The sequence below is a fragment of the Pseudomonas sp. WAC2 genome, assembly GCF_030403525.1.
In the GTDB taxonomy this organism is placed as follows: domain Bacteria; phylum Pseudomonadota; class Gammaproteobacteria; order Pseudomonadales; family Pseudomonadaceae; genus Chryseomonas; species Chryseomonas luteola.
The window spans coordinates 802,293-859,963 of sequence record NZ_JAUEPD010000001.1 but is presented as its reverse complement, the minus strand read 5'-3'; the positions used below and the strand labels follow the sequence as shown (position 1 = coordinate 859,963).

The window sequence follows — 57,671 nt, the reverse complement described above, 5'->3', positions numbered from 1 at the left end:
TGCGCCTGGTGCGATGGCGCCGTCTGGTGTCCGTAATGTTCCAGAAACCTCCCGCAGATTTCCAGGGCGTGGCGCACCGGCCACCGGCTCGGGTTCTTTGGCAGGTTCTGCCGGTGCAACAGGCTTTTCAGAGCAGGCTGCAAGCAGGCTGATCAACAACACGGGCAACAGCGGGCGCAACGACATGGTAACGGCTCCAAGGCAGATTCGGCGGCGCATTCTTATACAACCCACGACCGGCGGGAAGAGGATTGTGTCACGGAGCCGCCAGACGTGTTCTGTCGATTCTTGAGGCCTTGCAAGGTTCCTTCTCAGGCAGGATGCGCTACCATGGCCCTCCGTTTATTTCGGCTGCTTCTGACATGCACTGTCCTTTTTGCGGTGCCCACGACACCAAGGTCATCGACTCACGCCTGGTTGCAGCAGGCGAGCAGGTGCGCCGCCGTCGTGAGTGCCTGAACTGCCAGGAACGTTTTACAACGTTCGAGACCGCTGAGCTGGTCATGCCGCGCCTGATCAAGCAGGACGGTACTCGCCAGCCTTTCGACGAAGAAAAACTCAGGGCCGGTATGCAGCGTGCGCTGGAAAAGCGCCCGGTCAGTATCGAGCGTCTGGAAGAGGCGATTGCCTATATCAAGCACAAGCTGCGCGCGACGGGCGAACGCGAGATCAAGTCCCGTGTCGTGGGTGAGTTGGTGATGGAAGAGCTACGCAAGCTTGATGAGGTTGCCTTTATCCGCTTCGCGTCCGTTTATCGTCAGTTTCAGGACCTGTCCGAGTTTCGTGAGGAAATTGATCGGCTGGCCCGTGATCCGAGTAAAGCCTGACCGCTGCAGTGGGTCATTTGTCGCTAGCCCATTGCTGGCAGAGGCTCTACTTCGCTATAGTCGTTCCGGTCTTCAGGGCGGGGCGAGATTCCCCACCGGCGGTAAACCACGTGGTGGCAAGCCCGCGAGCGCTCCGATACGTCGGAGGTCAGCAGATCTGGTGTGATTCCAGGGCCGACGGTCATAGTCCGGATGAAAGAAGATGCGTCTGTCTGCGCGTGCCGGAAAGCGTACGCGTGCAGCTTTTGCCTATTTGCCCTGAAACGTTCACTCATGTTTAGCGAGGACGTTTCATGTCTACTGTCGATTCCTCTGATCATGCTGGCGCTGCCGGCCGCGGAGGCAATCCCAACGCTTCGGAACTGGCCGATCAGTTATACATGACCCGTGCGCTCGAGTTGGCGCGTCAGGGGCTGTACTCCACTCATCCCAATCCCCGCGTGGGCTGTGTCATCGTCAAGGATGGCCAGGTCATTGGTGAGGGCTGGCATGTGCGTGCCGGCGAACCCCATGCTGAAGTCCATGCGCTGCGACAGGCAGGAGCGCGTGCACAGGGCGCGACCGCCTATGTCACGCTGGAGCCGTGTAGCCACTTCGGCCGAACGCCACCTTGTGCAGACGCTCTGGTTAATGCCCGCGTCGGACGTGTAGTGGCCGCCATGCAGGACCCAAATCCACAAGTAGCCGGCCGTGGCCTCACACGGCTTGCAGAGGCAGGTATCCGGGTGGCCTGTGGCGTGCTTGAGGAGGAAGCCAAAGCGCTTAACAAGGGCTTTATCAAGCGTATGATCACGGGGCTTCCGTTCGTACGAGTCAAGCTGGCCATGAGCCTGGATGGTCGAACAGCGATGGCCACCGGTGAAAGCCAGTGGATTACCGGCCCGGCCGCTCGTACTCAGGTGCAGCGGTTGCGTGCGCAGTCCAGCGTCGTATTGACCGGCGCCGACACGGTAATAATGGACAAGGCCCGTCTGACCGTGCGCGCTGAAGAGCTTGGCGAGACGGTGGAGCAGGCTGCGCTTGCCATGGGCCGCCAACCCCAGCGTGTACTGGTGGACAGCCGATATCGCGTCCCGCTGGATGCGGCGTTCTTTCAAGCAGGACCTGCCTGGGTCGCGGCCCTTTCAACTGAGCGAGCAGCGCAGTACCAGTCCCAAGGGCATGAATTGCTGACGCTTCCCGAGGATCAGGGGCATATCGCCCTGCTGCCGTTATTACAGCTTCTGGCTGACCGTGGCATGAACGAGGTGCTGGTCGAGGCTGGTCCCCAGCTGGCCGGTGCGTTCGCGCGGCAGGGGTTGGTCGACGAATTCCATTTCTTCATGGCGCCCAAGCTGTTGGGCTCGACGGCGCGTCCGTTGCTGACGTGGCCGCTTGAAGTCATGAGCGAAGCGCCTGAGCTTGAAATCATCGAGATCACGCCCGTGGGTCGTGACTGGCATATTGTGGCTAAACCTGTTTCAGGCGCCCCGGCGCCCCTTATTTCTGACGTTTCGAGGTAGACATGTTCACTGGCATCATCGAAGCCATAGGCTCGATCGCCGCGCTGACGCCTAAAGGTGGCGACATGCGCGTGTATGTACAGACCGGCAAGCTGGATCTTGCCGATGTAAAGCTGGGTGACAGTATTGCCGTCAGTGGCGTATGCCTGACGGCCGTAGAGCTTCCCGGTGATGGTTTCTGGGCGGATGTCAGCCGCGAGACGCTGGCGCGTACAGCCTTTGTCGATCTGAAGATTGGCAGTCGGGTCAATCTGGAAAAGGCCTTGATGCCTACCAGCCGTCTGGGCGGTCACCTGGTCAGTGGGCACGTGGATGGCGTGGGTGAAGTGGTTTCACGCCAGGATAATGCCCGTGCCGTACAGTTCCGTATCCGTGCTCCTCGTGAGCTGGCGCGCTATATCGCCCTGAAGGGGTCGATCACCGTCGATGGCACCAGCCTCACCGTTAACGCAGTGGATGGCGCCGAATTCGAATTGACCATCGTGCCGCATACCCTGGCCGAGACCATTATGGCGGACTATCGCCCCGGCCGTAAGGTCAACCTGGAAGTGGATCTGCTGGCCCGCTACTTGGAGCGCCTGCTCATGGGTGACAAGGCTGCCGAACCGCAGAAGGGCAGCGGTATTACCGAACAATTCCTGGCCCAACACGGCTATCTCAACTCCTGAGCGTAAAGGAAGACCTCCGTGGCATTGAACAGTATCGAAGAAATTATCCAGGACATCCGTGAAGGCAAGATGGTCATCCTCATGGATGATGAGGATCGCGAGAACGAAGGCGATATCATCATGGCGTCTGAGTGCGTGCAGGCTGAGCACATCAACTTCATGGCCAAGCATGCTCGTGGTTTGATCTGCATGCCGATGAGCAAGGAGCGCTGCGAGGCGCTGAACCTGCCGTTGATGGCAGCCCGCAATGGCTCGGGTTTCGGCACCAAGTTCACCGTCTCCATCGAGGCGGCCGAAGGGGTGACGACAGGTATTTCCGCTGCAGACCGCGCACGTACCGTACAGGTGGCCGCGGCTAAAAAAGCAACGGCCGCCGATATCGTCAGCCCAGGTCATATCTTCCCGCTCATGGCTCAGCCGGGCGGTGTGCTGGCCCGTGCCGGACATACCGAGGCGGCTTGCGACCTGGCGCGCATGGCAGGCTTTGAGCCGACCGGGGTGATCTGTGAGGTCATGAACGACGACGGGACCATGGCCCGTCGTCCGGAGCTCGAAGCCTTTGCCGAAGAGCATGGGCTGAAGATCGGTACGATTGCCGATTTGATCCACTATCGTCTGCTGCACGAGCATACCGTCAAGCGGATCGACGAACAGCCACTGGAAACCGAGCTGGGACGCTTTAATCTGGTCACCTACCGTGACGAGGTGGAAGGTGACGTTCATCTGGCGCTGACTATGGGTACCATCAAGAGTGATGAACCGACCCTGGTGCGCGTGCATAATATGGACCCGCTGCGCGATCTGCTGCTGGTGAATCAGGAAGGCCGTTGGAGTCTGCGCGATGCCATGACCAAGGTCGCGGAAGCTGGCACAGGCGTGGTGTTACTGCTGGGGCATTCCCTGGCAGGCGACGACTTGCTCACTCACTTGCGCGAGCCGGTCAGCAAGCCCAAGCCGCAGAGCACATACAGCACCGTAGGCGCTGGTTCGCAGATCCTGCGTGACCTGGGCATACGTAAGCTTCGTCTGCTCAGTGCACCGATGAAGTTCAATGCCATATCCGGCTTTGACCTTGAAGTTGTAGAATACCTGCCTCCCGTATAAACCGGCCTACGGATGGCCTGAACGGTGCGATGGTTGATGACCGTCGCGCCGGCGATCGGATTTATTTGCGGGGCGTACGAAAACGCTCCGGTTCTTTAACAGACGAGACCTGCTCATGACCGTGAAGACCATTGAAGGTACTTTCATTGCCCCAAAAGGCCGCTTTGCCCTAGTGGTTGGCCGCTTCAACAGCTTTGTGGTTGAAAGCCTGGTTGAAGGTGCCGTAGATGCCCTGGTACGCCATGGTATCCGCAAGGAAGACATCACCATTATCCGCGTTCCTGGCGCCTTTGAAATTCCGCTGGCTACCCTAAAGGCTGCCCAGCGTGACGAATACTCCGCCATCATCGCGCTGGGCGCTGTGATTCGTGGTAGCACTCCGCACTTCGACTACGTTGCTGGCGAGTGCACCAAGGGCCTGGCCCAGGTTTCCATGGAGTTCGGTGTGCCGGTCTCCTTTGGCGTACTCACGGTCGACTCCATCGAGCAGGCCATCGAGCGTTCGGGCACCAAGGCGGGTAACAAGGGTGCCGAAGCGGCGCTGTCTGCTCTTGAAATGGTGAGCCTGCTGTCGCAGCTGGAGGCCAAGTGAGCGCTGTAGACGGCCAAAAGCCCAAAGCTCCGCGCGGCAAGATTGCTGCGCGTCGTGAAGCCCGCAGCCTCTCGGTTCAGGCGTTGTATCAGTGGCATATGGCGGGGCAGGCGATCAACGAGATCGAAGCCCAGTTCCGTGTGGACAACGATTTCGCTAATGTTGATGGCGCTTATTTCCATGAGATCCTGCATGGCATTCCCGGCCTGAAAACCGAGATCGATGATCTGATCACCCCTTGCCTGGACCGCCCGCTGGAAGACGTTGATCCGGTTGAACTCGCGATCCTGCGCATGTCCTGCTACGAACTGCGCAACCGTATCGATGTTCCCTATAAGGTCGTTATCAACGAGGGTATCGAGCTGGCGAAGGTGTTTGGTGCAACCGACGGGCACAAGTTCGTCAACGGTGTACTGGATAAGTTGGCGCCCAAGCTGCGCGCTGCTGAATTACGCGCCAAGCGTTGACTGTAGCCATGACCGAGTTCGAGTTGATCCGCCGTTATTTTGCTGCCGCGCGCTGCGCACAGCCACGTAAGGATATCGCGCTCGGTCTGGGCGACGATTGTGCCTTGCTGATGCCTCGCCCGGGCGAGCAACTAGCGATTTCTACCGATACGCTGACAGCCGGGGTGCATTTTCCTGAAGTCTGCGATGGCTTTCTGCTGGGGCAACGTGCCCTGGCTGTCAGCGCCAGCGATCTGGCCGCCATGGGGGCCGCACCCCTTGGTTTCACCCTGGCGTTGACGCTGCCGGATGTTGATCCAGGCTGGCTGGAGCGGTTTGCTCAAGGACTCGATCACATGGCTGCGGCCTGTGGCCTGGCCTTGATCGGCGGTGATACAACCCGTGGGCCGCTCTCTCTGACCCTGACTGTCTTTGGCTCCGTACCCCACATGCAGGCGTTGACGCGGTCGGGTGCCCAGCCGGGCAATTTACTCTGTGTCGGCGGTGCGCCTGGAGAGGCTGGCGGAGCCTTGCCCTTTGTCTTGGGACAACGCCAGGAGCGGGGCGCCTACGTTGATACGCTCGTGGCGCGCTACTGGTCGCCGGCGCCTCAGTTCGAGTTGGGGCTTGCGCTAAGAGGTCGGGCTACCGCAGCGCTGGATATATCCGATGGGCTCCTAGCTGACTGCGGCCATATCGCGGCCGCTTCGAACGTCAAGCTGATCATTGAGAATGAAAGGTTGCCGGTCAGCCCTGCGTTGGCGGCACTGTTCGAGCCTGAGCAGATTCGCTCACTGGCAATGTCCGCCGGCGACGATTACCTGCTTGCCTTTACATTGCCTGCACAGTATCTCAAGTCATTGCAGGCAGACTTTCCCCAAATAGGTGTCATTGGGCGCGTTGCCTCTGGGCAGGGGGTTCAGGTACAGGACGCCATTGGCCGGGATGTCACACCCTTGCGGGGCGGTTATCAACATTTTGCGATGAAGCCATGACGTATCGTGCTGGTGATTTATCTGTCCTGGGAGCCATTTCGTGAGTAGACCTGTTAGGTCAGGGCCGGCTACACCGGCGGTGTGGCGTAATCCCTGGCATTTTCTAGCCTTTGGCTTTGGCTCAGGTACGTTACCTAAGGCTCCTGGTACCTGGGGTTCCCTGGTGGCGTTGCCCTTTGTCCCGCTTTGGCATCTATTGCCGGACTGGGGCTATTGGCTGCTGCTGGTTGCGCTGATGATATTCGGGTTCTGGTTGTGTGGCCGTGTTGCGGATGACATGGGTGTGCACGATCACGAAGGTATCGTCTGGGACGAAATGGTAGGCATCTGGATCACTTTCTGGATGGCTCCGGCCGGCTGGGCCTGGTGGCTGGTGGGGTTTGCCGTGTTTCGGTTCATGGATATTCTGAAGCCCTGGCCGATCAGCTGGCTTGATCGTCATGTTCAAGGCGGCGTCGGTATCATGATTGATGATGTGCTGGCCGGTGTGTTTGCCTGGGCAGTTATGCAGGGATTGGGCTGGAGCTGGGCGCATATCGGGACGCTGTCCTGATCGCAGGCGCTACAAGGAGGCGGTGTGGTGCGCAAATGGATCGGTATCGGTGTATTGAGTCTGCTGCCTGCGCTGGTAACTGCCGCGCCTCAGGTTCAAGTGGTAGGTCTGTTCAACGGCGCAGCCGTAATCAATATTGATGGTCAGCGCAAAATGCTCAAAGTCGGTCAGCGACAGGGCGAGGTCGAGCTGGTCAGCGCGACGAGCCGGGAAGCGGTGCTGCGGATTGGAGAAACCAACCAAACGTTCATGCTTTCACGTGAATACAGTGAAGGCTTTGCTGCGCCGCATAAGCGCCAACTTAGCATTGCTCGCCGAAATGATGGCCATTATTGGACGTCGGGCTCTATAAATGGCCAGCCTATCGAGTTTCTGATCGACACCGGCGCCTCGACTGTTGCCATGAACGAAGAGCAGGCGAACCGTCTTGGGCTTGATTACCAGGAGGGGCGGGCGGTACAGGTCAACACGGCAGGCGGAACCCGAAGGGCCTGGCTTGTACGCCTGGATCGCGTCAAGGTTGGCACCATTGAGGTGCTGGGTGTCGAGGCCATGGTGTTGGCAGGCGGTCATCCGACAGAAACGCTACTGGGCATGAGTTTTCTCAACCGGGTTGGCTGGCGCGAGGATCAGGGCGTCCTGTATGTCGAGGCCAAGAACTGACGTGATAGCTTCAAGCGCAATAGCCTCATAGCCTTTATGACTGAGCCGTCTCTGTTCATGAATGGTATACTATAACCCTCTTTCCGATAGGAGCCTGACGGTGTCTGTCGTTTTCGTCGCCGCATCCCAATTACCTACGCCCTTTGGCATTTTTACCATGCATGGCTTTCTCGATGAGTCCGATGGTAAGGAGCACGTGGCGCTGACTCTTGGCGATATTGCCAACGGTGAGCCGGTGCTGGGGCGTCTACATTCCGAGTGTCTGACGGGTGATGCCCTGTTCAGCCTACGCTGCGACTGCGGCTTTCAGCTGGAGGCGGCAATGCGGGCCATTGCTGAAGAAGGCCGTGGCGTTATCCTGTACTTGCGCCAAGAGGGGCGTGGTATTGGCCTCTTGAACAAGATTCGCGCATATGAGTTGCAGGATGCTGGAGCTGATACGGTTGAGGCCAATGAACGTTTGGGATTTAATGCAGACCAGCGTAACTACAGCCTGTGCAAGCCAATGCTCAAGCATCTGGGCGTCAATGCATTGAAGCTGATGACCAATAATCCTCGCAAGGTTAAAGCCTTGGAGGACCTGGGAATTACCGTAGCACAGCGTGTACCGCTGCAGACGGGCCTCAACCCTCATAACAAGCGTTACCTAGCCACCAAGGCTGGCAAGCTGGGCCACATGCTCGGCAATATCCATCAAGGCGAAGTCCTTCCTTCCTGATGAAGGCAGGCAGGCGCTGTTCGGTTCTGACCGGCGTCTGCTTGCTGTTCTGCTGCGTTCTCTCCCAGGCCGCCGAACGCGTCATCAGTCTGGCGCCTTCGATGACCGATATCATGCTGGAGCTGGGCGTAGAGAGCCGCTTGGTAGGCGTACTGGATGCAGGCGAGCGTCCTGCTTCTTTGGCCGGGCTGCCTTCCGTAGGGCGTTATGGTCAGGTCAATATCGAAAAGATTGTTTCATTGCACCCTGACCTTATTCTGCTCTGGCCTGGTGCAGTTCCGCTTGCCCAGCGCGAGCAGCTTAGGCAGTTGGGCTATACCATTGAAACCCTGGATGTTCATCGGTTGGATGACCTGGCAGACGGGCTCGCTCGAATCGCTCAGGTGGTAGGTGTTCCTGATAAAGGGCAGCACTTGGCGATCCAGTTTCGTGAGCGAATCGCCGATATGCGCGAGCGCTACAGGCAATTACCGACAGTGCGCGTGTTCTATCAAGTCTGGGACAAACCGCTATATACCGTAGGGGGCACGCAAATTATCAGCGATGCCATGCAGGTATGTGGAGGCGAAAATATATTTGCTGATCTCTCACAACCGGCGCCGCAAGTGGGTGTGGAAGCTGTGCTGACAAGAAACCCCGAGGTGATACTGGCCGTGGAGCAGGCTCAGCTCGAACCGTGGCGGCAGTGGCCAACATTAAAGGCAGTGGCGCACCACCAACTCTGGGCTGTAGGTGACAGGCGGCTTGAGCGGCCCAGCTGTGGCATGCTGGACGCAGTCGTTAGGCTGTGTGAGCTGATAGACAAGGCCCGCTAAGCGGACCTGTCCCAACGCGTCCCGTCAGGGATTGCGTGAAGCGAGTACAAGCGGCGCGGGCTCGGAGGCTGTATTGGCTTCAAGCTGTGCCAGGCGTTGCTTAACGGCCTTTTCGATGCCAAGTGCATCCAGTCCGCATTCAGCCAGCATCTCACTGGGCTTGGCATGCTCGACATAGTAATCAGGCAGGCCCAGATTCAAGATCGGCTTGAGCAGGTTTTCTCGGGCGAGGAACTCATTCACGGCGCTGCCTGCACCGCCCATGATGCTGTTTTCCTCGATCGTAACCAGCAGATCGTGGCTGTCTGCGAGCGTCCGGATCAGGGCTTCGTCCAATGGCTTAACGAAGCGCATGTCGGCCACGCTTGCATCAAGGCCTTCTGCTACCTGCAAGGCCTCTTTCAGCTGTACGCCAAATACCAGGAAGGCAACCCTGCGACCTTGACGGCGAAGAACGCCTTTACCGATTTCCAGTGGCTCAAGCCCTGGCTCAATGGCTGCGTTAGGGCCGCTGCCCCGTGGATAGCGAACAGCCGCAGGCCCCTTGAACTGGTAACCCGTCGTCAGCATACGGCGCATTTCGTTCTCATCGCTGGGCGCCATGATCACCATACCGGGAATACAGCGCAGGAACGACAGATCGAAACTGCCGGCATGTGTAGGGCCGTCTTCACCCACCAGACCGGCGCGATCGATGGCAAACAGCACATCGAGGTTCTGTACGGCTACGTCATGGATCAGCTGGTCGTAGGCGCGCTGCAGGAAGGTGGAGTAGATCGCCACTACCGGCTTGGCACCATCACAGGCCAGACCAGCTGCCAGTGTCACGGCGTGCTGTTCGGCGATCGCAACATCGAAATAGCGGTCTGGATACTGCTCGCTGAAGCGGATGAGGTCGGAGCCTTCCTTCATGGCAGGGGTTATACCCACCAGTTTTGGGTCAGCTGCCGCCATGTCACATAGCCAGTCGCCGAAGATGTTCGAATATTTGGGACTACCAGGCTTCTTGGGTGCCGCATTCAAGGGCTCAAGCTTGGTGATGGCGTGATATTCGATAGGTGCTGCTTCGGCAGCGCTGAAACCCTTGCCTTTCTTGGTCACGATATGCAGGAACTGCGGACCTTTGGCATCACGCAGGTTACGCAGGGTAGTGATCAGCGTCGGCAGATCATGCCCATCGACAGGGCCAATGTAGTTCCAGCCCAGCTCTTCAAACAGGGTACCCGGAACCAGCATTCCCTTGGCAGCCTCTTCGGTGCGGCGGGCGATTTCCCACGCACCAGGCAGCTTGGCCAGTACCTTTTTCCCACCCTCGCGCATGTTCTGATACGTGCGACTGGACAGGAGCTTGGCAAGGTAATTCGACAGACCTCCCACGTTATGGGAGATCGACATGTCGTTGTCATTGAGAACGACGAGCATGTCGGCTTCTACGTCGGAGGCGTGATTGAGCGCTTCGAATGCCATGCCTGCGGTCAGGGCGCCATCACCGATCACCGCAACGGACTTGCGCTTGCTGCCTTGCATGCGGGCAGCAATGGCCATGCCCAGCGCCGCGCTGATCGAGGTGCTGGAGTGGCCAACCCCAAAGGTGTCGTACTCACTTTCAGAGCGACGCGGAAAGGCAGCGACCCCGCCTTTCTGGCGCAGTGTACCCATCTGGTCACGGCGTCCGGTCAGGATTTTGTGCGGGTAAGCCTGATGGCCGACATCCCAGACAAGGCGGTCGTCGGGTGTATCGAACACATAATGCAGCGCAACGGTCAGTTCGATGACCCCGAGGCCGGCACCAAAATGCCCGCCGGTCTGCCCGACGGTATAGAGCAGATAGTGGCGCAACTCATCGGCGAGCGTTTCCAGCTCGTGCTCGCTCAGGTGGCGCAGCGCAGCCGGGGTGTCGATGCGGTCGAGCAATGGCGTGGCGGGCCGCTCGCGTGGAATCTCGTGCAGCGTCTTGGGCATCAGGTCATCGTTATAAGGTATGAAAGATCGAAGTTTACCCGAAGCCCTCCAGTCACCCAACAGTGAACCGTCATATAGAGCTTCGAGCTGTTCTGTGTGTGACTAGTGGCGGCGTTGGACGATGTAGAGTGCCAATGCCCGCAAGGGTTCGGCAGACTCGCCAAAGTGCTGCAAGGCCTGCTGGGCTTGTTCACACAATAGCTGCGCATAATGCTTGGCCTCATCCAGGCCCAGCAGGGCCGGGTAGGTGGGCTTGTCCCGCGCAACATCTGCGCCCTGGCGCTTGCCCAGGGTGGCGGTGTCGCTTTCTACATCCAGCACATCGTCCTGTACCTGAAAGGCCAATCCTACTGCGCGGGCATAGCGGCTCAGTGCATCCAGCTGCTCGAGCGTGGCCTTGCCGCTAGCCAATGCACCCAGGCGGACACTGGCCTCGATCAATGCGCCAGTCTTATGACGATGCATGATTTCCAGCGCCGTCTGGTCTATCTGTCTACCAACGGACTCAAGGTCAATGGCCTGACCGCCTACCATGCCGGCAGGGCCAGAAGCCTGAGCCAGGACATTAAGCATTTCCAAACGTGTCTCGGCCGTTTGCGGTGCGTTGGTCAGTATTTCAACTGCAAATGTTTGCAGTGCATCGCCTGCCAGAATGGCACACGCTTCGTCGTAAGCCTTGTGCGTAGTCGGACGGCCACGACGCAGGTCGTCGTCATCCATAGCCGGCAAGTCGTCATGCACAAGTGAGTATGCGTGGATCAGCTCGACGGCGCACGCAGCATTGTCGGCCTGAGAGGGCTCTCCCCCAAGGGCTTCGCAGGCGGCATACACCAACAGGGGGCGTACACGCTTGCCACCACCCATGACGCTATAACGCATTGCCTCATACAGGCGATCGAGCTCCGGACGTGGCGAAACGAACAGGGTGTCCAGCATGGCGTCGACACGTGCCTGACTGCGAGCCTGATAATCCTTGATCATGTGTCCTCGCCCTGTACGTCGAAGGGGGCTTCGGTCATGACTCCGTCGCGCTCGAGCAGAATCTGGACTTTCTGCTCAGCCTGACTCAGTGCACTCTGGCATTCACGGGTCAGGCGAATACCCTGTTCGAAGGCGCCAAGTGATTCTTCAAGGGAAAGCTCACCGCTTTCCAGGCGCTCGACCAGGGTTTGCAGTTCTGCCAGGGAGTGTTCGAAATCGGGAGCTTTCTTGCGGGCCATTGGCAATCTCGGGGGTGATACACAATCGCGGGACACTAGCAGAGGCGTGGAAGCCGAGTAAATACTTGCAGCGGAAATAAGAACGGCCCTGTCCAGGAGCCGATGGGGTAAGCGCCAGGACAAGGCCGTATACGGCTGGACAGACGCCAAGGCATCGGTCCGGGAGGAAGTGCACTCTATAAGGTGTTACCAAGCGAAACTGTTTGCTCGCTGGCCAACACACATAGCAACTATCGCGCCAGGGCATGACAATTTGATTTCAGGGGCTTTCTGCCTGGAAAAAATAGAAAACAGATGCGCTTTTGTGGAGCAAAAACCGCTGTCTGAGTATTTCATGGCGCAGTTGAAACTATCTCCTCGCTACATCGTTATGTGAGCGTCGAGCACGCGATCCGATTTTTACTAAGCGAGGTGACGTCCTGATATCGGCTATCGACTCAGCTCATACGCACACATGTTGACTGTTGATGCCAGGTTCAGCGATTCGATAGCGCCGCAGCCGGGAATGGTAAAAGGCTGCGCATTAAGTACGGTCAATTGCTCATGGGGTACGCCGCGTGCTTCATTGCCGAACAGATAGCAATCGAATGTCTTAAACGCTGCCGATTGAACGTGATCACCACTCATGTCCAGACAGGCAATGCGGTCAAACCGTGTGCGCAGCGAATCTATTTTCACGTCCAGCTCAATGGATGCATGAAAAATGGCGCCCATGCTGGAGCGAACAACTTTAGGGTTGTACGGATCAACACTGCCAGGGCTAAGCAAGCAGCGAAAGTTACCGAACCATACCAGCGTGCGCAGGATGGTGCCGAGATTGCCCGGATCCTGAATTTCATGCAGGTAAATGGCGCGCTCGTTATCAGCAGGCGCGCAACCCGGTGCGTTAGTGGCCGGCATTGGTACTAGCGCAATAACGCCTTGCGGTGTTTTGGTATCGGATATCTGCGCCATTTGGCGGTCACTGATCAAATGGGTTTCAAACGAGCTTGCCCAGTGTTCATAAGCCTCGGTTACATAGAGTTGACTGCTCTGTAGCAGCGGATTCTGTAGCGCCGCCTTTTGTAACTCCAGTAGCAGATGTTCGCCCTCCACCAGAAAATAACCGAACTCGGCCCGGTATTTTTTCTGGTGAAGTTTTTTGACGTCATCGAATTTCATCAAGACGCCGCTCGGCTGGGCTGCATGTTCGCCATCTCAACGTCCGATAGAAGCGATTTGGCCAAAGCCTCGGCAACTTTAATTCCATCTACGCCCGCCGACAAAATGCCCCCCGCATAACCGGCACCTTCACCAGCCGGATACAGGCCGCGCAGGTTGAGGCTTTGCAGGGTCTCGTTGTCGCGAGTAATGCGGACAGGAGAGGACGTGCGGGTTTCGATACCTGTGAGAATGGCATCATCACGATCAAAGCCACGAATCTGCTTGCCGAATGCCGGCAGCGCTTCGCGGATGGCCTCGATGGCATAGTCTGGCAGCGAGGGCGCAAGATCACCCAGGCGTACGCCGGGTTTGTAGGAGGGCTCTACCTCGCCAAGTTCGGTCGACGGCACTCCACGGATGAAGTCGCCCACCAATTGTGCTGGTGCGCAGTAATCGCTGCCGCCCAGCTCGTAGGCCCGCGACTCAAGGCGTTCTTGCAGATCCAGGCCAGCCAGCGGGTCGCCTGGGAAATCCTGCTCCGGGTTGATACCCACAACAATGCCTGAGTTTGCATTGCGCTCGTTGCGCGAGTACTGGCTCATGCCGTTGGTCACGACGCGCCCCGGCTCGGAGGTGGCGGCCACTACGGTCCCGCCGGGACACATGCAGAAACTGTAGACGGCACGACCGTTTTTGGCGTGATGCACTAATTTGTAATCGGCGGCGCCCAGCTCCGGATGGCCGGCGTATTTGCCCAGGCGAGCCTGATCGATCATGCCTTGCGGATGCTCGATGCGGAAACCCACCGCAAAAGGTTTGGCTTCGATATATACGCCCTGGCGGTGCAGCATGCGGAAGGTATCGCGAGAGCTGTGGCCCAGCGCGAGCACCACATGGCGGCTGCGAATTGTCTCGCCATTGGCTAACACCACACCTTCAAGCTGGCCGTTGTCGATCAGCAGATCGGTCACTTTACTCTCGAAGCGTACCTCGCCACCCAAGGCGATGATCTCCTCACGCATCGCTGCGACCACGCCGGTGAGACGGAAGGTGCCGATATGCGGCTTGCTCACATACATGATCTCTTCCGGCGCGCCAGCGCGGACGAACTCGTGCATCACTTTGCGGGCGTAGAACTTGGGGTCCTTGATCTGGCTATAGAGTTTACCGTCCGAGAACAGGCCGGCTCCTCCCTCACCAAACTGTACGTTGGATTCCGGCGTCAGGATCTTTTTACGCCACAGCGCCCAGGTATCCTTGGTGCGTTTACGTACATCCTTGCCGCGCTCCAGCACGATGGGCTTGAACCCCATCTGTGCGAGCAGCAGCGCTGCGAACAATCCACAAGGACCAAAGCCTACGATTATCGGGCGCTCCCGCAAGTGGGCGGGCGCCTGAGCTACTGGGTAGTAGTGGGTATCCGGTGCTGGACGTACATGATTGTCATCGGCAAAGCGCGCCAGGATTGCCGCCTCGTTGCGTGCCTCTAGATCGATGATATAGATGAACAGAATGACGCTGTTTTTCTTGCGAGCATCGTAGCTGCGCTTGAATACAGTGAAGTTCAGCAAGTCGGCGTCGCTGATGCCCAGGCGTTTGACAATGGCCTTGCGCAACTCATCTGAAGAATGATCAAGAGGCAGGGACAGTTCGTTGATGCGAATCATGGCGGTAATCCTGGCCGGTGACTCCGACAAAGGAAGCTTTAGAAAGGATGGGGTAAGAGGCGAATTATACCTCTCTCTATCCCTCCCTGACAGTCCTGCCTAACGGGTGCTACACGATCCCTGCCCACCAGTCTTATATTATCGGTTTATAATCATTGCCATTGTGCGTCCAACCGCTTTCTGTTTTTCCCAGGCGTTGGTCTGCTTCTCCCATTGAATTTTCCGTGCTTGGCTCCCTCATGAAACGATCCAAAAGCAGCCGCCGTTGGCTGGATGAACACGTCAACGATCCTTATGTTAAGCGGGCTCAGAAGGATGGCTTGCGTTCTCGTGCCAGTTACAAGTTGATCGAGCTGAACGAGAAGGACAAGCTGATACGTCCCGGCATGCTGGTCATGGACCTTGGCTCCGCACCGGGCGGTTGGTCACAGGTGGCTGGCGGTCTCGTAGGCGAGAAGGGACGGGTGCTGGCTAGTGACATTCTACCGATGGACCCGCTGGAGAACGTCGACTTCATCCAGGGCGATTTCACCGACGACGCGGTGTTCCAACAGATTCTCGACAAGCTCGATGGCAATCAACCTGATCTGATCATTTCTGACATCGCTCCCAATATCAGTGGCATCGCTGCTGCCGACCAGGCGTCCTCGATGTATCTGGTCGAACTCGTCCTTGATATGGCGCGTCAGGTCCTCAAGCCCAACGGCAATCTTGTAGCCAAGGTATTCCAGGGAGAGGGCTCCGACGAGTTTCTGAAAGACGTTCGCACCTCATTCGAGAAGGTGATGATACGTAAGCCAGAGGCATCTCGGCCGCGCTCAAGGGAGGTCTATCTGGTGGCAAAGGGCTTTAAAGGATAAAGCCCCGTGGTGCGCTCTTCGAGAGCTTGACGCTTCGCTGGGTTGTGCACAGTCCAGCGATGACAAAAAACTAAAAGGGCACCTTTCGCTGAGCGTTATACCCTCCCGCACTATTCGCTAGATGACCGCCTTGGATAGCGCTCAACGAGTCGATGCAGAGCTAAAGGTCTGGCTTTGTTCAGGTTTGACCGAAACCGGGTAAAACGATAGGCGTTAAAAAGCCGGCTTGTGGCCGGTTTTTTTATTCTATATGTCATTGATTTTTATATTTTTTATTTTACCAACTACTTTTATACCCCCATTTGTCCCCCCAGCAATGCAGTGCGTGATGTTGTGAACTGACGGCCAACTCTTTCCCAGTGGGGCGTGCGGTGGGTCAAGAATGGGTCTAATAGGCCTTTACCCAAGCTAACCTGATTTAACCCATGCAAGCAGATCTCAAATTCTGTAAGCTCATCTCTGATTCTTACACAACAAGCAAGCAGGACTTCGCTATGGATGACCGCTGGCTCTCCGTCGACGAAATCGCCGATTACCTCGGTGTGGCTAAGGATACTATCTACACCTGGGTGACCTCCAAGGGCATGCCAGGGCACAAGGTCGGGCGCTTCTGGAAATTCAAGAAGGAAGACGTGGACGCCTGGGTTAGAGAGAGCGGTGCTGCTGCCAGTAGTGACGACTTTGACGACAAGGGGGCGCGCAATGCCTAAGCAGCGCTCCACACAGGACAGCAATGACATGAGCGACCTTGATCAAGAACTCCACGCGTCAGAGCGCGCGCTCGAAGAGGGCAAGGTCTTTGACTACATCACCGGCAATCCGGTGAAAGACAGCGACAAAGAGAAAGTTCGTCAACGCATTGCTCGCGCCATCATTCATGAGTATGGCATCGCTGCCGAAGACATGGAACCTGACTTCAAGGTCAAAGTCTTGGGCAAGAATCGCAAGCTCGACATCGCGATCTTTAAGCCTGGCCAGGCGCACATACTGGACAACCTTTACCGCGCTGTAGTGGTTGAGAAAGAGCCCAAGATCGGTACTAAGGGCGCCTATCGCATGCGCGACCCCGAAGAGGCGCGCAAAGAGTTCGAGGTTCTGGAGGCCGTGATGGCCGAGGTCGATAGCTGCGACTACGGCCTGTGGACCAATGGACTGGAGTTCTTCTTTTTCAAGAAGGAAGTCACCCGCTTCGATACCAAGTTCAAACCCATCGGTGATTGGCCATTGGGTGACGACACCTTCAGCGTTGAAGGCCGCTCCATGGGCCGCATGCGTCGTGCGGACCCAGTGATGCTGCGCACCGCTTTCCGCCGTTGCCACAACTACATCCACGGCAACGAGGGCATGCCCAAGGACGCTGCCTTTTGGCAGTTCCTGTACCTCATCTTCTGCAAGATGTATGACGAGCAGCAGCCCAATGAAGCCCGTGGGTTTTACGTAGGCCCATTCGAACCTTTTGACCCGGAAGGCCAGAAATCCATCCGCCTTCGGATCAAACCACTCTTTGAGCGAGTGAAGAAAAAGTACGACGGTCTCTTCAAGGGCAACGAAGAAATCACACTGTCCGACCGGGCTTTGGCTTTCATCGTCTCGGAGCTGGCCCGTTACGACTTCGGTCGTACCGATGTCGATGCCAAAGGTGCGGCCTACCAGGAGATCGTGGGCACCAACCTGCGCGGAGATCGCGGCCAATACTTCACACCGCGTGGAGCCATCAGTCTCGTGGTCAAGATGCTCGCACCCAAGGAGCACGAGCGTGTGCTGGATTCGTCCTGCGGCACGGGGGGCTTCCTGGTTGAGACCCTGAACTACCTGAACAAGGTCTTCCACGAAGAGAAGCGCATCAAGGCAGGCGACGAGAACACTGAAGAGTTCGTGTCCATCCGTGATCGGCTGGCCAACTACGCTGCCAAGAACCTGTTCGGTGCTGACTTCGACCCCTTCCTGGTGCGGGCTGCTCAGATGAACGTGATGATGGCAGGCAACTCGCTGGGCCACCTCTATCACATGAACTCGCTGGAGTTCCCGGTGGGACATCTGCCCGGCGTTCAGGCTGCGAAAGAGGCCATCCCGCTCGGCACGATTGATGTCTTGATGACCAACCCGCCGTTCGGCTCGGACATCCCCGTCACCGAGAAGACCATCTTGGAGCAATACGAACTGGCTCGCCGCTGGGAGCGGCAAGGTGATGGTTTTGTGATGACCAATGCCATCAAGCCAGCGGTGTCGCCCGAGGTTCTGTTCATCGAGCGCTGTGTGAAGTGGCTCAAGCCGGGCGGCCGGGCTGGCATCGTCCTGCCTGATGGCATCTTGGGCAACCCTGGTGACGAGTTCATCCGCTACTGGATTCTTCGCCATTGCTGGGTGCTGGCCAGCATCGACTTGCCAGTGGAGTCATTCATTGTCGAGGCCAACGTCAACATTCTCACTAGCCTGCTGTTCCTCAAGCGTAAGCCTGCGGAAGTCATTCAGGCAGAAGACCTTGGCCAGAAGGAGGACTACCCCGTGTTCATGGCTGTGGCAGAGAAGGTGGGCTTCGATCGCCGTGGCAACACGCTTTACAAGCGTCACCCTGATGGCGAAGAAATCCTCGTGGATGTTAGCCATGAAGAGAAGGTACGCATTGGTGGTGGCCTACAGGTGCGCACGCTTCATCGCAAAGAGCGCATTCTCGACGACGACCTGCCCGAGATCGCCAAGGCCTATGCCGAGTTCCGCGTCAAATACCCGGAGCCCGGCAAATGATCACGCGACTGGAAGCCACGCGCTATCGCTGCTTTGAACACTTGGGCGTTGATGTCGGCGACTTTCGGGTGCTGGTCGGCGCCAACGGCTCGGGCAAGACCACGCTGCTCGATCTGCCGGTACTTTTCGGTGACCTGTTACGTGCCACTAACGTTTCCGCTCCCTTTATGGAGCGCCGCCCTGAGCTGCCGCCTCGCGCGGGTAATCTGAACGAATTGGTTTTTGCGGGACGTGGCAGCGACTTTTCGCTGGCTGTTGAGGCGTGCCTGCCCGACGTTGTGCAATCCAAGGTACTTGAAGGCATGTTTGCTAGAAAGCGCACCGAGCGGTCGCGACAGGCATTGCAGGAAGATCGCCGTCATTGGCCGACCCACATTCGCTACGAGGTTGGCTTGCGGCTTGGTGCCGATCAAGCTCTGCAGGTGGCTTACGAGTACCTGTTCATGTTCCCTGAGTCGGACGGGCCTGACCGCCGCCAGGCGGGTTTTCATGGCGTCGTTGCTGAAAGTAAGAGGCACTGGCACCTGACGCTAAAGCGCGAGATTGGCTACGAGTCCGAGTTCACACCCGAAACGCCACAGGCCAACGCGGCAAAAGTAGGTTTGCCCGAAACATTGCTCGCCATGCCGCGTGTGCTGTTCGAATCCGAGGCGGGCTACCCCGCAGCCCGTTGGTTACACGGCCTGCTGACCACCGATGTCGTGTTTCTGGAGCCGAATTGGTCGACCATGCGCCAAGCTAGCCCGCCGGGGCAGCCCAAGGTCATCACGGCCAATGGCCGCAACATTCCCTGGCTTGCGCTGGAACTGAAGCGGGAAGGCGCACCGGAGAGTGCCCCGGCTGGCTTCCGCAGCGAACGTTATGCCGACTGGATTGCCCACGTACAAACCGCACTGCCGCAGGTGACCGATATCGATGTGCGTGAGCGCGAAGACGACCACCACGCCTACTTCGTGGTCAGCTACAAGGGCGATTTCAAGGTGCCTTCACCCGGTTTGTCGGATGGCACGTTGCGCATCCTCACGCTGACGCTGCTGCCTTACCTTAGCAAGCACCCGGCCATCCTGGTGACGGAGGAGCCCGAAAACGGCATTCATCCGCGCGCCATCGAGGCTGTTCTGCAATCGCTTTCGTCTATGTACGACAGCCAAGTGTGGGTGTCTTCGCATTCGCCCGTGGTGCTGGCGCGCGCCAAGCTGGATCAATTGTTGTGCGCCAGGCTCTCCAGCGAAGGTGGCGTGGAGATGGTTCCGGGCACCGATCACTCGCGCCTGCAGGAGTGGCAAGGCGGCATCGATCTCGGCAGTCTGTTTGCAGCGGGGGTGCTGGGATGATCAACAAACGCCCCTGTGTCATCTTGGTGGCCGATAGCAACATGGCAGCCACTTTCCGTGGCTACTTCAAGCGCGACGGTTGGCACCTGAGCCTTGGCTGTGCGCCTTTTGAGATGAACACCGATGTCGGTGCTGACCTGCTAGTCGATGAGGGTGGCAACGATCCTGGTGTGTATACCAAGGGTCATGAGCTGCTACGTCCCTACCAAAGCAGCCATCATCGTGCGTTGGTGGTATTGGATTGCAAGTGGGAGGGGGCGCCGGACAAGGCTGCCATCGTTGAACACATCACGGCCCGTTTGGTGGCAAGTGGCTGGGCTGAAGATGCGGTTAAGGTGATCGCCATTGAGCCGGAGTTGGAGAACTGGCTATGGCAAGACAAGCCGCAAGTAGCGGACGCGCTTCGCTACAAGGGTGATAAACCCCTGCGCCAGTACCTGGCCGATAACGGTTGGTGGCCTGCCGATGTGGCCAAACCGCCTCGGCCAAAAGAGGCTGCAGAGTGGGTGTTGAGGCAGACCCGCCGGCCGCGTTCTTCGGCGATCTATCAAGAGCTGGCGGAGTACATCTCGATCAAGGGATGTACGGACGCAGCATTTGCCGAGATGCATGCGGCGTTTTTGGCGTGGTTCCCGGTGGAGATTCCAGCATGACCGCCGTCAGACTAAAGATCGTTCGGGCTGCTTGGCTTGAAGAGGGCGGTCGGAGACTCGATTGCAACCCTTATATGTCGGGCGCGTTGGAAGCGAGGGATGCCCTGAAGCGACTTGCGTGCCATAAGGACAAGTTGCGAGATGTGACACTCGGGATGTTCGACTCTGGTCGCGAGAGCCGGAACTGGGTAGATGATGAAAGGTTCGGCGTGCGCTACATGGGTAGCTCGGCGATTAACCTCGCTGACTTTGCCAACTTACCTCTTATCTCGAACAAGCAAGTGGCGCGAAACCCCAAGCTCCTCATTGAGGAGGGCTGGTCCCTGATTACTCGTTCAGGGACTATCGGTCGCATGGCCTATGTGCGGCCGGACATGGCTGGCCTCGCTTGCTCAGAAGACGTCTTGCGAGTTGTCCCTGACTTGGAGCGTATTCCACCAGGCTACCTGTACGCTTTCCTATCCTGCCGCTACGGCGTACCCCTGGTCGTCTCTGGCACTTACGGCGCCATCATTCAACACATTGAGCCTGTTCACATTGCAGACCTGCCGGTGCCAAGGTTCGGACCTGTCTTCGAACAAGAGATGGCTCAGGCCATTGATGCCGCTGCAGCCGAGCGCGTTGCGGCATCTAGGCATCGTCGCGCGGCGCTTGAATTGCTCCAGGCCAAGATTGAATGGAACGATCACTCTAGCCCCGTTTCTCATGCCCCCATGGCGTCGTCACTGCTCGGGCGAATGGACGCATTCCACTACTCACCGCGAGTTGAGGCTGGTCGAGCCTCGCTGGCCGCCCACTGTGGTGTTCGCCTGGGCGATCAAGTGGAACGAGTTTTTGAGCCGAACCGAGGTTCACGATTGAAGGTCACCGACCCTGCCTATGGTGTGCCCTTCCTGTCATCTTCTTCCGTCTTCGAGCTGACCCCCCGCGCAGAATATTTGGTCTCGCGATCACTGACTCCGAATCTGGAAGGGCTATTGCTCTCGGATTGCGATGTTTTGATTCCCCGAAGTGGGCAGCTCGGCGGGATCATCGGCCGTGCGGTATTGCCCTTGCCAATGAACGTCGGCCAGGCTGGCAGCGAGCACCTGGTTCGCGTGCGGTGTCATTCACCATCAGATGCGGCTTACCTGTGGGCCGTTCTGGCATCCGAGCCTGGGTACTGGGCACTGGTCGGTACGGCGTTTGGATCGTCGATTCCCAGCCTCGATTCTTCTTTGATCAGCGACCTAACCGTTCCGTGGCTGTCCGAGCGTGATCGTCAAAAGATCGGCGCACTTGCTGAAATGGCGGTTGCAGCGCAAAACAAAGGCAACGAACTGGAAGCAGCAGCGGTTGCGCTGCTAGAAGAAAAAATCAGGAAGGAAAGCTGATGGCAAAAGTGATCCCAGTAGGCCAGCCGGTCAACGATGCAGAACGCAGCGCTATCGCTTACCTGCGGGATCGCTTGCCAGACAGCTATATCCTGTTGCACAACTTCGAAATCGAGCGCCAGGGCGAGCGCTTCGAGATCGACATCGCTCTGCTGACGCCGCACGCGCTGTACTTGATCGATGTGAAGGGCACACGCGGCACCATCGATGTGTACGGCAATAAGTGGTATCCCGAGGGGCGTGCACCATACCCGACCCCGCTGGGCAAGCTGCGCGGGCATGCACGTACGGTCAAGGGTCTGGTAACACAGGCTCATCCAGGGCGGAATGAGCTGAGCGACATCTATGTGGATGCGGCCATCTTGCTCACTGCGCCGGATGCGCACCTGATTGACCGCGAGCAGCTGGATTCAGACCGTGTGGTGAAATTGAAGGACGCCGAGCGCTATTTCAAAGATGCCACACGCATTCCCGCGCGCTTTTCGAAGAACATCCTGCAGCAGCAAGGGCTAATCCTGCATGCTTTGAAGGTGGTGAAACCGGCCTCTGCCGTGCAACGCTTCGGCCACTGGGAGGTGAAGGAAAAGCTCGGTGCGGCGCAGGCCTACAGCGAGTTCCGTGCAGAGAACGCCTTTGCGGGTGGCACGGCCCGTCTGCGGGTGTATCAAGCGGACCCCTACCAGCCTGAAGCGGTGCGCAAGGCCCAGGTCAACCGCATTGCCAATGCCTACCGGGCACTGTCCAAGCTGCCGCTGCATCCCAACATCGTCGCCGCGCGGGACTTCTTCCCCGCCGACGACGACAAATCCTTCATCCTGATCCTGGATGACGCGCCCGGCCAGGGGCTGACCGTGCACATGGCGCGGCCTCAGTTGGCGCTGACCCTAGACCAGAAATGGCGTGTTGCCAAAGACTTGCTGGCGGCTCTGGCTCATGCCCATCAACATGGCGTGGTGCATCGCAACCTTACACCTGGCGCGATCCTGATCGGCCAAGACGGCACCACCCGCATCACTGACTTCGACTTCGCGAAGCCCGGCGAGAACCGCAGCCTGAGCATTGCTGCGGATATTGTCGATTTGGTCGAGAAGGCTTATGTCGCACCAGAGGCATTCCGCGAGCCAGGTGCAGCGTCTAGCGCGTCGGACATCTTCTCGGCTGGCGTCATCATTTATGAACTGTTCACTGGAGAGCGCCCGTTTGCGGGTGAGCCGACCACGGTGTGGGATCGTGTAGGTGAGTTCCTGAACAAGCCATCTGTGCTGCGGCCGGAGTTGAATGACGCTTTCGATGTATGGCTGCAAAGCCTGTGCGCGTTTGACGAGCATAAGCGGCCACCAGCCCCCAATGCGCTGGCGGCATTGAATGCCTTGCTGCAGCCTGTGGCACTACAAGCGGCGGTCCCCGTTGAGGTGTCTGCTTTTGAGCCCAATGAGGTGTCTGCTGATCAAGCCGACTACCTGAACCTGCCTGCGGGCTACAGGTTGACCCGCAAGTTCATCATCGAGAAGAAGCTGGGGCGTGGCAGTTTCGGCGTGGTCTACAAGGTGATCGACACGCTGGGCGATGTGGCGCGTACGGTAAAACTAATCGTCAGCGACCGACACTCGACTCTGGATCGCCTGAAGCAAGAGTACCGTCACCTGGTGCACATCCCTGAGCATCCACACGTAGTACGCGTGCTGGACGCGGATGTTATCCCAGGTCGTGACATTCCCTTCTTGGTGTTCGAGTACGTTGAAGGCTCCGACGTTGGTGACATGATTCAGGAGCGCCTGCTGTCGTCCGAAGACGTCTTGGAGCTGGGCAAACAGGTGATAGAAGGCTTGGTGCATTTGCATGCGCATGGCTTCCATCATTGCGACATCAAACCGCGGAATCTGCTGTGGACGCAGAAGGGCGCGAAGATCATCGACTTCAATGTGTCGGTGCGGGCTGATGATAAGGAGTCGCGAGGAGGCGGTTCGCGTCGTTATCTGCCACCTGACTTCGACCCAGAGGTCATCCCGTATAACGGGGAGCGCGCAGACCGCGACCTTTATGCCATGGGGCTGACGCTGTATGAGGCGCTGACCTCGCGGTATCCCTGGGATACGACAGAGCCACCCATCAACAAGCCTGCGCCAGACCCGCGTGAGTTGTCGGGGTTCTCTGACTTTGCGCCAGAGCTTGTGAGCGTAGTGCTGAAAGCCATCGCCCCGCGTCGTGCAGAGCGTTTTGCTTCAGCCACAGATTTCCGTGATGCCCTGGCCGAGGTGCGCCACGCGCGGCGCATCCAAACCGTGAGCTTGGCTACGATGGCAGCCGCCAGCAGCGGCCATTCTGTGTCGGCTGACCCCGCGCCTAATACCAATGCCTTCGTTTCGCACTTGCTGACGCTCTACAGCCAAAGCCACCGCAGCAATGCCGGTACGCGCGGCATGGATGCACTGGGCTTTTCAGCCTATGTGGATACCGGCTTGGATCGGGCGCTGTTGCCTGCGGTCCTGTCAGGCGAGTTCCGCTTGGTGTTGATCTCTGGCAACGCGGGCGATGGCAAAACGGCCTTCTTGCAGCGCCTGGAGAAGGAAGTTGAAGTCCGTGGCGGATCAGCCAATCGTGGGTTGCCCAATGGCAGCGAGCTGGCATTGGGCGGCAAGCGTTATCTTATCAACTACGACGGGAGCCAGGACGAAGGCAACAAGGACAACAACCAAGTGTTGTTGGATTTCTTGTCACCCTTCAAGGGGAGCGATGCAAGAACCTGGACGCCGAAGGAAACTCGCCTTATTGCAATCAATGAAGGCCGCTTGGTGGACTTCCTGGCGATGCATGAGCACGACTTTTCTGCGTTGACGGCGCTGGTTCGGCGGGCGTTCTCGACGGGCGAAACTGAGTTTGGAGTCGCAGTGGTGAACTTGAACCTGCGCAGCGTGGTGGCTGAAGCCGAAGGGGGCTCGATTCTGGAGCGCACGCTGCAGAGCATCGTGCAGCCCAAAAACTGGTCAGCCTGCGAAAGCTGCGACCTGAAGAACAGCTGCTATGCCTTGCATAACGCACGCAGTTTCCAGGATGAGATTGCTGGCCCGCGTTTGCTGGAACGGCTCAAGACCCTTTACACCATGGCGCACTTGCGTGGTCGTTTGCATATCACGATGCGTGACCTGCGTTCGGCGCTGTCCTTCATGCTGATCGGCAACCGTGATTGCGGCGAGATTCATGCGCTGTATATGGCCGGAAAGCATGACGAAGTGGCGCGCAGCTATTACTTCAACAGCTGGATGGGCGGTGGGCAGCCTACTTCGGATCGATTGCTCACCTTGCTGGGCGAACTCGATGTGGGCAAACAGGAAGACCCACGCTTTGACAGAGGGCTGGACTTTGTGCAGCCGGATGACCGGGCACTGTTCCGTTTTGAGCGGCGGGGGCAATTCGATTTCGAAGTGCTGAAGCGTCTGTTCGCTGATCTGCCTCGTGGGGCGGGCGACGTGTCCGTTCGGCAGCGCGCACGCAAGCACCGTGAGTATGTGGCGATGGCCCGGCGCAAGCACTTTTTCGAACGCCGCGACGCGAGCTGGGAAAAAATGCTGCCGTACCGCTCGGCCAAGCGCATGGTTGAAATCGTTCGTGGCGAAACTTCGATTGATGCACTGACTAGCGAAATTCTGCATGCCATCAACCGAGGCGAGGGGCTGCAACGACCAGAGCGCCTGGGGGCGAGCTTGGCATTGCAGTTACGTCAGGTTGAGCACGGTACGGTTCGCAGCTATCGGCTTTTCCCCGCGGAGGGTTTTGGTCTGCAGGTGCAAGACTTTGCCGCCAACGCGCGCTTCGTCGAGCACCTGCCGACGGGCCTACTGCTGAAGTTTCAGGGCCAGGGTTTCGGTGCCATCTCCAGTGAGTTGATCATCAACCTCGATGTTTTCGAGATGTTGGTCCGACTGAATGAAGGCTACCGGCCCAGCGTCGAAGAGATGCAGGGCTTTTACCTGTGTCTGGGTGTCTTCAAGAACAGCCTCAATGCGCAGCCCTATCGGGAGATTTTGCTGACCACGACAGGGCATGACTTCTACCGTTTGGCTCGTCATGACGACGGCCGGGTGGAGATGCGCTTGTTGCAAGGGGCGGCGAGCGGTGGGCACAAAGCAGAGGCCATAGCACAAGGCTTCAGGGGGAACTGATGGCGTTGCAAAAGAAGGACAGGGAGTTCCGCCTCCCGAAAGTCAGCTACCTCGATTTCAAGACCATCGAGATGGATCGCGTGCTCACGGGCTTGTTTGAGCGCTTGGAACATGGCGGCTATCCGAGCGTGTTTCGCGACAAACGCGAGCTGACAGTGGACAAGTTCGTGGACGACATCCTCGAAGCCGGCGAGCGTTTCTTGGGGTTCGCTCAGCACCGAGACATGGTGCAGCGCTGGGTTGAAACCCACCTCATGGACATCGTCAATCGCGGCAAGAAGAATGCCGCGGTGGCTGGCCCCCGTCCCCTGCATGGTTATACCTACCGCTTTCGCAATCCCAAGTATTCACGTGACTATGGCGCTGCCCAGCACCTGTACCAGATGCTGCACCACGCCCGGCATCTTTCGGGGCACAAGGCCATCGAGCACCTGAAGGGTTTCTTCTTTGACGGCTTCGACAAGCTCACTCGAGAGCTGAACGACAAGGCGCTGACAGACATTGAAACGGCCACGCTGCTGCACTTCCTGTCGCAGCGCAAAGACACGGCGGATACCCGTGCCGGTGGAGACCGCTTCGCGCCGGTGTGTATTGGGTCGGCAGACTTGATGGCCGAAGACATTCAGCGCCTGCTGTTCTATAAGCCCTTCATGCCACGCTCGGTGATGGTGGAGTACCTGAAGGTATTGCTCTCGTTCCACCTAGCCCTCTACCACTTGCGGCTGCTGAAGCTCTTGCCTGCCTGGCAAAAGCTGGAGGGTGCGAATTCGCTGTGCGCAGAGTCAGCGTGCCCGATGAAACCCCGTGAACAGCGCGAACCACAGGGTGACTGTCCTTACAAGCTGGGGTTGTTTGTTGACCTCTCTGGCAGCGCCAACTCAACAACCACTACGCTCGCTGAGCGTAGTGCCGATGGCTTTTACCGGCGCATCCCGAGTTTCATCCGTGCGTACTTCGTTGCGAAGAAGCTAGACGAGTTTTCTGAGCATCTGGTCCGGCGCGGTAAGTTGATCCGCCCCTTGAACTCAGTGTTCTCTGTTGGCGAGCTGTATGGTCTTCAAGGTGCACCCTTCGCAGAAGAGCGGGACAAGTTTTTCGGCGAACGTTTGGCGGGGCTCTTGGAGTCTCTGTCAGAGGGGGATGCCGGCCTGGATGCCGAGGTTGAGGCCATCACCAAGATGGGGCTATCTGATTTTGAGACCTACATCGAGATTCTTGTCACCCTCCGCGGCGCCTTCCACAGGAAATACATTATCGAGTCGCTTGACGCGACGATGTTGAAGAATAAGTCGGGAGCGCTTCTGGCCCAAACACGTGCACGGAGCGCTCCGCGCCGGTTTGCGCTGGAGAGCCGCCTGTTAGAGGTGCTTTTGCAGATCGCAGTGCTGCGCCCAGGGGGTGACCAGGGCTACTTCACCGGCGAGATGCGGATAGATGATCTGCTGTCCTTTCTGCGTGAACGCTACGGTCTTTATATCGATCAGTTGCCACCCGGCGAGGGGTTCGCAACGCCCACCATCGATGAGCGTAAAGCCCTACGAAGCAATGTTCAGGCATTTACTGGACGCCTGCGCGAGATTGGCTTCTACCGCGATTTGTCCGATGCCTATGTGACACAGACGGTTGTACCGCGCTACACGATTGCAGAACGAACAGAAGGGGCGCGCACATGAGTCGGGGCCTGCGTGAACTCACCAGTCAAGAGCTGAGCGCGGCGCTTGAGTCCGTCTTGCTACCGAGGCTTTGCAAGGTCTTGGCTGCCCGCGATCTTGGGCATTGCATGCGTGTTACGGACTTGGATCGTGAGCTGATGATTCGATTGGCCGGGGGGCTGCGTGCGGCCGTTCCTTCTGCCAATGTGGTTCTACTCGCAGACGACGCCCTGCGTGCCCAAGCACCGGAATTGGCCGTGACGAGCACCAAGCTTGTTGAGCTGCGTAATCCGTTGCCCAACGACGAGCTAAGGCCCCCGCTGCTGGTCTTTGTGCCGAACGATCTACGCGCATCTGCCGAGGATTCGTTCGGTGTCGCGACGTTTGAAGAAGTGTCGATTGAGGGTGCCTACGCTCAGCTGAATGAGCAGCTGATCACACAGATCCCGGCCAACCTTCGGGTTGCTGTCGAAGCCTGTTTGGATGAACTGCGCCGGAGCGACTCGCGCTGGCGATATGCCGACGATGCCGCTGTGGTGCGCTACCTGCTCACATGCCAAGTCAACGGCTTCGACCTGGATGCGATGGGCGCAGCGCTGTTCGAGCTGGCCCTCGTGCCAGATTTCGAGTTGTTCCAGCAGGCAGAACGTGCCCCTGCGCGGGTGGCTCGCAACCGCGAATGCGTCGAGCAAGTCACATGGTCAACTAAAACGGAGCGCGTGCGTGCCCTTGAGCTGGGCCTGCTCGATCCAGTTTTCTGCAAGCAGCTTGGTGAGTTCTTTTCGAGGGTTGGTGTTGCCAATCCGAAGGAGTGGACTCAACTGATCGTCCGCGATCGGGTCAATTGGCCCCTCGCGTTTAACAAGTGGCTGTTTGAGGACGGGGGCGTCAATCCGGATGCCATCTTTATCGGCGACGTTGAGCTGCCAGATTTGCCGGTGGTTAAGGACGACAATGAAGACCCCCGTCTGGCAGAGCTGATCGGTCACCGGGTGTTGCCTATCTCTAAGACGGGGCTGAAAAAGTTCAGTGTGTCCTTCAGGGTCGATCCTGTTCCGTCCAGGGTGGAGGGCTTGTCTCGATTCGTGGCTGAAGTGGTGTCGCGCGACAACGGCCCCACAGGCTTGCGCCGCCGCAAGGCCGCGTGGACCAAGGGCACGGATTCTGGGGTGATCGCATTTTCGTCGATTGGCAAGGTCGACTGGGAGGAGGGCTGGCACTTTGTTCGCGTATACGGGGAGACCGAAGACGGCGACCGTATTCCGCTTGCTGACGGCGAGGGCAATCCTATTCGCTTCAACAGCGATGCCTCCGAGAACCTTGCCCATGCCAATGAGAGCGATCTCTTTTATGTGGTCACCGACGACGAGGTAGAGGTTGAGCCCCCACAGCGAGCGGTGCCGCGCGAGCCAAGCTTGATGCATGCGCTGCTGCGTGCGCGCTTTGCTGCCGTGGCTCAGGATCGAGACCCCAGTTCTGTCTCGATTACGGGATGTGCTTGGGTGGAGCGAAGCAGCAAAGCTGCAGCCAGTGGTGAGACCCTGGAGGTCCGGCTGGGAAAAGAAGGGAAAGCGAATGTCTTGGTGTCTGCCGTCTTGGCTGGCCTGGAACGCGCCTTTCTTGGCGACCCGGATGGCCTCAATCGATTGAGGTTGTCGATCAACGCTTCCGGCGTTGCCACGCGATCAACGATCTCCTTCAAATGGCCGACCTCGGATGAAGCAGCGAGGTTTCGGGAGTCTCGGGCAACCCTCTTTGACGCAGTTTTGCAAGGCGATCAGCGCTTGATCATGCAGGCCAGTGACCTTCTGAGCCTGCAGGAGCCCGCTCAGAACTATGCGGCAGCCTACCTGGCTTGGATTGATGCTGTGTTTATTCGCTGCGGCTCAACAGATGCCACCATTGCACGTCAGGCTTTTGAAGAGTTGCGTTGCGCACTAACTATCGATTCGGTTGCTTTGGTCCTGGAGGACTATCAGGGTAGACGACGTGACGCCGTTCTTTTGGGCCCAACTCATCCTCTTCGCGCCAACTGGCACGTCGCCTGGAGCCAGCTGGGGCAGACCTGGATGGAGCGCAGCCAGGCGAGTGGCCGTGAGTTTGTCGTGCCGACCCGGGACGCGGTGATCAAGCAGCTTGCGCCTGCAGCGTTTCCACCTGTATTGCCTTTCGGTGAGGAACTTGGCCGCACGGCGCTGGCTGTGGATAACATCAACCCATTCTGGTCGCTGTACGCGGCGACCGACGAAGAAGACCCGCGTGGTTTGGTTGGGGAGGTGTGCGCCGCACTGGGTCTGCCCGAGCCAGCAATTGGCGGTGCGACCATCGATAGCGCCTACTTGGCGGCTCGGGTGCAGCGTTATTTGATCCAGCACCCGTATGTTGAAACGCTGACGATCAACGCGTTCAATGCGGGACGGGCAGCGGCCTTGGCTGAAGTGCTGCTTGCACTGCAGCGTCATTCCGAGTTTGCTGATCTTCGGTACGACATCAAGCTGTTCGTTCCCGATCCGGCGGCTCCTTCAACCGGGGAGGCGCTGTTGGAGCTGCTGGTCCCTGACTCGGGAACCAGCGCGAAGGAGGCGGACGCATTCTCTACGCCGACTGATAGCCACCTGCACCCCAAGTTGCGATTGGCGATCCGCGCCATCAAGGAGTTCCGCGACGAGCCTGATTTGCATGCCGCGCATTTGTCGTTCTTGTTTGACTTGTTTCCGGCTGAGGAAATTCGCGCTGTAGACGTTCGGGACTCGGATGACTCTTCCTTCGTCCATGGCCTTGTCCAGCCCTTCGAGGTGGATTACCTGGAAGACGAGCAATCAATCACTTGGCTTCGTCGCCCACTGCATGGGGTGGCGCAGCCGATTGAGGGGGCTGAGGCCTTGTCCGATCTGATGGGAGGCATCTCACGTGCAGTTTCGGTTGCCGTGGCGACCGTTTCGCGCAGCCAGTATTTGCCACATGCGCGGCCGGTGGTGGCGTTGAGCTTGTCTGCCGGCGAGCGCGCGATGCTCCATCAGGTGCACGAGGTTAGCGATTGGGTGCTCACCATTGATCGGAACCTGGGCATCGAGTTTTTTGACCATCGACGCCACTCAACTCGCCCTGACTATCTGATTGATCACTCGCCTGACATGGCAAATGCGATGGGCCATCGGCTGGCAATCACCTCTCGCTCAGTGGCAGAGTTGGAGTCATTGTTGGTGCCGATCTTGGGCGAATACGGCCTCCCAAATTCAGGCAGTCATGCCTTGGTGATGCTAGATCAGCTTCGCTCGCTATCCGGCCGGCTGGCCCTGAAGTTGTTGTCGTCGTCTTCGCAAAGAGCAGAGGCGATGGGGCTCGCGCTTTCACGGTTGTTTCTTGAACATCAAGGTGTGTTTCAGAACCAGGTCGTTGTGCCCCTGGATGCGCACCTGGAACTGTACAAGGCTATTCGTCAGAACGCCGAGGAAATGGGCGACGAGGTCAATTTCCGGCGAACTGATCTTGCATTGTTCGACCTTGATCCATTGGGCCGTGTCGTGACCTGCAGGCTGGTCGAGGTGAAGTGCTACAGCCAGGTTGGGGATGTGGCCGCATATGCGCAGTTAAAGGCATCCATTGCTGAGCAGATCGCACAGACGGAGTACGTTCTCGCTTACCACTTCGACCCTAAGTTGGCAGAAGTGGATCGTCCGGATCGTCCTATCAAGAATCGTGATCTTGTAGCTCTGCTGGGATTCTATTTGGACCGCTCGGAACGTTATGGTGTTGTCTTGCCTGAAGCTGCGGAAGAGGCGCACTTCTTTTTACGCCGCTTGGATGAGCGGCCCTACACACTGCAGTTCACGCGAAGCGCCGTGGTATTCGACTTCAGTAAACCGGGCACGGAACCGGCTGAGCATGAGAACGGTATCGAGTTCTACCGCATTGGCAGTGATCTGATTCGCCAACTGGTCGAAGCAGCAGTGACCGACACCGAGACCATCGCGAGCTTGCAGAGTATTCGATCCACCGATACGGCGTGCGAGGTGACCCAGGAACTGCTACGTCGCAGGACTTTGGCACCAGCTGTCCCGACCTTTGGGACCGCTGCTTTCTTGAGCCCGCCTCGTGATCGAACTCTGGCTTGGGACGACAGGCCGCGAATTTCGTACAACCCATCAAGCCTCACGCCTGAAGCGCAGGGGCGCGAACCAGAGCCTGCCGTGATGTTGGCCCCAGAGGCGATTGAACCGCCTCAGCTGCCGATTACCATGCCAGAGCCAAAGCAACCCGCGATCGCTGACCCCAAGCCCGCGCCTGCTCCTGTGTCAGACGAAGAGAAGGTGGCGACGCTGATAGTCCCCGCTACCTCAGTTGCATCGTCTGAAGTGGCTCAGTGTCTCAATGGCCGGGTCGCCTACGACATCATGCTTGGCGCGACCGGATCAACGCCTCAATACGGTTTGCTTGGAGATGTATCTGGGCGAAAGGTTGCACTAGACCTGAATCAGACTCACACCATCAGCCTGTTCGGTGTGCAAGGGGGTGGGAAGAGCTACACCTTGGGCAGTGTGGCGGAGATGGCCTCCTTGCCAATCCCTGGTATCAACTGCCTACTGGAGCCGCTGTCAACGGTGATCTTCCATTACAGCCCGACTATGGACTACAAGCCCGAATTCACGTCTATGGTCGGTGCCAATAGCGTTGAGGATCAGGTCCGAGCGCTGAAGGAGCTGTACGGTGCAGAGCCGAAGGCCCTGGCTGACGTCTTGCTGCTTGTGCCCGCAGACAAGATTGAAGAGCGGCGTGCGGAGTATCCGGATATCGAGGTGTTGCCGCTACAGTTCTCTGCATCGGAATTGAAGGCCTCGCACTGGAAGTTCCTGATGGGGGCCGTGGGCAATCAGGCCACCTACATCCGTCAGATCATGCGCATCATGAAGTCCATGCGCGATGACATCTCTTTGGATGGGCTGCGAGCCGGTGTCGAAGCGTCGTCGATCCCGGAGCATCTGAAGGAACTGGCCAGGATGCGTTTGGAGTTGGCTGCCGAGTACATCAACGATTCGGCTTCGCTCTCCGAAGTGGTCAAGCCTGGTCGCTTAATCATCGTGGACCTTCGAGATGAGTACATCGAGAAGGACCAGGCTCTTGGGCTCTTCGTTGTGCTTTTGCAGCTGTTTGCAGACGCGCGAATCGAGGGGCGCAGCTTCAACAAGTTGGTGGTGTTCGATGAGGCCCACAAGTACATCGAAAGCCCAGACCTTGTTGCGGGGCTTATCGAAGTTGTCCGCGAAATGCGCCACAAGGGCGTCAGCATTATGGTGGCGAGTCAGGACCCACCATCTGTTCCGGTCAGTCTGATCGAGCTATCCAGCCAGATCATCATGCACAAGTTCAATTCGCCCGCTTGGCTGAAGCATATTCAGAAAGCCAACGCCGCATTGGCTAATCTGACGCCCGAACGTATGGCTCTGCTCAAGGCCGGCGAGGCTTACATCTGGTCAAGCAAGGCCACTGACGAGTCTTTCTCAAAGGGTGCCGTAAAGCTCAGATGTCGGCCACGAGTGACTGAGCATGGCGGAGCAACTAGGGTCGCGGTTAAGAGCTCGTGATGATCGCTTTACGAGCAGGCTCTACTAAAACTAGCAGGGCAAAAAAAGATGGTGTAAGCGAAGTGCTTACACCATCTACGTTGAGCGCTATCGGGCGTCAGTTGGGTATTTCAGCTAGCACTTAGTTCGCTTTGGTGCTGCTCAATGGGCCACGTAAAATAACTCAAAAGCTCATTGTTTTGCTTTCCGGTACAACTTGGTAGAACTTAATGCCTGGCGGCATAGGCTTGTTGCTGGGGGTTCTGGGCGCTTGCCAGACCCCTTATCGAGTTATTCTGCATTATACATTGATTCATCTTGAAGCTCGGCTCGATATGCCGAGGTCGACTTAGTGCAGAGCTCTAAATTAAGAGCTTTCCTTAGATTTCCTGGCTCGGCTTAGTAGTCATCCGAACACTCCACATCCGAGTAGGACGACAAGTAGTACCGGCCAGAAACGCAGCATGAGTAGCAATAGCGCTACAGCAACCGCACTACTGGCCAGCACGCCGATGAATACAAACAATAAGATCACGAAGCGCAACAGATTCATGAAGCGTTCTCTTTATAGTCGGCTCCGTTCAGACAGGTGCACTAGGCGGCCTGGAATTTGTGGTGTCATAAAGCGAGCTTCCATGGGCAGCGAACCTTCAGGTGGCTCGCTACCGGAATAAGGGATATTGGAACCGATGCCCCGTTTGTGTACCTCAAGCCACTCTTCGTAGGGCCGTTCCGTGGTGCTGATAAGGCGCAGGGCTGAGCGTGGTTTGCGGGTGTTGCGCTTCAATGATGTGGTTTTCATGATGTCACCGTGAGGACATAAAAAGCCTGATCAGCGCGAAGCTGACCGGGCGATAAAATTGAGAGATAAGGGCTTAGGCGGCAAGCTGTAGAGCCGCATCCAAAGCACGTTGCTTGATCTGCGCGCCCTGGCCGAACCAGGCCGAGTCCAGCCGGTACTCAGTGCTACGCGCACGACGTTCGTGATCAACATACTCTGTCACGGCATTGAGCAGGCCCCAGGCGGTACCGCTTGCCGACTCCAGCTGGCTACCTCGACCACGCCCCTCATACAGCTCCTGTACTTTGCGCAGGGCGCGCTCGTTGGGAAGCTGTTCGGGTAACTGACTGTTAGGGCCGGCTTCACACATGACGTTCATGAGGTACCCCATCGCCTCATGCCAATGCACCTTCCGATCAGCTAGGTGGCGCATGCGGTACATGAAGTCATCCCATGGCGAGACGGCGATATGCAGCTGCTCCTTCACGGCCTGGGAGTTGAACCGTGTGTTGTGTGGCACCTTTATGGCGCGGCTGTTGCCGTCCAAGGATATAGTCAGGGTGTTATTGCACACCACGCGAACGGTAGTCGGAGTTGCCGTGGTGGCTAGGGTGCCATCACAGGATGTGGCTAGTAATAAATACCCGTTAACTTGGTCATTCCCCTTGATCGACGTACCTAGTCCGGTGCGTGCCAGTGCCCAGAACTTCCGTCCACCTTTAAGTACGCCAGCTGTCTCCAGCTCGTAGCCGGAAACCTCGGTGAGATCACGGTAGAATTCCAGCACCTCTCGCGGTTGCACTGTGTGATAACGCTGCGAGACCACCGACAGCGGGGCCTTTGTGTCTGAGCGATACAATACTTTTTGCGCGGGGAAAGTGTGGATCGACCCAAGATGACCAACGGCATCCGACTTGAAGTGCACCGGACTTTCCTGAATCTGCCATTCCATGCCCGCTTCACGTTGCCAAATTTCAATAGGCTGTTTCTTGGGTAGGTTGTTGCCCAGACCGTGCCACGGGGTAGTGCCGACATAGGCCATTTTTTCGACGAGATGAGCCATGGTTGAGATTCCTTTGGGTGTAAATCGGCATAAATGCCGCGCAGAGCGCAGCACTAGCCAGGGATGATTAGGGGAGGGGAAGCTAATTAACTAGGCAGGTTGAAGCGGTGCCCACAGATAAGACAGAGATTATTTGCTAACACGTGGCGATCCAGCTTTTCGCCAAGTTGGGCGCCAATAGCGCAGCCGCCTACACAGCCGGCCAGTCCACCGAGGATTGCGGCAGAGACTGTTCCAGTAGCGAAGCCAGGCGGCCTGGTAAGAGTGCTAATTGTGGCACCTATTTGGCTGCCGGCGAGCGCGGAGCTCGCTCCTCGTGCAGCGCCGCCGATTGAGCCAATAATGGCACCGACCGTTCGGGCTGTTCTGAGGGCAGCGATTTTTCTAGCGTTACAGCAAGGGCACTGAAATGACATGGTTTTTGGATTCCATGGTGGATGTTCAGTGTAGTGATATAGGCGTGAAATGCTTTTCAATGTGGCGTGTGGAGCGAGATAAGGCACTCGTGATGTAGTGCTCGCTAGCCAAAATAAGATGGAGTTAGTTCTTATCGAATACGGGATTAGTTCCTATGGTGCAGAGTTGGTACTTTTCATCTCATTGAAGGTCCTTGAGTAAGAATTCGGCACGAATCAGCTTCGCTGATGGAGATTACTTAAACACCTTATGGCATGCCCAGTGACCAGCTCCATCAATGCGCGCCTCCTGCTTGATCAGTCAAGACAGGAGATGGTTGTAGAGTCCTGTTAAAGCCAACCAGCAGCTTTTTCAAAAAAGCCAAGCTGACTCCCTGTCCTTTCCCGCATAGAGATGGAAGGCGAGCTCGACGACAAAGTTGATGGATTGGTTCTGGTAATTGTTAGGAAATCGTGCGGCTCCCATTACTCTAATATTTTGTTCGCTGATTTCAGGCTAGATCAGGCCATGGAGTCGTAGAAAAATACTTGTCGCTATAAGCCTTTTTGTTATGGCGAGCGAGACCTAAAGTCTAGCCTCCGCTGGAAACATAACTAGAAGGCAAGTGATGAGTACACAACCTGTTCCCCACCCGAGGATTTTACGCATCAAACAATTAACCGAACGTATCGGCCTGGGCCGGTCAACGATCTACGATCGCATGGACGTCCAGTCGCCAAGGTACGACGCTACGTTTCCAAAACCGATTAAGCTGGGAGCCGCGGCCATTGGATGGATTGAGTCCGAGATTACTGCTTGGATTGAACAGCGCATCTCTGCCAAGGACGTGCGGTAGTTGAGGTGTATCCACATCTGGGAAGGCTGAAAATATCCTTGCTGTTTTGTGCTGAGTTCATACATTAACTCCGTATATCTTTTTAATGCGTCTTCTCATTGTGAAGTCTATTGCTAGTAGTTCTTTGAAAGGGATCGGTGTGCCTGAATAATTATGGTTTATATTCTATTAGTAAAATTAAATTAATAAAACCATTTGGTAAGAGTGGGGATAAATATAAAATTGGATGGGCTTACTGATTATCAAGTTAATAAGTGGTTCATCATTGATGACCGAAAGCCTGGAAATATGATGAGGTGTTTGTGAGGTGTAATGAAGGTAAGCGCTATCTAGCGCTCGTGAGTAAGATAAATATGCATGTAAAAGGAGTAGGTGAAGTAGGTGCTCTGGATCTTGGGTTGATATGTATGCTGAAGAGTATGTCATTATTAGTGGAAAAGCTTATCAAGTCGGAAGGGGATGCTTTTAAGATTTGTGTTGTAGATGAATTTGGTAATGCATGCCTGGAGATTAATGCTCCAGGCAAGATACTGCTTAAGTTACTCAAGGCCAAAATTCCTACTGACAGCCAATTCAACTCGCTTTATAAATTTGAACCGTATATTGAAATGGCGCTGGAACAAATTTTGGAGTTTGGTCTATATCGGCTCCATCTGCCGCAGCGATTAGAAGTCCCCGTAAGTAATGCTCGAGAGCTTATGAGTCACTTGAATAAGTGTGTCGATAAAATTCGCCAAGAAAGCAAGTCAAAGCAGTTTCAGTCCAAGCTCAACAGCTATCGGCGATCGAGCAATAAAAATCATAAGGAACTAACAAAATACATAGATGCGTTGTTTGAACGATATTCAAAACTTTTGGTGCTAAGGATTGATCTCTCTTATTCGAAGGAAAACTCCAAAACTACGCAGGCTGAAGCTGCACGGGATCGAGAGCATCTTTTCGAGAATGCCAGGTCGAATAAATTGTTTGCCGATATGGTGGGATGGATCTGGAAGCTCGAGCACGGTCCAGAGAAAGGATTCCACTACCATATGATGTTTTTTTTGATGGTTCTAAGGTTCGAGAGGATATAACGAGAGCTACTCTGATAGGCCGGTATTGGATTGATGTGATAACGAAAGGCCGAGGCCTGTATTACAATTGCAATGCGGTCAAGTTTGTCTATAAGAGCTGTGGAATTGGCATGGTCGATCATGCAGATACCCAGCTACGCGAGGGCTTGCGGAACGCGGTGTTTTACCTTACTAAGACAGACCTTTACATGAAGCTTCAAAATGAAGGACGTGGTATGGGAAAAATGAATCGACCGCGCCCGAAAGATTCGCGAGGGAGATCAAGAGCTGTGCTCTCTACTGGATAGTCATTATGCGATAAGTTCTAACTTTCTCTAATACTTATAGGGTTTTGGTTATAGATGCCAGATTGAATTAGTATTTTACACCTAATTATGTTGGTTTAGGATCGTTTGCTGTTGAGCCAAGCATTATTAACGAGCGCATCCTTAGGTATCCAGTTTTTTTCTAAAAGGACTCGGATGTTTGAGCTTTTTATGCCGCCAATTCGATTGGTGTCAATGAAGTTCCCTAATGGCTCATCTAAGGCTGAAACTGCGCTCGCTAGTGTTGGCCAGCCACCCTCTGGTTTTAATTTATCTAGCAGTCTTGCCGCCTCTTGTTTGGCTGGGAGGAAATTTCTAATTCGTCCTTTACCATTCTCGCTGTTTTGTTTGGCACGCCTGTTAGCTTCTACCTCTTTCTGGATGACTGCTGATTCTTCTATGATTCCACCAGTGATTAGGCTAGCCTCGTTATTAAAGGCCCACGCCCGCTCGCAGTCTTTATTATTTTCAGCTGCTTTAGCTAATTCAAGATATAGACACGCATATCTCACATGCCTGAACAGTATAGCGATTTCTTCATCGAGCCCATTGATTCCCTCATTAAGCTCGTAGACTTCATTTTCCCATTTTTCTACTAGCTGAGCCTGCAGTGCAGGGTCACTTGTGACAGATCGGATGTCCTCTAATAATTTAAGATACTCTTCAAGTTCAAGTAGCGGCTCGAAGAAGTGCTCTCGGAGAATCAACTGATTTCGGGCGATGGCTGCGCCAATTGTGATATTGCCAATATGTTCGTTCATATGTGTTGCGAATTGGGCTGGCGAAAGTAGTGGAAGCTTCATTTTCTTCATTGGGAGATATGTCATGCTGTTGGGGCTGAGGAGGATGAAATATCTACTTCTGTCCGGTAAGGCAGAAATATTCTCAAGCTCAACGTTGAGGTGCTGTTGTCATGGAAGTAATAAATTTACTCCAGTCGCTCATCAAGGCGCGCCGCTTATTGAGGAAGTCGGAGCGAGAGTATGCTCCTTCAGTTTGGTTTCGCTCATCATGCGCGAGTGCCATCTCGCACACCTCACGGGGGTAATGAGTACATTCCCCTGCCCAGTCACGAAATGAGGAGCGAAAGCCGTGTCGTGTGATGTATTCATATTCCATGTCGTGAAGGAGTGTTCGTACAGCGTTTGCATGCATGACCCCTGACTTACCCCGGCCTGGAAATAGGAAGGGGCTTTTTTCATCTCGTGGAATGCTCTGCACGAGCCTTACGACCTCTTCGGCAAGCGGGACTACAAAAGCTACTCTCATTTTCATACGTTCATCTGGCAGAGCCCAGGTGCCAGCTTTCAGATCAAACTCATCCCAGCGAGCAAATCTCACCATATGGGCGCGGGCGCTAGTCATAATCAACAACTGTGTGGCCAAGGACGCCAGCGTTGTTTTTGTATTTAGCTTGGCCATTAGGAATGGAACGTCCTGCCACCGCAACGCTTTGAAATGCTCGCGCTTCCGAGCTTTCTTCTTTTCAGCACGACTCAGCAAGTTGTCCAGGTGCCCGCGCCAGCGAGCGGGATTTTCCCCCTCTCGCAGGTTACGTGCCTTGGCGGCATCCAGGATCTGCTCTATTTGCCCACGTACCTCGTCAGCGGTTCTGGTCTTGGTGATCCAGATGGGTTGCAACACCTTAAGCACCTCGGATGTCTTGATGTCTTCGGCTGACAGCTTGCCTATGTGGTCAAAAGCATACAGCTCCAGCTTTCGTAGCCAGCCTTTACGCCATTTCTCCGACCATGCCGCGCCGTGAGCATCACAATATTCCGCTGCGAGCGTCTCAAACTTCAATTGCTTGGCTTCGCTTGCACGCTGGGCCTCCCGGTGAGCGGCGCGCGCTATGTCTCTGGCTGCCAGGGGATCGATGCCGTCGCTGAGTTGGCTACGTTTAGCGCTGGCGTCTTGTCTGGCTTTCTTGAGACTCACTTCAGGGAAGGAACCCAAACCCATCTCTCTACGACGACCCGCCAGTTGGAAGCGAAGAAGCCAAGATTTACGCCCGGTAGGTTTGACAACCAAGCGAAGCCCGTCACCATCTTCATAGGTACCAGGTTCGGTCAGGTTTTCGACTTGTTTTGGATTTAGCTTACCCATTGGATTTCCCCTGTCCCCCCACATGTCCCCCCACTTCATCATCGGATGAAGTCAAATGGCATTGAACGCCATCGGACGTCGAAATGCCTGAAGCCCTCTGAATAGCCAGGCTATCAGGTTATATTTCGGACTGAATAGGTTTATTTCGGACAATAAAAAAGCCGGCTTGTGGCCGGCTTCGTGAGGTAGTAGCGACTTATTTTTGGTAAGCCGCGACTGCCTTTAAGATCTCCGCACGGGCTTCTTCAGCATTGCCCCAGCGTTCAACTTTTACCCACTTGCCTTTTTCAAGATCCTTGTAGTTCTCGAAGAAGTGCTTGATCTGCTCCAACAGCAGAGCCGGCAAGTCGGTATATTCCTTTACATCATGGTACAGCACAGACAGTTTGTCATGCGGAACGGCAACTAATTTTGCATCGCCACCGGCTTCGTCGGTCATGTGCAGTACGCCAACCGGACGTGCGCGAATGACGGCGCCTGGTGTAACCGGGTAAGGCGTTACGACGAGCACGTCGAGGGGATCGCCATCATCAGCCAGCGTGTTGGGGATATAGCCATAGTTGGCCGGATAGAACATCGGGGTCGCCATGAACCGGTCGACAAACAGAGTATCGCTGTCCTTGTCGATTTCGTATTTGATGGGTGCATGGTTAGCCGGGATTTCAATCGCGACGTAGATGTCGTTCGGCACGTCTTTGCCGGCCGGAATCTTGCTATAGCTCATAGAGCGACTCACCTTTGTTGGTAGGCCAAATTGATGTGGTTTGGAGTATAGGCATATTTGACCCGCGATTCGAGCCTTGGGGTGGGATAAGGTTCAAAGCAGGAACTTTGTAACGGTAACGGACCCGAAAAAAGAGGCCTGCCTGTTAGAGGGCGGGGCAGCTTTCTTCTGAATCGGAGACAACATCGGCATGTTCCAATGGATCAATGAGGCGACAGCCATCAACCTGGCGCTTGCACTTGTCATTACTATCATCAGCTATGGCGTCATTCGCCGGCTCGTTACAGCCGTTACCAGTCGCGTTGTAAATTGGTCCTCCCGGGCAAACAGCGGTTGGGCACATTACGTAGGCGAGATCATTGGTCGAACCAGTCGCTTGCTGATTCTGCTCATGGCTATTCAGATCGGACTGTATGTCATTGATCTGAGCCCAAGCTGGGAGGCACGCGTCAGCCATATCTGGTTCCTGGTCCTGGCTCTACAGTTCGGGCTGTGGGTCGATGGCGCAATTCTGCTGTGGGCACGTTCGGCACTGCAGAACAGGAATGGCCATCAGCGCAGCCAGCTCACCATGACCATGATTTCGCTGATGGTCCGGGTAGCCTTGTGGACGGTGGTTCTGCTTGCAGTACTCTCCAACCTGGGTGTCGATATCACGGCGTTCGTCGCCAGCCTGGGAATTGGTGGTATTGCCGTCGCGCTGGCCGTTCAGAATGTGCTGAGTGACCTGTTTGCCTCGCTGTCCATTGGTATCGACAAGCCTTTCGAGCAGGGTGATTTCGTCGTATTTGGCGATATTGCCGGCTCCATTGAATACATCGGTCTCAAGACCACGCGGATTCGCAGCCTTAGCGGTGAACAGGTGGTTTGCTCCAACACGAAGCTGCTGCAGCAGACGATCCATAACTATAAGCGGATGTCCGAGCGGCGGGTGCTGTTCCAGTTCGATATCAGTTACCGCACACCTGCCGATCAAGTGGGTGAAATTGCTCCACTCGTAAAGCAGATTGTCACGTCATTGGATAACACCCGTTTCGATCGTGCGCATCTGCTGGCACTGGAAAGTAGCGCCTTGAAATTCGAGGTGGTGTATTACGTGTTGAGCGCGGACTACAACCAGTACATGGATATTCAACAGAACATCAATCTGGCACTGCTCAAGGAGCTGGACCAGCGTGGCATCAAGTTCGGTATGCCTGTTCGGTCACTGGAGTTTCTGGAGGAGGTTCCCTTGGCCTATCAGGGTTCGCCGGACGCTCCTCGTGGAGGTGACTCGGCTGCGGGAATTGAAATCCGCTGAGCCAATGCCTGTAGCCGCGTCAGTGGATCCTGACGGAAAAACTGACGTAGCTGCATATAAACATCCGGGTATGCCTGATCGAGTACATCGGGTGCGGTAAAGAAGTATTCACAGCAGACGGCAAAGAACTCAGCAGGATGCTCGCTGGCATAGGGATCGATCAGTGTTTCCTTATGGGTATCAATCTGTCGGTTGAGGTCATCGTAAGCAGCCTGCATGACCTCAGCCCAGCGAGGAAGCGACATGTCCCGGTGCAGTGGGGGCAGGCCATTGGCATCGCCGTTGAGCATGTCGAGCTTATGCGCCAATTCATGAATGACCAAGTTGTAACCCGTCCAGTCGCCGCTCTCCTGAACACCCGACCACGCCAGAATCACTGGACCTTGTAGCCAAGCCTCACCGCTATGGCTTTCGCTTTCCTCATGTTCGATTCCGCTATCGTCACGGTAGCGTTGTGGGCTGACAAAATCCGAGGGGTAGAGGATCAGCTCGTGGAAGTTGCCATACCAGTCTTCCTCGGGCAGGTATAGCAAGGGCAATTGGGCCTGGGTAGCCAGGGCCAGGCGGTCAATGTCAGCAAGCGCAATGTCACCCAGTAGCGTCAGGCGTTTATGTGCCAGGAAAAGGATGCTGCGCTGTTGGAGCCGATGATCAGATTCAGGCGGGAGTCCGTCGAGAATAGGCAGGCGGGAATGAATTTCATCCCAGAGCGCTGGCGGGATAACGGTCCGTTTAAGGACGCGTCGATCCCGCCAGGCGCGCAGGGACCACATGCGTTAGCCGATTTCGCTACGGCTGGGGCTCGGACGCAGACGACGGCTGACCATGCTGATGATCATGGGCAGCAGCGAGATGGCAATGATGGCGATAACCAGCATGGACAAGTGCTGCTTGATGAACGGCACATTGCCAAAGAAGTAACCCAGGGTAACCAGACCGCCTACCCAGAGGAACGTGCCCAGGACGCTGAAGCCCAGAAAACGGAAATAGTGCATGCGACCGATGCCCGCCACGAATGGCGCGAACGTTCGGATGATGGGCAGGAATCGCGCTAGGGTAATGGTCTTGCCGCCATGCAGGGCATAGAACGCCTGGGTACGCTCCAGATAGTCGCGACGGAATATCTTGGAGTTTGGTCGCGAGAAAAGCTTTTCACCCAGGGTTCGGCCAATGACATAGTTGGTGCTGTCACCGGCAACGGCCGCGAAGGCAAGAAGGCTACCCAGAAGCCAGGGGTCCATGCCGCCTGTGGCGCAAATGGCACCAGCAATGAACAGCAGCGAGTCACCGGGCAGGAAGGGGGTGACTACCAAACCTGTTTCGCAAAAAATGACCAGGAACAGGATGAAATAGATCCATGACCCGTAGTTGCTGACCAGCATTTCCAGGTAAACGTCGAGGTGGAGGATCAGATCGATCGGGTTAAAGTCCATGTACAGCCTATCTATGGCAGCGGGTCGAAGCTCCATTATAGGGCGAAGGCTCTAGGTCGCGAGTAGCCATTAGGGTAAACGGTAGGGTGGGATTTGCGATCTACCGCACGGATATCTGCTTTCCTCTCTTTCAAGGCTGGAGCTCGACTGGGATCAGATGGAATTTCGTGATTCACGAGGCGGATGAACACATAGAGTCCTGACGGCGCTGTGCTAACCTTCGGCTCGTTTTCAATGGGGCTGCCAGGGCCTCGCTTGTCAGGGGTTATTCATGCATATCCACATTCTCGGCATCTGCGGGACGTTCATGGGCTCTCTGGCCGTGCTGGCCAAGGAGTTGGGTCATCGAGTGACCGGTTCCGATGCCAATGTCTATCCGCCCATGAGTACGCAGCTGGAGGCACAGGGTATCGAGCTGATGCAGGGATACGAGCCTGCCCACCTTGAACCGGCGCCGGATCTGGTCGTGATCGGCAACGCACTCTCCCGGGGTAATCCGGCTGTGGAGCATGTCCTGAACAAGGGGTTGCCCTATGTATCCGGACCGCAATGGCTGTCAGATCATGTATTGCAGGGACGCTGGGTTCTGGCTGTAGCGGGTACCCACGGCAAGACCACCACCACGAGCATGCTGGCCTGGGTGCTAGAGCATGCAGGCATGAGCCCGGGCTTCTTGATTGGCGGTGTACCCCAAAATTTTGGGATATCCGCCCGGCTGGGCGGAACGCCTTTCTTTGTCGTAGAGGCTGACGAATACGATAGTGCCTTTTTCGATAAGCGCTCCAAGTTCGTCCATTATCGACCGCGCACCGCTATCCTAAATAACCTCGAGTTCGATCATGCCGATATTTTTCCCGATCTAGCAGCGATCGAGCGGCAGTTTCATCATCTGGTGCGTACGATTCCAGGTCAAGGGCTCATCATTCATCCAACCGCTGAAAAAGCGCTGTCTCATGTCCTGACGATGGGGTGCTGGACACCGGTTCAGACGACAGGAGAGGGCGGGCAGTGGCAGGCCCGCTTGCTCCATGAGGACGGCTCGCGGTTTGAGGTAATCTTCGATGGGAAGACACAGGGAACGGTTGAGTGGAGTCTGACCGGCCAGCATAACGTGGCCAATGCCCTGGCCACCTTGGCCGCTGCGCGGCATGTAGGCGTCGTGCCGCCTCAAGGGATCGAGGCGTTGAATGCATTCAAGAGCGTCAAGCGCCGAATGGAAACGGTTGCCAAAATCAACGGCGTCACGATCTATGATGACTTCGCCCATCATCCCACAGCCATTGCCACTACGCTTCAGGGATTGCGGGCACGTGTAGAAGAGGAATCCATCATTGCAGTCATCGAGCCACGCTCCAACTCGATGAAGTTGGGCGCCCACCGTGACGGCCTGCCGGACAGTGTTCGACAGGCCGACTCTGTTATCTGGTATGCGCCGCCGAACCTAGGGTGGGATCTGGCCGAGACAGCAGCGAATTGCCCTGTCCCGGCGGTTGTTTGCGACTCGCTGGAGGCCATTATTGAGCGCGTCAAAGAGGCGGCGAAAGGCAGGACCCATGTAGTCATCATGAGTAACGGCGGGTTTGGTGGTTTGCACGGCAAGCTGGCTGCTGCGTTGCGTGAAGGAGGCCCTGCATGAGCGGACCGGAACGTATCACCCTGGCAATGACCGGCGCCTCTGGTGCTCAATACGGATTACGGCTGCTTGACTGTCTGGTGCAGGAGGAGCGTGAGGTTCACTTCCTGATCTCCAAGGCTGCACAGCTGGTCATGGCCACTGAGACCGATGTGGCGCTACCGGCTAAACCTCAGGCCATGCAGGCGTTTTTGACGGAATACACCGGCGCTGCGCCCGGGCAGATTCGAGTCTTTGGCCAGAGCGACTGGATGGCGCCTCCGGCGTCAGGTTCCAGTGCGCCGGCAGCCATGGTGGTTTGCCCGTGTTCGACCGGTACGCTGTCCGCCATTGCAACAGGTGCCTGCAATAACCTGATCGAGCGCGCTGCCGATGTGGCCATCAAGGAGCGGCGCACCTTGGTTCTAGTGCCTAGGGAATCACCGTTCTCCAGTATTCATCTGGAAAATATGCTCAAGCTGTCCAACCTGGGCGCGACGATTCTTCCGGCTGCGCCAGGGTTCTATCACCAGCCGCAAACGGTGGATGATCTGATCGACTTTGTCGTGGCCCGGATTCTTAATACATTGAGTATTCCCCAAGACATGCTGCCCCGGTGGGGCGAGCATCATCTGGTGAGCGATGAGTAAGTTGCTCTGTGCGTGCCTGGTGCTTGTGCTGAGTGGCTGCGCCAGCGTCAGTACGCTCAACGCCAGCAAGCCGGGCGCTCCGATCGTTTACTCGGGAACCCGGCTGGACTGGTATGCCATTCAAGGGGGCTGCTGTCCAACGGAGCGCTTTGGCGTAGAGGCTCCCGCCTATCCAGGGTTCGATCTGCCGGGCAGTCTGCTAGTGGACACGGTGTTATTCCCCCTTGCCCTGGCAAAGGTGTTGGGTATCGGGCTGAACGTTCGCGGAGGCAGTTGAGCTATCCCAGGCATTGGCGAAGGCGGCTTCACTTCGTTATAGTCGGTCGGGTCTTCAGGGCGGGGTGAGATTCCCCACCGGCGGTAAACCACGTGGTGGCAAGCCCGCGAGCGCTCCGATACGTCGGAGGTCAGCAGACCTGGTGTGATTCCAGGGCCGACGGTCATAGTCCGGATGAAAGAAGATGCGTTTGTCTGCCTATGCCGCTTGGCATAAGTAGCGTCTGCGCTTTTTGCCCTGAAACGTTCACTCACCCAACGAGGACGTTTCATGCCTATGCTCGACCCGCAACGCCATTCCCGCCTGCATGCTGCTGTAGCAGCCTACCGTGAGGGGCGTCCAGTGCTTCTGCTGGATGATGCCGACCGCGAAAACGAAGCTGATCTGGTAGCCGCTGCCGAAAACCTCACTTTGAGCACGATGGTAAAGATGATCCGGGATGGCAGCGGTATTGTCTGCCTGTGTCTGGATGATGCCAGTGTGCGGTGCCTGGACCTGCCACCCATGGTCAAAAATAACCAGGCACGTCATGGAACAGGGTTTACAGTTTCCATCGAGGCGGCGGAAGGTGTGACTACCGGTGTTTCGGCTGCTGATCGGATGATCACTATTCGGGCCGCGCTGGACTCCTGCGAAGGTCGGAGCCGAATCGTCAGCCCGGGGCATATCTTTCCCTTGCGCGCGCGTGAAGGTGGGGTGCTGACTCGGCGCGGTCATACCGAGGGCTCGGTGGAGCTGGCCATGCTGGCAGGGCTACGTCCGGCGGCTGTATTGTGCGAGCTGATGAACCCCGATGGCAGCATGGCGCGTGGCGCCGACGTTGAGCACTATGCGCAGCAGCACGGGATACCGGTGCTGACCATTGAGGAGATCGTGCGTTACCGTGAGGAGGAAGCACTATTGGCATCCCAGTCGGTCAGCGTCGTCTGATGTAGCCCCAATGTCTGCCAGCTACTCGGTCGGTTCCTGGCAGACATCCACCCATTGGGCCTCGACCAGTTCGGCCAGCCGTTGCGGGGTAATGCGCACGGCGCTGTGGATTGCGCCAGCTGCCGGCAGGACCTCATCAAAAGCCTTGAGCGAGCAATCGCAATACACCGGCATGGGCGTTGCCAGTCCGAATGGGCAAACGCCGCCTACCGGATGGCTGGTCAGCAGCTGCACGCGCTCGCCATCCAGCATCTTGGCTTTGCCGCCAAACGCAGACTTGAGCTTTTTATTGTCCAATCGTGCATCGCCTCGTGCCACGAGCAGCACCTCACGCTCACCAATCTTCAGTCCAAGCGTTTTGGCAATTCGCCCCGGTTCGACGCCATGTGCTTCGGCCGCCAGGGCAACGGTTGCGGTGCTGGTTTCAAGCTCAATGATGTGAATATCCGGGGCGTGGGTCGTGAAAAAGTCGCGGACTGAATCCAGGCTCATGAGGGGCTCCCATTCGGTAGAGCCTGGATTCTTGAAAAGCCGGGCGCGTGCGTCAACCCTTGATCAGCATTCAACCATGCTGACAGCGAGCCCGCCTCGAGAGGTTTCCTTGTATTTGTCCTGCATGTCGGCACCGGTATCACGCATGGTACGAATGACTCGATCCAGCGAGATGAAATGTTCTCCGTCACCGCGTAGCGCCATCTGGGCGGCATTGATGGCTTTCACGGCGGCAATGGCATTGCGCTCGATACAGGGCACCTGAACCAGTCCTCCCACCGGGTCGCATGTCAGGCCCAGGTTATGCTCAAGGCCGATTTCCGCAGCATTTTCCACCTGTTCTGGCGTCGCGCCCAGCAGCTCGGCTAGTCCGGCGGCGGCCATGGCACAGGCCGAACCCACTTCGCCCTGACACCCCACCTCGGCGCCTGAGATCGAGGCATTCTTTTTACACAGAATACCTACTGCGGCTGCGGCCAGCAGATAGCGCACAACATCTTCATCGTTAGCATCCGGGTTGAATTTCATGTAGTACATCAGTACCGCAGGAATGATGCCTGCTGCGCCGTTGGTAGGCGCCGTTACCATGCGACCTCCCGCGGCATTTTCCTCATTGACCGCCAAGGCGAACAGGTTGACCCACTCCATGGCTGAAAGCGTCGAGCTGATAACGCTCGGGTTGGTCATCGCCCGCAGGCTACGGTGTAGGCGAGCAGCGCGACGTGGGACTTTAAGGCCGCCCGGCAGTACACCTTCGTGAGCCAGCCCATTCCGGATACATTCGCGCATGGTCTGCCAGATATGTAAAAGGTTTGCGCGAATATCAGCCTCGCTGCGCCAGGCTTTTTCATTGGCGAGCATGAGGGCGGAAATGGACAACCCATGCTCACGGCACAGGCGTAGCAGTTCTGCTGCGCTGGAGAAGTCATAGGGCAGGGTAGTGGTATCCTGATCACGCTGACCGCTGGCCGCCTGTTGGCTGTCGATAACAAAACCGCCGCCCACGGAATAGTAAGTTTCCTCGAACAGCTCTCCAGTCTCGCCAAATGCGGTGATGGTCATTGCATTGGGATGGTAAGGCAGGTTCTCATCAAGCAGATGCAGGTCCCGGGTCCAGACGAATTCGATAGGATGGCTACCCCCGAGCATAAGCGTGTTTTCAAGCTTGAGCGTCTGGATGCAGGGCTCGATCCGGTCGGGATCAACCCGGTCTGGCCACTCTCCCATCAACCCCATCAACGTTGCACGGTCAGTCCCGTGCCCGACACCTGTTGCGGACAGGGAGCCATACAGGCGTACTTCTACCCGGCGAGTCTGCTCCAGGCATTGTTGCTCACGTAAGGTGGAGACGAATAATACACCGGCTCGCATGGGGCCTACCGTGTGAGAGCTGGAAGGACCCACGCCGATTTTAAACAGGTCGAATACGCTGATGGCCATGCTGAAGTCCTGAATATGAGGTTCAATGGTGACCGTAACGTACGTAACAGTCTGAGGATCATCATGGGAAAAGCGGCCTCCCTGCACAATCGATACGTTCTAAGCGACCCTTTAGTAGAGCTAAACCCATGAGCCGGATCCTGAACGCGCAAACGCAAGCCTGGCTTCAAGTATTTGCCTGTGCGGCACGCCACCTGTCCTTTACCCGCTGTGCCGAGGAGTTGCACGTAACGCCAGGCGCCATTAGCCAGCAGATGCGACAGCTGGAAGAGCGGTTGGGGTTCAAGCTGTTTCACCGAATAGCCCGTGGGCTGGAGCTGACGGCGGAGGGGCAACGGCTGGCCTCAACGGTCAATCAGGCCTCAGGACTTGTGGACGCAGAGCTGCGACGGCTGAATGCCGGTCAGTTTGGCGGCGTGCTCCGGCTACGCTCGATTCCTTCCTTTCTCGGCAAATGGGTCATGCCGCGGCTACCCAAGCTGCAGGCTCGCTTTCCGGATATCCAGCTTCGGGTCGTTGCTGAAGACAGTTCATGGTCACTGCGCGAGGGCGAGTTTGACCTTGCCATTGATCTTAATGACGGTAGTTATCCTGGTCTTGCATCCACGTCGTTGCTGGACGAGCAGATATTTCCGGTGTGTGCTCCTTCGCTATTGGAGGGGCGCCCGCCACTTGATCGTCCCGAGGCGCTGGATCATTACCCATTGCTGCATGACATCACTGCCTGGCGCGGCAGTTATGAGTATGCCGAGTGGGAGTTTTACCTGGCGTCCATTGGCGCCCCTGCACTGGATGTCAGGCGAGGTCATACGTTCAATCGCAATCACCTGACTATCGAGGCGGCTATTGCCGGCATGGGGGTTGCCATCGCGCGGCGCCATTTGATCACTAACGAGCTGGAGCGGGGTGCGTTGGTTATTCCCTTCGGGGTATCCGTACCGGCGCGCAAGCGTTATGTCCTGCTTTATGCGCAAGGTGCTCTCGCTGATCCACGTGTACGTTCACTGCATGACTGGCTGGTTGAGGAGGCCCTGGCCAGTGCGTCAACGCCCCAGCCGGCGTAACTCGTCCGACTCGACAAAACGAACACCGTCGCCTTCCTCCAACGCGAGTCGCCAGAGTGCTCGTGCCAACACGCAGACCTCAATGCCATGCCACTTGCCAGGCAGCAGCTGGGAGAGCGGGGCGGCAATCTGTTCGCCCAATCGCTGCTCGTTACGGGGGCCGAGCAACAGCGAGGGGCGTGCAAAGGTGATCTGCGGCCAGCCTTGATCTTGTAGTGCCTCTTCAAGCTCACCTTTTACCCGGTTGTAAAAGATCGAAGAGGAAGCATCGGCACCAATGGCACTGATAACCACGAAGTGTCTGGCACCCAGTTCGCGTGCGCGACGTCCGACAGCGATGGGCAGGTCATAATCAATGGCGCGAAAGGCTTCCTGTGAGCCGGCTTTCTTGATCGTGGTGCCCAGGCAGCAAAAGGCCGTATCCAGCGGGCCGGTGAGCTGAGGCAGCATATCCAGCAATTCGCCGACCGGGTTTTCCAGGCGTGGATGAGCAGGAAGTGGTCGGCGGGTAGGCGCCAGGACACGTTGAATGGTTGGCTCATTCAGCAGGCGATCCAGTAAGTGTTCGCCGGTAAGCCCCGTGGCGCCTGTAATCAGGACATGTTGCGGAGTCAGGTGCATCGCAAAGCTCCTTTCGATGAGCATGACTGGCGGAGCAGGTAGGCGGCCCGCGCTTCTGCCCGGTCCGCTTCGTTGTAATGCCCGCCCTTATCCCATCGGACAACATTTAAGGGCGAAAGGCTCATTGCTCTGCAACGTGGCTGGTTGATCCAGCGCGATAGGCCTGCCATTTTTTCAGAACAGCAGGCGGCGCCCAGATCTGCGGCTCCGATGGCTCGAACCCTTGTGCCGCCTCGCGCTCGGCGACACGCTTGCTGGCGATCGAAAATGCCTGCTCGGGATCGTCTGTTGCCTGGAAGGCTTCTGCAAACAAGGCCTTCCCAAAATAAGTGAAGTCCGCTTCGTCCGTGCAGCCAAAAGACGTCCGGTCCGCACGTGAGGCGGTAATGACCATGGTATGGTCATCTTGCAACGGGGGAAGGAAGCCGCCGCTGTAGCAGGCTGAAACGACAACGATCTTGTCGCGGTTCTTCAGCGGCTCAAGCAGGGACGCAAATTCAATGGCCGGCAAGCTGGCCAGTTGCAGACCCGGCTCGCTCAAGGATAAACGATGGTCGGAGGAGCCATGGCTGGTGAGGTAGACAAAGATCAAATCCTCAGGCCCTGAGCGCTCGGCCAGGGTGGCAATGGCGCGATGAAGATTTTCCCGCGTTGCCAGTGGGGTTACGCTTTTAAGATCACGCTGATTGATCAGGCGAACCACGCTACGGGCATTAAAACGATTGACCATCAGCTTGGCGACATAATCGGCTTCACGTTGAAACACTCGCTGATCGCCATCGCCTGCTAGAGTAATACCGTAAAGCTCGGTACTGGCCGTAGAGGGACGGACGTTATTGAGTTCCTGACCCAGGCGCTCGCCTTGTTCCAGTAGCGCAACTTCCATGGGGTCAGGTTGGTAAACACCGTCATCGCTGCGGATGAACTGGCCTTCGCTCCAGAGCCCGCTTTCGCGGCGCCCATCGGCATGGGTGTAGGTGCCATTGCCATCGAACTGGCCGTTCAGGAAGTCACCGATATACACGCTGCCGTCTGCCTCGGTGTATTGCCCCAGCCCATGGTACTGCCAGCTTTTGAAGCTGCCGCTGTAACGGCTGCCATCGCTGCCGTGGTACTTGCCTTGGCCGGTCATTTCTCCTTTCTGGAAGGATCCTTCCCAGACATTACCATCTACGCTTTGATAGCGACCCTGGCCGGAGAAAGCACTATCAACAAAGTTGCCTTCGTACAGATTGCCTTCCTGATCGACCCATTGACCTCTGCCGTTCAGGCGGCCATCCGTGAAAATGCCGTTATATTGACTGCCGTCGCTTTCAGTCCGCGCGCCGCGGCCCTGCATGCGGCCCTCGAAGAAATCACCTTCGTAACGCCAGCCGTCATTGGACTCCAAGACCCCTTTGCCATGGTACATCCCCCGGTGGAAGGAGCCTTCGTAACGTCCGCTAGGGGAGGTCAGCTGCCCTTGACCCTCATAGAGGCCATGATGAAAACGGCCTCGATAGCGAGTGCCATCCACAAAAAACTGCTCGCCCAGGCCTTCGGCCAGGCCGTCTCTGAACGAGGCACGCAGCCAGTTGCCATTGGCCCAATCGAGGCGCCCCTCACCTTGTAGGCGTCCGCGCTCCACATCGCCGTGGTAGACCGAGCCATCCGGTAGACGGATCTCGGCTGCCTGGGCGAAAGGGGCGGGAAGAATTACGAGGCTCATGGCGAGCCCCAGGGGAAGAAGCGCTCGGGTCGCCCGATAGGGCGGCCTTACCATCCAGAGGGAACGGCCCTGATGGATGCGGGCCGCCAGCCGGCGTGTGCCGGCTTTAACGGGATTCGAGACGAACCAGATGGCGTTCAAGGGTAGACGAATAGGGTTCAAGCAGGCGTTCGACACAGCTGGCACCTTCTGGACTCGCAATAGAGCGGATTCGGGCACGCTGGCGCAGCAGTTCATCATCGGCGATGCTGCGCTCGACCAGGAGCAGGTTGCGACTGTGCCGACTGAGTGCGATAGCGTTCCGGACCGTATCGTTATTGAGCAGCTCTGGCAGCTTCAGGTTCACCAGACGTTCGCCCTGCGTCAGACCCAGCTGCAGCTGCAGCGTGATCCCGCTGTCGGCTACTTCGACCTGAAGGGCATGGCCTAGCGCTCGCATGATTTCACCGCAGCACAAGGCATGAGTCAGATAATCATCTTCGCCCTGGGTTTCGTGGAAAAGGATCAGGCTGCCGCCATCGATGAGGCTATGCAGTTCACCCTTGTACAGCGAGGTGGCCTGCTCCAGGCAATCCCTGTAACGCTCCAGAAGACTGACCAGGCGCGCACGGGGCAGCTTGCGTAACTGCTCTTGAGACCCGAGCTGGATCGCCAGTACCGCGCTGGAAACGATGTCGGGTTCTGACGCCATGGTCGGTGTAACGGGCTCGGCGGCTGCCGCTGTCTCTACAACTTCGTTTTCTGCCTCGTCCGGCATGACATCGGCAAAGGCGTCTTCGTCGAACTCGTCGTCACCGTCTTCGGTAGTCACCGGTGCTTTGGCCGGTTTCTTGGCGGCTGCGGCAGCCTTGCGTGGTGAGGTGGAGCGAACCTTGATACCGGCGCTTTCATCGAGGAACGGGTTGTCCTCGTCGCCTTCTACCGGAGCTGCTGCCTTGGCTTTTTTGGACGGTTTAACCGGCGCCGGTTTGGGTTTTTCAGGGACCAACCGCGCCTGGAGCTGACGCGCCAAGTCACCAATTTCATCCTGACGACCAACGCTGGGAGCCGGATCATCCGGGTCACGCAGCCAGACACGCAGCTCCAGCAGGGGCGTGGAAATGTTGCGGCCCAGGCGCAGGCTGAGAATCAGAGTCAGCATCAACAGGATAAGCGCCAACAATCCCATGTTTTGCAGGCTGATCACCATGGGTTGCTGGAACTGATTCATGTCCAGACTGATACGCAGCTGGCCAGTGGTCACGTCTTGAAACTTGATCGACGTGGAGTAGATGCCTTCCGCCTCGCCCAGAAGATTGCGCGTCGGGCGGGTGCCTGCTTCGGCCAGTACACGATTATCCGGACTGAACACTGCCGCGTGGGCAACCAGCGGATTACGCGCCAGATTACCCAAGAGCACGTTGAGGCTCAGCGTATCGTTGGATACCAGCAGCTCCGTCGCTGAGGCGGCCGTCTGGGTAACCAGCGTCTGACCTACGGCATCGGCCTGCTGCTGCATGGCATGCCGGAACTGCAAGCCCACGACAACGGCATAGATCACCAGGGCGGCGATGACGAGAATAAGGCTATGGGAAACAATGCGGAGCGCGATAGGAACACGGCGCTGGCGCATTGCACGAAACAGCAGAACGAAGAAATTGTCGGGCTTGACGGTCGCGTGCCGGGTCACTGGTGAATTCTTTGGGCAAAAATGTGGGGCGAAGTATAACCAGCGACCAGAGGTCGTTAAAGCGTACTAACCGAGTCCGTCAACCACTCGTCTGCGTATGGGTGGTTCTGCACCGTTTTCGGAAACAGGTAGAATCGGGTTTTTGACCCCTTGGTGGAGGCTGCGCCTTGCGAGACATTCTTCTCATTACCAGCACCGGGTATGCCGGCCCCGGCTTGAGTGCTGCATTGACGAGCGTAGTGGCCGAGTCAGGCGCAGCGTTGCTGGATATTCGTCAGAGTCGTGTGCAGGGGGCCGTAACACTTGCGTTGCTCATCAAGTTGCCCGAAGGCGCTGATGCCGCTGCCTTGGGTGAAGCGCTCGAACTACGCGCTGCGGCCGTGGGGGCCAGAGTGCACCTGGCTGCTCTGGATGCAGAGGCTTATGCCGCGTGGCAGGCCAACGAGTTGGCTCCTCGCCATATCCTGACGCTCATGGGACGCCAGCTGGACGCCCACCAGGTTCAACATGTGAGCGAACTTGTCGAGTCCCACGGTATGACCATTGAGCGTATCGAGCGGCTGTCGGCACCTGACGCCAGGGAGCGTGCTGTGCTGGAATTTACGCTGGCGGGTGAACCGCAGGATCTGGAGGGGCTCAAGGCTGCCTTTTTCACTGCGACCCAGAACTTTGAGATGGATATCGGATTTCAGGCTGACACGCTGTTCCGCCGCCATCGGCGACTGGCCGTATTCGATATGGATTCAACATTGATCCAGGCGGAAGTCATTGATGAGCTGGCCAAGGCCGCTGGTATCGGAGAGCGGGTTGCCGCCATCACCGAGCGAGCCATGCGCGGTGAGCTCGATTTCAGGGCCAGCTTCAAGGAGCGACTCGCCCTGCTCAACGGCCTGCCTGAAACGGTACTCGAAGACATCGGTGCAGGGCTGCGCCTGACCGAAGGCGCCGAGCGACTGTTTTCCGAGCTCAAGCGATTGGGATACAAGACCGCCATCCTGTCCGGCGGTTTTACTTACTTTGCCCGCCAGATCCAGGCTCGGCTGGGCATCGATTATGTCTATGCCAACGAGTTGGAAACAGTGGACGGCAAGGTGACCGGTGTGGCGGTAGAGCCCATTGTGGACGCGCAGCGCAAGGCTGATCTGCTGCGTGAACTGGCCATGAAGGAAGGGCTGAGCCTTGAACAGACCATTGCCGTAGGGGATGGGGCAAACGACTTGCCTATGCTGGGTCTGGCCGGGTTGGGCGTTGCCTTTCGCGCCAAGCCGCTTGTGCGTCAGTCGGCGCGCCAGTCAATTACAACACTGGGTCTGGATGGCGTGCTGTATCTGCTGGGTGTCAGAGACCGAGACCACGTGCTTTGATCAGGCGCTGAAAGAAAAGCCGGCTATTGCCGGCTTTTTCATGTCTGTCGCTTATTCGTCCGCGACGAATTCATAGTTCATTGCCTGGCTGGGTTCCTGCAGGTAGTAACCCTGGATGTAATTCACACCGGACTGCCAGAGCGTTGCGAGGATCGTGGCGTTTTCAACGAACGGCACGATGCACAGCTTTTTATGCTCTTGAATGCCGCTAATGAGGTTTTTCAGCGTTTCCTGGTTTTCCGGATTGCCCAGGTCGCGGACAAACGAGCCGTCTACCTTGAGGAAATCGATTGGAACCTGCTTGAGAATATTGAACGGCGCCAATGCACAGCCGAATTGACCCAGAGTGACGCGATGCCCCAGCTTTTTCAGGCCGTTGGCCATGATCTTGGTCTGGTTGAGGTGAGCCAGGGCATTGGCCTCGCTGATTTGGAAGATCAGGGATTCAGCTGGTAAGCGAGCGGCCTGCAAGGCAGCCTGCAGCCAGAGCAGGAGTCTTGCGTCCTGTAGCGAAGCGGCGGACAGGTGAATGAACAGGCAGGTATCGTGCCCACGGGCGCGGTGATCGACCAATACCTTGATGGCGTTATGGATTACCCATCGGTCTATCTTTGCACTTAGTCCGCTTTCTTCCGCTACCCGGAAGAACTCGGCCGGCGGTACTTCTTCGTTCTGAGTATTGTTCAGGCGGAGCAGCACTTCATAGTGCTCGCGGCTGTCACCACGCAGGCTGATGAGTGGCTGGAAGAGCAGGCGGAAACGGCTCTGTTCCAGCGCCTGTTGCACAATGGCAATCAGGCTGCCTCGGCTGGCTGCTGCTGCCAGTTCTTCTGCCGGGTCGTATCGTTTGATGGCATTACCGCCCTGTTTGGCAATCGCCAGGGCGCAGCGGTGAGCGCGGTCCATGATTTCGTGCGCATTGACGGTCTGCTCATCAAGTGCCGTCAAGCCAATGGAATAGGAGGGTTGCAAGGCCCGCTTGTTGATTTCAATGGGCTGTGACACCGCTTGACGGAGCAGTGGTTTCAGGCGGCTTTCAAGCTGCTCAGCAGTGCCGCCCTGAACCAGGACGGCAAATGCATCATCGCTGAACCGTGCAAGCAGCGCTGGCGGTACGAAGTGCTCTTTCAGCTGGTTGGCCAGGGCGGCCAGCAGCGCATCAATGTCGGAAATGCCGATTTCAGCGAGGATGGCCGCGTACCGGTCCAGCTGCAGGTAGGCGAAGCTGGCTGTCTGACCGTGCTGGACCACTTTCTCCATTTCCGCTTCCAGCGCCTCCACAAGCCGGGTGCGATTCAGCAGACCGGTGACAGGGTCTACGCTGGTAGCTTCTCGCAGCTTTTCTTCCAGCTCGGCATCGTTCTGGTTGCCGTCACGGATGACAACCTGAATGCAGGGCTCATCTTCGTAGGTGGCTGGAGAGAAGCTCATGTCCGCCGTGAAGGTAGAGCCATCGGCGCGCAAGCCCTGGCAGAGGAAGCGGGCTGTGCCGTTGGCTTCGGGATCGTTGGAGTATTGCTTGAGAAAATCGCGAAACGCCTGCTGATCATCGCTTGCCACCAGATCAATGACCGGCATCCCTTCCAGTTCTTCCACATCCGTATACCCGAAGAGCTGCAGGTAAATGGGATTGGCATGAACATGCATCCCGTCATGGACATAGGCGATGGCATCTTCGGAGCTTTGCAAAAGCAATTGGCACCGTTTTTCTGCCTCATGCAGGGCTAGTTCGGCGGTGCGATAGGCACGCCGAACCTCCAGATTGCCAATCTCGCGCCGGGATACGAGCACGAGTCGTTCGTCTTCACCCAGCGGAACGGCATCCTGAGCCCCATTCAGTAACGCCTGGGTAATCGCGTCGGGCTCTTCAGGGTCGACCAGCTGGATAACCGGAATATCCTTGGCCTGGCGCTTGATGGTCTTGAGCGCCTCGTGAGGAGAAAGCTCTTCACAGTTGGGCGCTGCAATGAGCAGGTCCCAACTCTGCTGAAGTGCAGCGGCCAGCTCGTCCGGCTCTGTGACGCACTGTGCCCGGGTTGCGCAGCCCGCATTTCGAAACAGACTTACCAGTCGCTCGGCTTCATTCTGTGACTCCTCAACAATGAGCAGGCGGATGGTCTTCTTTTCGATAGCCATAGGTCTACGTATGAACCCGGACAGTTAAAGCGGTTAATAATCGAAGAGGCTGGAATCTACAGAGACTTCCATAAGGAGTCAAAATCGTCCTCCGTGTTGGAAGACGGTCCCTGGCTTCCCGGCCTGGGTGTTTCTGGCGTCGGTCGCGCCTGCTCCAGCAGACGGTATTCGAAGACGCTGAAGCTAACGGTAGCATTTTGACGCCTTGTCAGCATGCCTTGTTGCTCGACTCCCTTCTGATTGATCTGAATCTTGCTGCCTTCCTGGAAGGGCAGACGCGGGGCAACGAGAGAAGGAGACTGGTCTATGGCCTTGATTTCTGGAAGCAGCAGACCTCTCAGATATTGGCTGTGTTGCTCGGTCTTGCGAAGCAGCTGCAATCCACAGGGGCGAGCCGTAGGCGCCAGCAGCTCGACGCCCATCTGGGTCCCGCTGCCAGGGACCTGGCGTATCCAGCG

50 protein-coding genes, 1 pseudogene and 2 riboswitches (2 of these 53 cut by a window edge) are annotated in these 57,671 nt (G+C 57.0%); of the genes and pseudogenes, 29 read left to right on the top strand and 22 right to left on the bottom strand.

The window, feature by feature from the left end; translation table 11 throughout:
• A protein-coding gene (locus QWJ10_RS03900; RefSeq protein ID WP_010796872.1) for a YbaY family lipoprotein crosses the window boundary here: on the bottom strand, window positions 1–186 show its start. 261 nt of this gene lie to the left of the window's left edge; 186 of the gene's 447 nt are visible here — the first part of the coding sequence; the start codon lies at window positions 184–186; its stop codon lies off the left edge, out of view.
• A 176-nt stretch (window positions 187–362) separates the two neighbouring features.
• Between QWJ10_RS03900 and nrdR the strand changes: the two genes are divergently transcribed.
• From nrdR to QWJ10_RS03845, 11 genes are all read left to right on the top strand, one after another.
• Complete coding sequence (nrdR, locus tag QWJ10_RS03895) at window positions 363–827, top strand: transcriptional regulator NrdR (protein WP_010796873.1); 465 nt, start codon at window positions 363–365, stop codon at window positions 825–827.
• Window positions 828–891: 64 nt separating this feature from the next.
• Window positions 892–1,035: riboswitch (FMN riboswitch) on the top strand.
• A 172-nt stretch (window positions 1,036–1,207) separates the two neighbouring features.
• Window positions 1,208–2,329: a bifunctional diaminohydroxyphosphoribosylaminopyrimidine deaminase/5-amino-6-(5-phosphoribosylamino)uracil reductase RibD gene (ribD, locus tag QWJ10_RS03890; protein ID WP_125887378.1), complete on the top strand. Its 1,122-nt coding sequence runs from the start codon at window positions 1,208–1,210 to the stop codon at window positions 2,327–2,329.
• 2 nt (window positions 2,330–2,331) lie between these two features.
• Complete coding sequence (locus QWJ10_RS03885) at window positions 2,332–2,997, top strand: riboflavin synthase (protein WP_010796875.1); 666 nt, start codon at window positions 2,332–2,334, stop codon at window positions 2,995–2,997.
• Window positions 2,998–3,015: 18 nt separating this feature from the next.
• Window positions 3,016–4,101 (top strand): bifunctional 3,4-dihydroxy-2-butanone-4-phosphate synthase/GTP cyclohydrolase II, encoded by a 1,086-nt coding sequence (gene ribBA, locus QWJ10_RS03880; protein WP_019366828.1) that lies wholly within the window; start codon window positions 3,016–3,018, stop codon window positions 4,099–4,101.
• A gap of 115 nt (window positions 4,102–4,216) precedes the next feature.
• On the top strand, window positions 4,217–4,693 hold the full coding sequence (ribE, locus tag QWJ10_RS03875) for a 6,7-dimethyl-8-ribityllumazine synthase (RefSeq protein ID WP_010796877.1): 477 nt from the start codon (window positions 4,217–4,219) through the stop codon (window positions 4,691–4,693).
• Window positions 4,690–5,160 carry a transcription antitermination factor NusB gene (gene nusB, locus QWJ10_RS03870; RefSeq protein ID WP_010796878.1) on the top strand — a complete coding sequence of 157 codons (471 nt, stop codon included), beginning with the start codon at window positions 4,690–4,692 and terminating at the stop codon, window positions 5,158–5,160. Before ribE ends, nusB begins: the two co-directional genes overlap by 4 nt.
• An 8-nt stretch (window positions 5,161–5,168) precedes the next feature.
• Window positions 5,169–6,134, top strand: coding sequence for a thiamine-phosphate kinase (thiL, locus tag QWJ10_RS03865; RefSeq protein ID WP_289924469.1), 966 nt, complete (start codon window positions 5,169–5,171; stop codon window positions 6,132–6,134).
• 40 nt (window positions 6,135–6,174) lie between these two features.
• Window positions 6,175–6,687, top strand: a complete 513-nt coding sequence (locus tag QWJ10_RS03860; protein ID WP_122043612.1) for a phosphatidylglycerophosphatase A — start codon at window positions 6,175–6,177, stop codon at window positions 6,685–6,687.
• A 27-nt stretch (window positions 6,688–6,714) separates the two neighbouring features.
• Window positions 6,715–7,350 carry a TIGR02281 family clan AA aspartic protease gene (locus tag QWJ10_RS03855; protein WP_289924466.1) on the top strand — a complete coding sequence of 212 codons (636 nt, stop codon included), beginning with the start codon at window positions 6,715–6,717 and terminating at the stop codon, window positions 7,348–7,350.
• 100 nt (window positions 7,351–7,450) lie between these two features.
• Complete coding sequence (ribA, locus tag QWJ10_RS03850) at window positions 7,451–8,068, top strand: GTP cyclohydrolase II (RefSeq protein WP_289924464.1); 618 nt, start codon at window positions 7,451–7,453, stop codon at window positions 8,066–8,068.
• Window positions 8,068–8,883 (top strand): cobalamin-binding protein, encoded by an 816-nt coding sequence (locus QWJ10_RS03845; protein ID WP_289924462.1) that lies wholly within the window; start codon window positions 8,068–8,070, stop codon window positions 8,881–8,883. The genes ribA and QWJ10_RS03845 overlap by 1 nt, the downstream gene beginning before the upstream one ends.
• 24 nt (window positions 8,884–8,907) lie before the next feature.
• Here the strand turns inward: QWJ10_RS03845 and dxs are convergent, their stop codons facing one another.
• From dxs to QWJ10_RS03820, 5 genes are all read right to left on the bottom strand, one after another.
• The gene (gene dxs / locus QWJ10_RS03840; RefSeq protein ID WP_289924460.1) at window positions 8,908–10,845 is read right to left on the bottom strand and encodes a 1-deoxy-D-xylulose-5-phosphate synthase; all 1,938 of its coding nucleotides are present in this window, start codon (window positions 10,843–10,845) and stop codon (window positions 8,908–8,910) included.
• Between the two features lie 102 nt (window positions 10,846–10,947).
• Window positions 10,948–11,826, bottom strand: coding sequence for a (2E,6E)-farnesyl diphosphate synthase (ispA, locus tag QWJ10_RS03835; RefSeq protein WP_019366822.1), 879 nt, complete (start codon window positions 11,824–11,826; stop codon window positions 10,948–10,950).
• A complete protein-coding gene (locus tag QWJ10_RS03830) occupies window positions 11,823–12,065 on the bottom strand; it encodes an exodeoxyribonuclease VII small subunit (protein WP_125887344.1) in 243 nt (80 codons plus the stop codon). Before QWJ10_RS03830 ends, ispA begins: the two co-directional genes overlap by 4 nt.
• A 429-nt stretch (window positions 12,066–12,494) precedes the next feature.
• Window positions 12,495–13,226 carry an RNA methyltransferase gene (locus QWJ10_RS03825; RefSeq protein WP_125887343.1) on the bottom strand — a complete coding sequence of 244 codons (732 nt, stop codon included), beginning with the start codon at window positions 13,224–13,226 and terminating at the stop codon, window positions 12,495–12,497.
• On the bottom strand, window positions 13,226–14,875 hold the full coding sequence (locus QWJ10_RS03820; protein WP_289924455.1) for an NAD(P)/FAD-dependent oxidoreductase: 1,650 nt from the start codon (window positions 14,873–14,875) through the stop codon (window positions 13,226–13,228). The genes QWJ10_RS03825 and QWJ10_RS03820 overlap by 1 nt, the downstream gene beginning before the upstream one ends.
• A 239-nt stretch (window positions 14,876–15,114) precedes the next feature.
• Between QWJ10_RS03820 and rlmE the strand changes: the two genes are divergently transcribed.
• The 9 genes from rlmE (at window position 15,115) to QWJ10_RS03775 (ending at window position 33,234) form a co-directional block, all read left to right on the top strand.
• On the top strand, window positions 15,115–15,735 hold the full coding sequence (gene rlmE, locus QWJ10_RS03815) for a 23S rRNA (uridine(2552)-2'-O)-methyltransferase RlmE (RefSeq protein ID WP_019366818.1): 621 nt from the start codon (window positions 15,115–15,117) through the stop codon (window positions 15,733–15,735).
• 494 nt (window positions 15,736–16,229) lie between these two features.
• The gene (locus QWJ10_RS03810) at window positions 16,230–16,445 is read left to right on the top strand and encodes a helix-turn-helix domain-containing protein (RefSeq protein WP_289924449.1); all 216 of its coding nucleotides are present in this window, start codon (window positions 16,230–16,232) and stop codon (window positions 16,443–16,445) included.
• Entirely contained in the window at window positions 16,438–18,480 is a 2,043-nt protein-coding gene (locus QWJ10_RS03805; RefSeq protein WP_289924447.1) for an N-6 DNA methylase, read from the top strand. Before QWJ10_RS03810 ends, QWJ10_RS03805 begins: the two co-directional genes overlap by 8 nt.
• Window positions 18,477–19,814: an AAA family ATPase gene (locus tag QWJ10_RS03800; protein WP_289924445.1), complete on the top strand. Its 1,338-nt coding sequence runs from the start codon at window positions 18,477–18,479 to the stop codon at window positions 19,812–19,814. Before QWJ10_RS03805 ends, QWJ10_RS03800 begins: the two co-directional genes overlap by 4 nt.
• Window positions 19,811–20,467 carry a hypothetical protein gene (locus QWJ10_RS03795; protein WP_289924443.1) on the top strand — a complete coding sequence of 219 codons (657 nt, stop codon included), beginning with the start codon at window positions 19,811–19,813 and terminating at the stop codon, window positions 20,465–20,467. Before QWJ10_RS03800 ends, QWJ10_RS03795 begins: the two co-directional genes overlap by 4 nt.
• A complete protein-coding gene (locus tag QWJ10_RS03790; RefSeq protein WP_289924441.1) occupies window positions 20,464–21,840 on the top strand; it encodes a hypothetical protein in 1,377 nt (458 codons plus the stop codon). The genes QWJ10_RS03795 and QWJ10_RS03790 overlap by 4 nt, the downstream gene beginning before the upstream one ends.
• Window positions 21,840–26,000 carry a protein kinase gene (locus tag QWJ10_RS03785; protein WP_289924439.1) on the top strand — a complete coding sequence of 1,387 codons (4,161 nt, stop codon included), beginning with the start codon at window positions 21,840–21,842 and terminating at the stop codon, window positions 25,998–26,000. Before QWJ10_RS03790 ends, QWJ10_RS03785 begins: the two co-directional genes overlap by 1 nt.
• Entirely contained in the window at window positions 26,000–27,673 is a 1,674-nt protein-coding gene (locus QWJ10_RS03780) for a hypothetical protein (protein WP_289924436.1), read from the top strand. Before QWJ10_RS03785 ends, QWJ10_RS03780 begins: the two co-directional genes overlap by 1 nt.
• On the top strand, window positions 27,670–33,234 hold the full coding sequence (locus QWJ10_RS03775) for a hypothetical protein (protein WP_289924434.1): 5,565 nt from the start codon (window positions 27,670–27,672) through the stop codon (window positions 33,232–33,234). Before QWJ10_RS03780 ends, QWJ10_RS03775 begins: the two co-directional genes overlap by 4 nt.
• A 385-nt stretch (window positions 33,235–33,619) precedes the next feature.
• On the opposite strand, the gene QWJ10_RS03770 is transcribed toward QWJ10_RS03775, so the two are convergent.
• The 4 genes and pseudogenes from QWJ10_RS03770 to QWJ10_RS03755 form a co-directional block, all read right to left on the bottom strand.
• The gene (locus QWJ10_RS03770; RefSeq protein ID WP_289924433.1) at window positions 33,620–33,766 is read right to left on the bottom strand and encodes a hypothetical protein; all 147 of its coding nucleotides are present in this window, start codon (window positions 33,764–33,766) and stop codon (window positions 33,620–33,622) included.
• A 126-nt stretch (window positions 33,767–33,892) separates the two neighbouring features.
• Window positions 33,893–34,015: pseudogene (locus QWJ10_RS03765) on the bottom strand (alkaline phosphatase); the annotation flags it as partial.
• Between the two features lie 73 nt (window positions 34,016–34,088).
• A complete protein-coding gene (locus QWJ10_RS03760) occupies window positions 34,089–35,057 on the bottom strand; it encodes a DUF932 domain-containing protein (RefSeq protein ID WP_289924430.1) in 969 nt (322 codons plus the stop codon).
• Window positions 35,058–35,143: 86 nt separating this feature from the next.
• Window positions 35,144–35,473: a hypothetical protein gene (locus QWJ10_RS03755; RefSeq protein ID WP_289924428.1), complete on the bottom strand. Its 330-nt coding sequence runs from the start codon at window positions 35,471–35,473 to the stop codon at window positions 35,144–35,146.
• Between the two features lie 608 nt (window positions 35,474–36,081).
• Here QWJ10_RS03755 and QWJ10_RS03750 point away from each other — a divergent pair.
• Both QWJ10_RS03750 and QWJ10_RS03745 read left to right on the top strand, forming a co-directional pair.
• Window positions 36,082–36,309 carry an AlpA family transcriptional regulator gene (locus tag QWJ10_RS03750; protein ID WP_289924426.1) on the top strand — a complete coding sequence of 76 codons (228 nt, stop codon included), beginning with the start codon at window positions 36,082–36,084 and terminating at the stop codon, window positions 36,307–36,309.
• A gap of 353 nt (window positions 36,310–36,662) precedes the next feature.
• Window positions 36,663–37,382 (top strand): inovirus-type Gp2 protein, encoded by a 720-nt coding sequence (locus QWJ10_RS03745; protein WP_289924424.1) that lies wholly within the window; start codon window positions 36,663–36,665, stop codon window positions 37,380–37,382.
• A 382-nt stretch (window positions 37,383–37,764) separates the two neighbouring features.
• Here QWJ10_RS03745 and QWJ10_RS03740 read toward each other — a convergent pair whose 3' ends face one another.
• The 3 genes from QWJ10_RS03740 to ppa all read right to left on the bottom strand — a co-directional run bounded on the left by QWJ10_RS03740 (window position 37,765) and on the right by ppa (window position 40,517).
• Window positions 37,765–38,448, bottom strand: coding sequence for a hypothetical protein (locus QWJ10_RS03740; protein WP_289924423.1), 684 nt, complete (start codon window positions 38,446–38,448; stop codon window positions 37,765–37,767).
• A gap of 130 nt (window positions 38,449–38,578) precedes the next feature.
• On the bottom strand, window positions 38,579–39,793 hold the full coding sequence (locus tag QWJ10_RS03735) for an integrase arm-type DNA-binding domain-containing protein (RefSeq protein WP_289924421.1): 1,215 nt from the start codon (window positions 39,791–39,793) through the stop codon (window positions 38,579–38,581).
• Between the two features lie 196 nt (window positions 39,794–39,989).
• Window positions 39,990–40,517 (bottom strand): inorganic diphosphatase, encoded by a 528-nt coding sequence (ppa, locus tag QWJ10_RS03730; RefSeq protein ID WP_010796890.1) that lies wholly within the window; start codon window positions 40,515–40,517, stop codon window positions 39,990–39,992.
• 190 nt (window positions 40,518–40,707) lie between these two features.
• Here ppa and QWJ10_RS03725 point away from each other — a divergent pair, with 190 nt between their 5' ends.
• The gene (locus QWJ10_RS03725; RefSeq protein ID WP_289924419.1) at window positions 40,708–41,817 is read left to right on the top strand and encodes a mechanosensitive ion channel family protein; all 1,110 of its coding nucleotides are present in this window, start codon (window positions 40,708–40,710) and stop codon (window positions 41,815–41,817) included.
• Here the strand turns inward: QWJ10_RS03725 and QWJ10_RS03720 are convergent.
• Both QWJ10_RS03720 and QWJ10_RS03715 read right to left on the bottom strand, forming a co-directional pair.
• A complete protein-coding gene (locus QWJ10_RS03720; protein WP_289924417.1) occupies window positions 41,757–42,590 on the bottom strand; it encodes a M90 family metallopeptidase in 834 nt (277 codons plus the stop codon). The genes QWJ10_RS03725 and QWJ10_RS03720 overlap by 61 nt on opposite strands.
• A gap of 3 nt (window positions 42,591–42,593) precedes the next feature.
• On the bottom strand, window positions 42,594–43,250 hold the full coding sequence (locus tag QWJ10_RS03715; protein ID WP_125887340.1) for a DedA family protein: 657 nt from the start codon (window positions 43,248–43,250) through the stop codon (window positions 42,594–42,596).
• Window positions 43,251–43,521: 271 nt separating this feature from the next.
• Here QWJ10_RS03715 and mpl point away from each other — a divergent pair, with 271 nt between their 5' ends.
• The 4 genes from mpl to ribB all read left to right on the top strand — a co-directional run bounded on the left by mpl (window position 43,522) and on the right by ribB (window position 46,719).
• Window positions 43,522–44,886, top strand: a complete 1,365-nt coding sequence (gene mpl, locus QWJ10_RS03710) for a UDP-N-acetylmuramate:L-alanyl-gamma-D-glutamyl-meso-diaminopimelate ligase (RefSeq protein WP_289924410.1) — start codon at window positions 43,522–43,524, stop codon at window positions 44,884–44,886.
• Window positions 44,883–45,512, top strand: a complete 630-nt coding sequence (gene ubiX, locus QWJ10_RS03705) for a flavin prenyltransferase UbiX (RefSeq protein WP_010796895.1) — start codon at window positions 44,883–44,885, stop codon at window positions 45,510–45,512. Before mpl ends, ubiX begins: the two co-directional genes overlap by 4 nt.
• On the top strand, window positions 45,505–45,789 hold the full coding sequence (locus tag QWJ10_RS03700) for a YceK/YidQ family lipoprotein (RefSeq protein WP_289924404.1): 285 nt from the start codon (window positions 45,505–45,507) through the stop codon (window positions 45,787–45,789). The genes ubiX and QWJ10_RS03700 overlap by 8 nt, the downstream gene beginning before the upstream one ends.
• 46 nt (window positions 45,790–45,835) lie before the next feature.
• Window positions 45,836–45,979: riboswitch (FMN riboswitch) on the top strand.
• Between the two features lie 86 nt (window positions 45,980–46,065).
• Window positions 46,066–46,719, top strand: coding sequence for a 3,4-dihydroxy-2-butanone-4-phosphate synthase (gene ribB / locus QWJ10_RS03695; RefSeq protein WP_289924543.1), 654 nt, complete (start codon window positions 46,066–46,068; stop codon window positions 46,717–46,719).
• A gap of 21 nt (window positions 46,720–46,740) precedes the next feature.
• Here ribB and QWJ10_RS03690 read toward each other — a convergent pair whose 3' ends face one another.
• Together QWJ10_RS03690 and QWJ10_RS03685 are read right to left on the bottom strand one after the other, a co-directional pair.
• On the bottom strand, window positions 46,741–47,211 hold the full coding sequence (locus tag QWJ10_RS03690) for a YbaK/EbsC family protein (RefSeq protein WP_150348115.1): 471 nt from the start codon (window positions 47,209–47,211) through the stop codon (window positions 46,741–46,743).
• A 63-nt stretch (window positions 47,212–47,274) separates the two neighbouring features.
• A complete protein-coding gene (locus tag QWJ10_RS03685) occupies window positions 47,275–48,651 on the bottom strand; it encodes an L-serine ammonia-lyase (protein WP_289924403.1) in 1,377 nt (458 codons plus the stop codon).
• Between the two features lie 128 nt (window positions 48,652–48,779).
• Here QWJ10_RS03685 and QWJ10_RS03680 point away from each other — a divergent pair, with 128 nt between their 5' ends.
• Window positions 48,780–49,715 carry a LysR substrate-binding domain-containing protein gene (locus QWJ10_RS03680; RefSeq protein ID WP_074823370.1) on the top strand — a complete coding sequence of 312 codons (936 nt, stop codon included), beginning with the start codon at window positions 48,780–48,782 and terminating at the stop codon, window positions 49,713–49,715.
• Here the strand turns inward: QWJ10_RS03680 and QWJ10_RS03675 are convergent.
• The 3 genes from QWJ10_RS03675 to QWJ10_RS03665 all read right to left on the bottom strand — a co-directional run bounded on the left by QWJ10_RS03675 (window position 49,695) and on the right by QWJ10_RS03665 (window position 53,713).
• Complete coding sequence (locus QWJ10_RS03675; RefSeq protein WP_239382067.1) at window positions 49,695–50,336, bottom strand: oxidoreductase; 642 nt, start codon at window positions 50,334–50,336, stop codon at window positions 49,695–49,697. The two genes, QWJ10_RS03680 and QWJ10_RS03675, sit on opposite strands and share 21 nt — an antisense overlap.
• Window positions 50,337–50,457: 121 nt before the next feature.
• Complete coding sequence (locus QWJ10_RS03670; protein WP_289924397.1) at window positions 50,458–52,221, bottom strand: C13 family peptidase; 1,764 nt, start codon at window positions 52,219–52,221, stop codon at window positions 50,458–50,460.
• A complete protein-coding gene (locus tag QWJ10_RS03665) occupies window positions 52,151–53,713 on the bottom strand; it encodes a histidine kinase (protein WP_289924396.1) in 1,563 nt (520 codons plus the stop codon). Before QWJ10_RS03665 ends, QWJ10_RS03670 begins: the two co-directional genes overlap by 71 nt.
• A gap of 167 nt (window positions 53,714–53,880) precedes the next feature.
• On the opposite strand from QWJ10_RS03665, the gene serB reads away from it, so the two are divergent.
• On the top strand, window positions 53,881–55,077 hold the full coding sequence (gene serB, locus QWJ10_RS03660; RefSeq protein ID WP_289924393.1) for a phosphoserine phosphatase SerB: 1,197 nt from the start codon (window positions 53,881–53,883) through the stop codon (window positions 55,075–55,077).
• Window positions 55,078–55,128: 51 nt separating this feature from the next.
• Here serB and QWJ10_RS03655 read toward each other — a convergent pair whose 3' ends face one another.
• Window positions 55,129–57,213, bottom strand: coding sequence for an EAL domain-containing protein (locus QWJ10_RS03655; protein ID WP_289924391.1), 2,085 nt, complete (start codon window positions 57,211–57,213; stop codon window positions 55,129–55,131).
• A gap of 56 nt (window positions 57,214–57,269) precedes the next feature.
• Window positions 57,270–57,671: the end of a molecular chaperone gene (locus QWJ10_RS03650; RefSeq protein WP_289924389.1), read on the bottom strand. The gene runs 1,395 nt beyond the window's last position; only the last 402 of its 1,797 coding nucleotides appear in the window; its start codon lies off the right edge, out of view; it ends in the stop codon at window positions 57,270–57,272.

Coding starts and splice junctions, on each gene's coding strand:
- QWJ10_RS03780 (WP_289924436.1), top strand. CDS start 26,000: ATGGCGTTGCAAAAGAAGGACAGGGAGTTCCGCCTCCCGAAAGTCAGC.
- dxs (WP_289924460.1), bottom strand. CDS start 10,845: ATGCCCAAGACGCTGCACGAGATTCCACGCGAGCGGCCCGCCACGCCA.
- ribB (WP_289924543.1), top strand. CDS start 46,066: ATGCTCGACCCGCAACGCCATTCCCGCCTGCATGCTGCTGTAGCAGCC.
- ribD (WP_125887378.1), top strand. CDS start 1,208: ATGACCCGTGCGCTCGAGTTGGCGCGTCAGGGGCTGTACTCCACTCAT.
- QWJ10_RS03725 (WP_289924419.1), top strand. CDS start 40,708: ATGTTCCAATGGATCAATGAGGCGACAGCCATCAACCTGGCGCTTGCA.
- QWJ10_RS03845 (WP_289924462.1), top strand. CDS start 8,068: ATGAAGGCAGGCAGGCGCTGTTCGGTTCTGACCGGCGTCTGCTTGCTG.
- QWJ10_RS03830 (WP_125887344.1), bottom strand. CDS start 12,065: ATGGCCCGCAAGAAAGCTCCCGATTTCGAACACTCCCTGGCAGAACTG.
- QWJ10_RS03720 (WP_289924417.1), bottom strand. CDS start 42,590: ATGTGGTCCCTGCGCGCCTGGCGGGATCGACGCGTCCTTAAACGGACC.
- QWJ10_RS03680 (WP_074823370.1), top strand. CDS start 48,780: ATGAGCCGGATCCTGAACGCGCAAACGCAAGCCTGGCTTCAAGTATTT.
- QWJ10_RS03885 (WP_010796875.1), top strand. CDS start 2,332: ATGTTCACTGGCATCATCGAAGCCATAGGCTCGATCGCCGCGCTGACG.
- ribE (WP_010796877.1), top strand. CDS start 4,217: ATGACCGTGAAGACCATTGAAGGTACTTTCATTGCCCCAAAAGGCCGC.
- QWJ10_RS03820 (WP_289924455.1), bottom strand. CDS start 14,875: ATGATTCGCATCAACGAACTGTCCCTGCCTCTTGATCATTCTTCAGAT.
- QWJ10_RS03770 (WP_289924433.1), bottom strand. CDS start 33,766: ATGAATCTGTTGCGCTTCGTGATCTTATTGTTTGTATTCATCGGCGTG.
- QWJ10_RS03760 (WP_289924430.1), bottom strand. CDS start 35,057: ATGGCTCATCTCGTCGAAAAAATGGCCTATGTCGGCACTACCCCGTGG.
- QWJ10_RS03715 (WP_125887340.1), bottom strand. CDS start 43,250: ATGGACTTTAACCCGATCGATCTGATCCTCCACCTCGACGTTTACCTG.
- QWJ10_RS03740 (WP_289924423.1), bottom strand. CDS start 38,448: ATGAACGAACATATTGGCAATATCACAATTGGCGCAGCCATCGCCCGA.
- ppa (WP_010796890.1), bottom strand. CDS start 40,517: ATGAGCTATAGCAAGATTCCGGCCGGCAAAGACGTGCCGAACGACATC.
- QWJ10_RS03785 (WP_289924439.1), top strand. CDS start 21,840: ATGGCAAAAGTGATCCCAGTAGGCCAGCCGGTCAACGATGCAGAACGC.
- ubiX (WP_010796895.1), top strand. CDS start 44,883: ATGAGCGGACCGGAACGTATCACCCTGGCAATGACCGGCGCCTCTGGT.
- QWJ10_RS03735 (WP_289924421.1), bottom strand. CDS start 39,793: ATGGGTAAGCTAAATCCAAAACAAGTCGAAAACCTGACCGAACCTGGT.
- mpl (WP_289924410.1), top strand. CDS start 43,522: ATGCATATCCACATTCTCGGCATCTGCGGGACGTTCATGGGCTCTCTG.
- ispA (WP_019366822.1), bottom strand. CDS start 11,826: ATGATCAAGGATTATCAGGCTCGCAGTCAGGCACGTGTCGACGCCATG.
- QWJ10_RS03675 (WP_239382067.1), bottom strand. CDS start 50,336: ATGCACCTGACTCCGCAACATGTCCTGATTACAGGCGCCACGGGGCTT.
- QWJ10_RS03745 (WP_289924424.1), top strand. CDS start 36,663: ATGCATGTAAAAGGAGTAGGTGAAGTAGGTGCTCTGGATCTTGGGTTG.
- QWJ10_RS03685 (WP_289924403.1), bottom strand. CDS start 48,651: ATGGCCATCAGCGTATTCGACCTGTTTAAAATCGGCGTGGGTCCTTCC.
- QWJ10_RS03690 (WP_150348115.1), bottom strand. CDS start 47,211: ATGAGCCTGGATTCAGTCCGCGACTTTTTCACGACCCACGCCCCGGAT.
- QWJ10_RS03825 (WP_125887343.1), bottom strand. CDS start 13,226: ATGAAATTCGATGACGTCAAAAAACTTCACCAGAAAAAATACCGGGCC.
- QWJ10_RS03655 (WP_289924391.1), bottom strand. CDS start 57,213: ATGGCTATCGAAAAGAAGACCATCCGCCTGCTCATTGTTGAGGAGTCA.
- QWJ10_RS03700 (WP_289924404.1), top strand. CDS start 45,505: ATGAGTAAGTTGCTCTGTGCGTGCCTGGTGCTTGTGCTGAGTGGCTGC.
- QWJ10_RS03810 (WP_289924449.1), top strand. CDS start 16,230: ATGGATGACCGCTGGCTCTCCGTCGACGAAATCGCCGATTACCTCGGT.
- QWJ10_RS03795 (WP_289924443.1), top strand. CDS start 19,811: ATGATCAACAAACGCCCCTGTGTCATCTTGGTGGCCGATAGCAACATG.
- QWJ10_RS03790 (WP_289924441.1), top strand. CDS start 20,464: ATGACCGCCGTCAGACTAAAGATCGTTCGGGCTGCTTGGCTTGAAGAG.
- QWJ10_RS03750 (WP_289924426.1), top strand. CDS start 36,082: ATGAGTACACAACCTGTTCCCCACCCGAGGATTTTACGCATCAAACAA.
- nrdR (WP_010796873.1), top strand. CDS start 363: ATGCACTGTCCTTTTTGCGGTGCCCACGACACCAAGGTCATCGACTCA.
- QWJ10_RS03800 (WP_289924445.1), top strand. CDS start 18,477: ATGATCACGCGACTGGAAGCCACGCGCTATCGCTGCTTTGAACACTTG.
- QWJ10_RS03755 (WP_289924428.1), bottom strand. CDS start 35,473: ATGTCATTTCAGTGCCCTTGCTGTAACGCTAGAAAAATCGCTGCCCTC.
- QWJ10_RS03775 (WP_289924434.1), top strand. CDS start 27,670: ATGAGTCGGGGCCTGCGTGAACTCACCAGTCAAGAGCTGAGCGCGGCG.
- thiL (WP_289924469.1), top strand. CDS start 5,169: ATGACCGAGTTCGAGTTGATCCGCCGTTATTTTGCTGCCGCGCGCTGC.
- rlmE (WP_019366818.1), top strand. CDS start 15,115: ATGAAACGATCCAAAAGCAGCCGCCGTTGGCTGGATGAACACGTCAAC.
- QWJ10_RS03805 (WP_289924447.1), top strand. CDS start 16,438: ATGCCTAAGCAGCGCTCCACACAGGACAGCAATGACATGAGCGACCTT.